General features: G+C 69.0%; 44 protein-coding genes and 6 pseudogenes (2 of these 50 running past the window's edge). 17 read left to right on the top strand and 33 right to left on the bottom strand.

What is annotated here, in order from left to right:
* The 3 genes from ACZ4Z2_RS25135 to ACZ4Z2_RS25125 form a co-directional block, all read right to left on the bottom strand.
* Window positions 1-3481, bottom strand: the 5' portion of a protein-coding gene (locus ACZ4Z2_RS25135; RefSeq protein ID WP_468078903.1) for a DNA repair ATPase. Its footprint begins 1448 nt before the window's first position; only the first 3481 of its 4929 coding nucleotides appear in the window; its start codon is at window positions 3479-3481; the stop codon falls past the left edge of the window.
* Window positions 3482-3647: 166 nt separating this feature from the next.
* Window positions 3648-5681 carry an SPFH domain-containing protein gene (locus ACZ4Z2_RS25130; protein ID WP_468078902.1) on the bottom strand — a complete coding sequence of 678 codons (2034 nt, stop codon included), beginning with the start codon at window positions 5679-5681 and terminating at the stop codon, window positions 3648-3650.
* Window positions 5682-5849: 168 nt separating this feature from the next.
* Entirely contained in the window at window positions 5850-6278 is a 429-nt protein-coding gene (locus tag ACZ4Z2_RS25125; protein WP_468078901.1) for a hypothetical protein, read from the bottom strand.
* A gap of 1446 nt (window positions 6279-7724) precedes the next feature.
* Here ACZ4Z2_RS25125 and ACZ4Z2_RS25120 point away from each other — a divergent pair.
* Window positions 7725-8210 carry an nSTAND1 domain-containing NTPase gene (locus tag ACZ4Z2_RS25120; RefSeq protein ID WP_468078900.1) on the top strand — a complete coding sequence of 162 codons (486 nt, stop codon included), beginning with the start codon at window positions 7725-7727 and terminating at the stop codon, window positions 8208-8210.
* On the opposite strand, the gene ACZ4Z2_RS25115 is transcribed toward ACZ4Z2_RS25120, so the two are convergent.
* Window positions 8207-8632: a hypothetical protein gene (locus tag ACZ4Z2_RS25115; protein WP_468078899.1), complete on the bottom strand. Its 426-nt coding sequence runs from the start codon at window positions 8630-8632 to the stop codon at window positions 8207-8209. The genes ACZ4Z2_RS25120 and ACZ4Z2_RS25115 overlap by 4 nt on opposite strands.
* 176 nt (window positions 8633-8808) lie before the next feature.
* On the opposite strand from ACZ4Z2_RS25115, the gene ACZ4Z2_RS25110 reads away from it, so the two are divergent.
* Window positions 8809-10233 (top strand): hypothetical protein, encoded by a 1425-nt coding sequence (locus ACZ4Z2_RS25110; RefSeq protein ID WP_468078898.1) that lies wholly within the window; start codon window positions 8809-8811, stop codon window positions 10231-10233.
* A 206-nt stretch (window positions 10234-10439) separates the two neighbouring features.
* On the opposite strand, the gene aztA is transcribed toward ACZ4Z2_RS25110, so the two are convergent.
* Entirely contained in the window at window positions 10440-11183 is a 744-nt protein-coding gene (aztA, locus tag ACZ4Z2_RS25105; protein ID WP_468078897.1) for a zinc ABC transporter ATP-binding protein AztA, read from the bottom strand.
* A 14-nt stretch (window positions 11184-11197) separates the two neighbouring features.
* Between aztA and aztB the strand changes: the two genes are divergently transcribed.
* The 4 genes from aztB (at window position 11198) to aztD (ending at window position 15562) form a co-directional block, all read left to right on the top strand.
* On the top strand, window positions 11198-12055 hold the full coding sequence (aztB, locus tag ACZ4Z2_RS25100) for a zinc ABC transporter permease AztB (RefSeq protein WP_468078896.1): 858 nt from the start codon (window positions 11198-11200) through the stop codon (window positions 12053-12055).
* A 41-nt stretch (window positions 12056-12096) separates the two neighbouring features.
* The gene (locus tag ACZ4Z2_RS25095) at window positions 12097-13308 is read left to right on the top strand and encodes a hypothetical protein (RefSeq protein WP_468078895.1); all 1212 of its coding nucleotides are present in this window, start codon (window positions 12097-12099) and stop codon (window positions 13306-13308) included.
* Entirely contained in the window at window positions 13305-14264 is a 960-nt protein-coding gene (gene aztC, locus ACZ4Z2_RS25090; RefSeq protein WP_468078894.1) for a zinc ABC transporter substrate-binding protein AztC, read from the top strand. Before ACZ4Z2_RS25095 ends, aztC begins: the two co-directional genes overlap by 4 nt.
* Before the next feature lie 98 nt (window positions 14265-14362).
* Window positions 14363-15562: a zinc metallochaperone AztD gene (aztD, locus tag ACZ4Z2_RS25085; RefSeq protein ID WP_468078893.1), complete on the top strand. Its 1200-nt coding sequence runs from the start codon at window positions 14363-14365 to the stop codon at window positions 15560-15562.
* Window positions 15563-15991: 429 nt separating this feature from the next.
* Here the strand turns inward: aztD and ACZ4Z2_RS25080 are convergent, their stop codons facing one another.
* From ACZ4Z2_RS25080 to ACZ4Z2_RS25070, 3 genes are all read right to left on the bottom strand, one after another.
* Complete coding sequence (locus tag ACZ4Z2_RS25080) at window positions 15992-16702, bottom strand: cation efflux transmembrane domain-containing protein (protein ID WP_468078892.1); 711 nt, start codon at window positions 16700-16702, stop codon at window positions 15992-15994.
* Entirely contained in the window at window positions 16702-17037 is a 336-nt protein-coding gene (locus tag ACZ4Z2_RS25075) for an ArsR/SmtB family transcription factor (protein WP_468078891.1), read from the bottom strand. The genes ACZ4Z2_RS25080 and ACZ4Z2_RS25075 overlap by 1 nt, the downstream gene beginning before the upstream one ends.
* 432 nt (window positions 17038-17469) lie before the next feature.
* Entirely contained in the window at window positions 17470-18084 is a 615-nt protein-coding gene (locus ACZ4Z2_RS25070; RefSeq protein ID WP_468078890.1) for a TetR/AcrR family transcriptional regulator, read from the bottom strand.
* Window positions 18085-18243: 159 nt separating this feature from the next.
* Between ACZ4Z2_RS25070 and ACZ4Z2_RS25065 the strand changes: the two genes are divergently transcribed.
* The gene (locus tag ACZ4Z2_RS25065) at window positions 18244-19200 is read left to right on the top strand and encodes an alpha/beta hydrolase family protein (protein ID WP_468078889.1); all 957 of its coding nucleotides are present in this window, start codon (window positions 18244-18246) and stop codon (window positions 19198-19200) included.
* A gap of 331 nt (window positions 19201-19531) precedes the next feature.
* Here ACZ4Z2_RS25065 and ACZ4Z2_RS25060 read toward each other — a convergent pair.
* Window positions 19532-20373: pseudogene (locus ACZ4Z2_RS25060) on the bottom strand (IS5 family transposase).
* A gap of 209 nt (window positions 20374-20582) precedes the next feature.
* Here ACZ4Z2_RS25060 and ACZ4Z2_RS25055 point away from each other — a divergent pair.
* On the top strand, window positions 20583-22121 hold the full coding sequence (locus ACZ4Z2_RS25055; RefSeq protein ID WP_468078888.1) for an ABC transporter substrate-binding protein: 1539 nt from the start codon (window positions 20583-20585) through the stop codon (window positions 22119-22121).
* Between the two features lie 804 nt (window positions 22122-22925).
* Here ACZ4Z2_RS25055 and ACZ4Z2_RS25050 read toward each other — a convergent pair.
* A complete protein-coding gene (locus tag ACZ4Z2_RS25050) occupies window positions 22926-23780 on the bottom strand; it encodes an NAD-dependent epimerase/dehydratase family protein (RefSeq protein ID WP_468078887.1) in 855 nt (284 codons plus the stop codon).
* Window positions 23781-23915: 135 nt separating this feature from the next.
* Here ACZ4Z2_RS25050 and ACZ4Z2_RS25045 point away from each other — a divergent pair, with 135 nt between their 5' ends.
* Window positions 23916-24764, top strand: a complete 849-nt coding sequence (locus tag ACZ4Z2_RS25045; RefSeq protein WP_468078886.1) for a helix-turn-helix transcriptional regulator — start codon at window positions 23916-23918, stop codon at window positions 24762-24764.
* Window positions 24765-24940: 176 nt separating this feature from the next.
* Here the strand turns inward: ACZ4Z2_RS25045 and ACZ4Z2_RS25040 are convergent.
* The 7 genes and pseudogenes from ACZ4Z2_RS25040 to ACZ4Z2_RS25010 all read right to left on the bottom strand — a co-directional run.
* Window positions 24941-25510: pseudogene (locus tag ACZ4Z2_RS25040) on the bottom strand (alcohol dehydrogenase catalytic domain-containing protein); the annotation flags it as partial.
* Window positions 25511-26007: 497 nt separating this feature from the next.
* Window positions 26008-27612 (bottom strand): polyamine aminopropyltransferase, encoded by a 1605-nt coding sequence (locus ACZ4Z2_RS25035; protein WP_468078885.1) that lies wholly within the window; start codon window positions 27610-27612, stop codon window positions 26008-26010.
* Between the two features lie 12 nt (window positions 27613-27624).
* A complete protein-coding gene (locus ACZ4Z2_RS25030; protein WP_468078884.1) occupies window positions 27625-28062 on the bottom strand; it encodes a DUF350 domain-containing protein in 438 nt (145 codons plus the stop codon).
* Between the two features lie 98 nt (window positions 28063-28160).
* Window positions 28161-28565, bottom strand: coding sequence for a DUF4247 domain-containing protein (locus ACZ4Z2_RS25025; RefSeq protein WP_468078883.1), 405 nt, complete (start codon window positions 28563-28565; stop codon window positions 28161-28163).
* Window positions 28562-29068, bottom strand: coding sequence for a DUF2617 family protein (locus tag ACZ4Z2_RS25020; protein ID WP_468078882.1), 507 nt, complete (start codon window positions 29066-29068; stop codon window positions 28562-28564). Before ACZ4Z2_RS25020 ends, ACZ4Z2_RS25025 begins: the two co-directional genes overlap by 4 nt.
* A gap of 600 nt (window positions 29069-29668) precedes the next feature.
* Window positions 29669-30106: a hypothetical protein gene (locus tag ACZ4Z2_RS25015; RefSeq protein WP_468078881.1), complete on the bottom strand. Its 438-nt coding sequence runs from the start codon at window positions 30104-30106 to the stop codon at window positions 29669-29671.
* 271 nt (window positions 30107-30377) lie between these two features.
* Window positions 30378-30623, bottom strand: a complete 246-nt coding sequence (locus tag ACZ4Z2_RS25010) for a hypothetical protein (RefSeq protein ID WP_468078880.1) — start codon at window positions 30621-30623, stop codon at window positions 30378-30380.
* A gap of 628 nt (window positions 30624-31251) precedes the next feature.
* Here ACZ4Z2_RS25010 and ACZ4Z2_RS25005 point away from each other — a divergent pair.
* Window positions 31252-32235, top strand: a complete 984-nt coding sequence (locus ACZ4Z2_RS25005) for a phosphotransferase family protein (protein WP_468078879.1) — start codon at window positions 31252-31254, stop codon at window positions 32233-32235.
* A gap of 211 nt (window positions 32236-32446) precedes the next feature.
* Window positions 32447-33390, top strand: a protein-coding gene (locus tag ACZ4Z2_RS25000; RefSeq protein WP_468078878.1) for an IS5 family transposase whose coding sequence is annotated in 2 segments (ribosomal slippage) — window positions 32447-32875 and window positions 32878-33390 — 942 coding nt in all. Because the reading frame shifts where the segments join, the coding sequence is not laid out codon by codon here.
* Window positions 33391-33563: 173 nt separating this feature from the next.
* On the opposite strand, the gene ACZ4Z2_RS24995 is transcribed toward ACZ4Z2_RS25000, so the two are convergent.
* The 3 genes and pseudogenes from ACZ4Z2_RS24995 to ACZ4Z2_RS24985 all read right to left on the bottom strand — a co-directional run bounded on the left by ACZ4Z2_RS24995 (window position 33564) and on the right by ACZ4Z2_RS24985 (window position 35638).
* Entirely contained in the window at window positions 33564-34826 is a 1263-nt protein-coding gene (locus ACZ4Z2_RS24995) for an acyl-CoA thioesterase/bile acid-CoA:amino acid N-acyltransferase family protein (RefSeq protein ID WP_468078877.1), read from the bottom strand.
* 68 nt (window positions 34827-34894) lie between these two features.
* Window positions 34895-35318 (bottom strand): annotated as a pseudogene (locus ACZ4Z2_RS24990) (ATP-binding protein); the annotation flags it as partial.
* Window positions 35309-35638, bottom strand: coding sequence for a hypothetical protein (locus ACZ4Z2_RS24985; protein ID WP_468078876.1), 330 nt, complete (start codon window positions 35636-35638; stop codon window positions 35309-35311). The gene ACZ4Z2_RS24985 and the pseudogene ACZ4Z2_RS24990, both read right to left, overlap by 10 nt.
* Between ACZ4Z2_RS24985 and ACZ4Z2_RS24980 the strand changes: the two are divergent.
* Window positions 35587-36397, top strand: a pseudogene (locus ACZ4Z2_RS24980) (IS5 family transposase). The gene ACZ4Z2_RS24985 and the pseudogene ACZ4Z2_RS24980 sit on opposite strands and share 52 nt — an antisense overlap.
* On the opposite strand, the gene ACZ4Z2_RS24975 reads toward ACZ4Z2_RS24980, so the two are convergent.
* The 7 genes from ACZ4Z2_RS24975 to ACZ4Z2_RS24945 all read right to left on the bottom strand — a co-directional run bounded on the left by ACZ4Z2_RS24975 (window position 36389) and on the right by ACZ4Z2_RS24945 (window position 44088).
* Entirely contained in the window at window positions 36389-36817 is a 429-nt protein-coding gene (locus ACZ4Z2_RS24975) for a DUF5959 family protein (protein ID WP_468078875.1), read from the bottom strand. The pseudogene ACZ4Z2_RS24980 and the gene ACZ4Z2_RS24975 sit on opposite strands and share 9 nt — an antisense overlap.
* 572 nt (window positions 36818-37389) lie before the next feature.
* On the bottom strand, window positions 37390-38919 hold the full coding sequence (locus ACZ4Z2_RS24970; protein ID WP_468078874.1) for a methionine--tRNA ligase: 1530 nt from the start codon (window positions 38917-38919) through the stop codon (window positions 37390-37392).
* A 349-nt stretch (window positions 38920-39268) separates the two neighbouring features.
* Window positions 39269-40063, bottom strand: a complete 795-nt coding sequence (locus tag ACZ4Z2_RS24965; protein WP_468078873.1) for a terpene synthase family protein — start codon at window positions 40061-40063, stop codon at window positions 39269-39271.
* Window positions 40064-40918: 855 nt separating this feature from the next.
* A complete protein-coding gene (locus ACZ4Z2_RS24960; protein WP_468078872.1) occupies window positions 40919-41884 on the bottom strand; it encodes a YihY/virulence factor BrkB family protein in 966 nt (321 codons plus the stop codon).
* 280 nt (window positions 41885-42164) lie between these two features.
* Window positions 42165-42341 carry a hypothetical protein gene (locus ACZ4Z2_RS24955; protein ID WP_468078871.1) on the bottom strand — a complete coding sequence of 59 codons (177 nt, stop codon included), beginning with the start codon at window positions 42339-42341 and terminating at the stop codon, window positions 42165-42167.
* Window positions 42342-42711: 370 nt separating this feature from the next.
* On the bottom strand, window positions 42712-43818 hold the full coding sequence (locus ACZ4Z2_RS24950) for a ricin-type beta-trefoil lectin domain protein (protein WP_468078870.1): 1107 nt from the start codon (window positions 43816-43818) through the stop codon (window positions 42712-42714).
* A 117-nt stretch (window positions 43819-43935) separates the two neighbouring features.
* The gene (locus ACZ4Z2_RS24945; RefSeq protein ID WP_468078869.1) at window positions 43936-44088 is read right to left on the bottom strand and encodes an RICIN domain-containing protein; all 153 of its coding nucleotides are present in this window, start codon (window positions 44086-44088) and stop codon (window positions 43936-43938) included.
* A gap of 376 nt (window positions 44089-44464) precedes the next feature.
* Here ACZ4Z2_RS24945 and ACZ4Z2_RS24940 point away from each other — a divergent pair.
* The 4 genes and pseudogenes from ACZ4Z2_RS24940 to ACZ4Z2_RS24925 form a co-directional block, all read left to right on the top strand.
* A pseudogene (locus ACZ4Z2_RS24940) lies at window positions 44465-44782 on the top strand (IS5/IS1182 family transposase); the annotation flags it as partial.
* 2 nt (window positions 44783-44784) lie between these two features.
* Window positions 44785-45097, top strand: a pseudogene (locus ACZ4Z2_RS24935) (NF041680 family putative transposase); the annotation flags it as partial.
* A gap of 137 nt (window positions 45098-45234) precedes the next feature.
* A complete protein-coding gene (locus ACZ4Z2_RS24930) occupies window positions 45235-46143 on the top strand; it encodes an aminoglycoside phosphotransferase family protein (protein WP_468078868.1) in 909 nt (302 codons plus the stop codon).
* 328 nt (window positions 46144-46471) lie between these two features.
* Window positions 46472-47038 carry a DUF4240 domain-containing protein gene (locus ACZ4Z2_RS24925; protein ID WP_468078867.1) on the top strand — a complete coding sequence of 189 codons (567 nt, stop codon included), beginning with the start codon at window positions 46472-46474 and terminating at the stop codon, window positions 47036-47038.
* Window positions 47039-47508: 470 nt separating this feature from the next.
* Here the strand turns inward: ACZ4Z2_RS24925 and ACZ4Z2_RS24920 are convergent, their stop codons facing one another.
* Entirely contained in the window at window positions 47509-48501 is a 993-nt protein-coding gene (locus tag ACZ4Z2_RS24920; RefSeq protein WP_468078866.1) for a helix-turn-helix domain-containing protein, read from the bottom strand.
* Between the two features lie 149 nt (window positions 48502-48650).
* Here ACZ4Z2_RS24920 and ACZ4Z2_RS24915 point away from each other — a divergent pair, with 149 nt between their 5' ends.
* On the top strand, window positions 48651-49694 hold the full coding sequence (locus ACZ4Z2_RS24915) for a methyltransferase (RefSeq protein WP_468078865.1): 1044 nt from the start codon (window positions 48651-48653) through the stop codon (window positions 49692-49694).
* Between the two features lie 281 nt (window positions 49695-49975).
* On the opposite strand, the gene ACZ4Z2_RS24910 is transcribed toward ACZ4Z2_RS24915, so the two are convergent.
* From ACZ4Z2_RS24910 to ACZ4Z2_RS24890, 5 genes are all read right to left on the bottom strand, one after another.
* Entirely contained in the window at window positions 49976-53263 is a 3288-nt protein-coding gene (locus ACZ4Z2_RS24910) for a S8 family serine peptidase (RefSeq protein ID WP_468078864.1), read from the bottom strand.
* A gap of 440 nt (window positions 53264-53703) precedes the next feature.
* Window positions 53704-54906 carry an ABC transporter permease gene (locus tag ACZ4Z2_RS24905; protein WP_468078955.1) on the bottom strand — a complete coding sequence of 401 codons (1203 nt, stop codon included), beginning with the start codon at window positions 54904-54906 and terminating at the stop codon, window positions 53704-53706.
* A 140-nt stretch (window positions 54907-55046) separates the two neighbouring features.
* Complete coding sequence (locus ACZ4Z2_RS24900; protein WP_468078863.1) at window positions 55047-55775, bottom strand: ABC transporter ATP-binding protein; 729 nt, start codon at window positions 55773-55775, stop codon at window positions 55047-55049.
* Window positions 55772-57184 carry a peptidoglycan-binding protein gene (locus ACZ4Z2_RS24895; RefSeq protein ID WP_468078862.1) on the bottom strand — a complete coding sequence of 471 codons (1413 nt, stop codon included), beginning with the start codon at window positions 57182-57184 and terminating at the stop codon, window positions 55772-55774. Before ACZ4Z2_RS24895 ends, ACZ4Z2_RS24900 begins: the two co-directional genes overlap by 4 nt.
* Window positions 57181-57671, bottom strand: partial view of a hypothetical protein gene (locus ACZ4Z2_RS24890; RefSeq protein WP_468078861.1) — the 3' portion only. 451 nt of this gene lie beyond the right edge of the window; 491 of the gene's 942 nt are visible here — the last part of the coding sequence; its start codon lies beyond the right edge, outside the window — the gene reads right to left on this strand; it ends in the stop codon at window positions 57181-57183. The genes ACZ4Z2_RS24895 and ACZ4Z2_RS24890 overlap by 4 nt, the downstream gene beginning before the upstream one ends.

The raw sequence follows: 57671 nt of genomic DNA, 5'->3' as shown, positions 1-57671 counted from the left end.
GGTGGGTGCCGAGCAGTCCCTCGACCGTCTCGGTCAGGCGCGCGTCGCACGTGTAGCGGGTCAGTTCCGGGCACAGCTCGGCGGCCACCGCCTCCGCCAGGTCACCGGGCGCGAGGTCCGCGCCGGTGGAGGCGGCGTAGGCGGACAGCCACGCCTCGACCAGCTGCCGGCGTGCCCGCAGGTCGCCGAGGGCGGTGAGGTCCTCGTCGTACGCCGAAGTCCCCACCGTGCGGCGGAACTTTTCGAGCAGGGTGCGGGCACCTGCGGCGATGACGAAGCCGTCGGCGCCGCCGGTGAGTTCCTCGAAGAGGTAGGCCGCGGCGGCGTCCGCGGTGGGTCCGCCGATCGCTCGCGCCAGCTCGCCCCGCAGGTCGGCGATGGCGGGGGCGAGCCCGAACGTCTCGCGGGCGCGGGCGAGTGACATGGCCCGGCGGGTCCACACCTCGCGCTCCTCGGCCGTCGTGGCGTGCGCCCAGAACAGCTGGGCGCACGCGCGGGCTGCCGGCTCGTGGCGGAGCGGACCCGCGTTCTCGTGCAGGCGGAGCAGCGCGGTCAGGATCAGGACCGTGTCGTGGTCGTGGACTCCGCGCTCGTATCCCTCGTCGTACGCCTCCTGCGCGGCCCGGCGTACGAGGGCGGGCAGGTCCGTGGTTTCGGCGAGGGCCGTCGCGCCGTGCTCGTCGAGCAGCCGGGCGGCGAGGTGTTCGGCGCGGTAGACGTCCGGGGACTCCGACGACAGCGGGCGCTCCCAGTACGGGCGGGTCGCGGCGAAGTCGGGGTCGGTGACCGGGGAGCGGTAGTCGGTGGCGGTGATCGCGAAGGCCAGGCCGTCGCCGTGCGGGACGAGGGCGAGGTCGAGGGGCTGGGTGTTCACCGCGAAACGGTGGCTGCCCAGGCGGATCGTGCGACCGTCGTCGCCGTAGAGGTCGGTGCGGTCGCGCAGGGCGCGCAGGGCCTCCTGGCGAGCGGCCTTCAGGTGGCCGTCCAGCTCGCCCGCCCGTACCTGGTCGCCGAGTTGCCGCAGGTCATCGGCGCTGCGGCGGACCTTGGCGGGCATCGGGTCGGAGGCGAAGTACGTGGTGACCGCGTCCGCGTCGGGGAGGGAGGCGGCGCGGCGGGTGACCGTGCGCAGGACCCGGGCCGCCGAATCGGCGAGGCGCTCGGCGCGGCGGGCGCGGGCGTCGGCGAGGTTCTGCTTGCGGAAGGAGAACGTCTCGTGGATCTCGTCGCGCTTGTCGGCCAGCTCCCCGAGGAAGTCGTCGAACTCGGCGGACTCCGAGAACCGCGCCTCCAGGTTCTCCAGCTGTGCCAGCAGGCGGGCGAGCTGCTCGTCGCATGCCTCGGGGGTGTCGGCGGAAGCGAGGGCACCGGTGACCGCCTGCCCCAGCAGGGTGAACTCGGCTGTGAACTCGGCACGTCCCTCTCGGTCGAGGAGCTCGCGGCGGCGGCCGTCGAGCACGGCACGGGCTCGGTTGACACCGGCCAGGACCTCGGCGATCCGCTCCAGGACGGACGTACGGACGGTGGCGTCGCCGATGTCGAGTCCCGCGACGACCTCGGTCACCGTGCCCAGTCCGTCCGCCAGTCGGTCGACGCGGGCGGCGACGGGCGTGGCCTCGGCGACCGTGGCGATGGCGGCGGCGTCCATGAGGAGGCGCTCGACATCCGCGTGGTGGTCGGCGAAGGCATCCTCGCGCGCCAGCTGGGCGACCGCCCGCCGGCCGAACGCGGCGAGGTCGGACTCGACGTCCGCGGCCAGTTCGTCGATGCGCGCCGTGTCGGCGTACCGCATGTCCCTGAGCGTGAGCAGCTGCCCCTGCGCCTGCCGGAGTTCGGTGAGGCCGGACACCCAGGCGGCGGCGCCCCGCAGGGTCTCCCCGCGCAGTCGGCGCACCACCTGGGCGACCCGGTCCGCGGCCTCACCGAGCGCGTCGGCGGCCTGCCGGGTGAGCGCCTGTACGGTCTCGAACTCGGCCAGTACCTGCTCGGCCGTCGTCCGCACGTCCGTGAGCGGCTCCCGCAGATCGCCGAGTTCGGCGTCCTCCAGCCAGTGGTGGGTGTCCGCGGCCCGGACGCAGGCCGCGACCAGCGCCTCGTACACCTCGCTCGTCGGGGTCGTCCCGGCGACCGCGCCGGCAATGGAGAGGCAGTCGGAGATGCCGCGCACGAGGTCGGCGTTCCCGACGCGGGCGAGCGGGCCGTCCCCGAGGGGCCGGGCGGCGGCGTGGGTGTCGGAGACGTAGGGGGATCTCCACAGCTGGACCGGGTGGACGCGCTGTGGCTCCTCGCCCTCGGCACGCAGCAGGAAGAGCGTGCCGTCGTCGAGGAGGGCCCAGCCCCGGCAGGTCAGCGGGGTTGCGGTCTCCTTGCGGATCACGTTGTACGGCAGCAGCAGGCTGCGGCCCGCCTCGGGGGCGTGGAACGCGAAGAGGACGTCCTCGCCGTTGGGTGAGCGGACCACCCGGTCGAACTCCAGGTCGTCGGCACCGATGCCGTCGAAGGTCCTGTGCGTGCCGTTCGCCAGGCAGTAGCCGCCGGGGAAGACGATGCCCTGGTCCTCCGGCAGGCGGCGGCACGCCGGGCCGATGCCGTCGAGACGGACGACACTCCTTGTGAGCGTGTTAAACACCAGGTACCGGTGGGCGTCCTCCTTGTAGGGCCGGATACGCAGCAGGACGAGAGTGCCCACCCGCGCGTACGCGATGTCGGCATCGGCGAGTGACTGCAACGGCTCGTCGACGGGCTCGGAGTGGATCCCCTCGCCTGTCTCCGTGTCGTCCTCGACCTTGACGGTGAGGGCGCCCCCGACAGTCGTGACGAAGACCTCTCCCTCGACGGACACATGCGGGTGACGGCCGAGAACATGGTCCTCGCGGCTCGCCTCGGTCCACGCGAAGTCGTGGGCGGGTGGCGGCACGTGGTCGCGGTCGCCGCGCGCGTCGAGGAAGGACACCTGTACGTCGTCGGTGAGCGCCCAGCGCAGGACGCGGATGTCGTCGGCCTTCTCACCTGTACGGAAGACGGCCAGGAGCCTGCCGTCGACACGGCTCAGGCGCAGCAGGTGGGCCTGGCGGTAGTAACGGTGCAGTGCCGTGAACTCCGCCACGAAGTCGGGATCATCGAGCAGACCGGGCACGGCGGCCTCGGGCAGCCGGTTCAGGTCGCGGTCGTACAGCGCGAAGACGTCGCTCACGGCCGTCTCGGGTCGCCGACCGGTGTGGGCGTTGCGGCCGAGGAGCAGCACGTCACCGAGGGAGACTAGGTCCCGGGGCACACAGGAGTGTTCGGTGCGCAGCCGCTCGGTGCCGGCGAGTTCGAGGCGCGTCGAGCCGAACTCCTGGGCGCGGCGGATGTTGAGGGCCTCGGCGCGGCGGGCGAGTTCGGCGGCCTGCGCGGTGAGCCGGTCACGCAGCACGTCGTACGTACCCGTGTCGAGCGCCTCGTACGTGCGGGTGTCCAGGCCCGTCGTCCCGGTGGTCATGCGATCGTTCCCTCTCGGATGTCACTCGGAAGTCTCACGAGGTCGGGGACTCTCCGAAGTGGAAGCTCCTGGGTCGGCAGGACACGGTCCGGAGCTGCCGTCCCCTGTGCGGCAGCTCCGGACCGTTGAGCGGCCCCGGGTTGGTGGGCCCGCGCCGCTCGGCCTTTCAGCTCCTGGCGTTGCCGTTCAGCGCGGCGAGCGAGGTGTCCGCGACCCCCAGCTCACCCGCCCTGTCGAGCAGTTGCCGCAGAGCTCCGGAGTCGGCGCCGCCCGTCTTCATCAGCTTCATCAGCAGCGCGGAGACGGTCAGATCCCGCACGTCGGCCGTGGAGACCGAGCCCAGGGCGCGGGTGAGGTCGTCGGTGAAGCTCGCCGTGCCGTCCAGCCACGGCCCCGCCAGTGCCTGAGCGGTCTCGGAGTGCTGGACGAAGTAGTCGACGCCCTTGCCGAGCGAGATCGCCCCGACCAGCCGGTCGAAGAAGACCGACTCCCCTCCCACGATGTTGATGTCGGCGTTCTCCAGGCCGGTGGCGAGCACCGTGGCCTGCGCCTCGGCCACCTGCCGCTGCACGTCAAGCCCGGCCAGGCGGATGTCCTTCTCCGCCGCCAGCCGCAGCCGGTACTCCTCGTGCGCACGGGACGCCTCGTCGAGCGCGGCCATCGCGGCGGCCTTCTCGGTGAGGCCGGCCGCCTCGGCCTTCAGCTTCTCGCCGATGCCCTCGGCCTCGGCGAGCGCCTGTGCCCGCGCGCCCTCCGCCTCCGCCCGCATACGTGCCTCGGTGGCCTCGGCCTCCGCGCGGCCGGCCTTCTCGATGACCTCCGCCTCCTTGTCACGGACCTGGACAGCGGCCAGGCCCTCGGCCGCCACCTCCGCCTGCACGCCCTCGGCGAGGCGCAGCTTGGCCCGCGCGTCGAGGTCGGCCGTCTTCAACCGGGCCTCGGCCAGGGTGAGTTCCTCGGCGGCCCGGTGGGTGGCGGCCTGCTCGGCGGCCTCCGCCGCCTTGATGTCCTTGACCAGCCTCTCCTGGGCCTCCGCCTCCGCGGCGATGATCACGGCCTGCCGCTGCCGCTCCGCCTCCTCCACGGCCCGCAGCTTCTTGATGGACTCCTCCTGCTCGGCGACCGTACGGTCCACGGCAACCCGCTCCCGGATGACCTCGGCGATCTCCCGCTTCTCGGCCTCGACCTCCTTCTCGGCGGCGATCCGCGTCAACTGGGTCTCCCGCTCCCGGGCGATGGCTTCAAGAAGCCGGTCCTTCTCGATGCGCTCGCTCTCCACGGCGATGACCCGCTCGCGGTTTTTCGCGGCGACGGCGACCTCGCGGGCCTGGTTCTCGCGCTGGATGCCCAGCTGCTCCTCGGTCTTGAGGAACGCGCCCTGCGCCCGCAGTCGCTCCTCCTCCACCACCCGGGCGGTCTCGGCCTCTTCCCTCGCCCGTACGGTGTCGATCTCCCGCCGCTGCTTGATCTCGGCGTCGGCCTGGCGGCGCTCCAGCTCCAGGATGGTCTCCCGGGCGTCGACGTTCTGCCGGGTGATCTCCTTCTCCTCGGTGCGCTGGGCCTCGTTGGTGCGTACGTGCTCAACGGCCGTCAGCTCGGTGATCTTCCGGATGCCCTGGGCGTCGAGGACGTTGGCCGGGTCGAGCTGGGTCAGCGGCGTCTGCTCCAGGTAGTCGATCGCCGCGTCCTCCAAGTGATAACCGTTGAGGTCGACACCGATGACCTCGATGATCCGGTACCGCAGCTCCTCACGTTTGGTGTAGAGGTCGGTGAAGTCCATCTGCTTGCCGACGGTCTTCAGCGCCTCGGAGAACTTCGCGTGGAACAGCTCCTGGAGTGTGTTCCGGTCACTCGCCCGTGCCGTACCGACCGCCTGGGCGACCTTGACGACGTCCTCCACGGTCTTGTTGACCTTCACGAAGAACGAGATCCGGATGTCCGCCCGGATGTTGTCCCGGCAGATCAGACCTTCCTTGCCGGCCCGGGTGATCTCGATGGTCTTCACCGAGATGTCCATCACCTCGGCCTTGTGCAGCACGGGCAGCACGACCTGCCCCGTGAAGGTCACATCGACCTTCCTCGTCTTGGACACGATCAGCGCCTTGCCCTGCTCCACCTTGCGGAACAGCCGGGAGAAAAGGAGGAGGACGAGGAGCGCTATGAGCAGGCAGACGCCAGCGCCCACGATCATGGCAGTCATGAGGAACATCCTTGACAGTTGAGGGACCCGAGACCGGCGAAGCCCTGGACGTCATCGGGAATCGGAAAAGATGCAGGAGGGAAACGCATGCCGGGGCGTCGAAGGACCACATCCATGTCCGTGCGCCTCGGGGGGCAACCGTGTAGGCGCAGGGGACGGGGGTCTCGCTCAGGCGGCCCGACGGCGTACGGGAAGTTCCGGGGCAGGGCGGGCGCCCGGGAGGAGGCCGCCGTCCGCCCCCTCCGAACGGCCCGTGCGGGCCGACCCGACGAAACGCGGCGAGGACGGCCCGGGTTCATCGGGATGGAGGCGGCGCAGCAGCCGTATCAACGCTCGAGCCGCACACCAGGAGACCGAGGGGGCGATGATCAGGACGAGGAGCCCGGTCAGCGCACGCGCCGGCCCCGACGAAGCCAGCGGGTGCAACAGGACGATGGCGCCGAGGCTGCCCGCCCAGGCGAAGCCCGTCCACAGCGAGAACGCGGCCGCGACCGGGACGCCGTCCAGCCGCAGCGCACGGAGGTCGGCGTCCCCGTCGAAGGTGCGTGAGCCGGCGGCACCCACCGCGACCAGCAGCCAGAAACCCGCGGCCGCCATGAGGGGGACGGTGAACAGGAAGGTCGGAAAGCCTGTGGCGGCCTCCAAAAACGTCCGCATGCCCGTCCCCCGATCAACCCCGTCACACGACCTCGGCACAGCTCCGAAGCCCGATGCCGGACACCTGCCGGTGCCCGGCATCAGACATCCGTCGCGTGCTCTCCTCGCCCCCTATGGTGCCCGCGCCGACGCCTCACCGCATTGCCGGATCCCGGCAGTCTTAGGTGGATCGTCCATGCCGGGGCCCTGCTAAGAAGACGTCAAGAGACGCCATGCTTCCTACTCGGAGTCCTGGGTTGCACACGGGCCGGCGCGACGGTTGGACCGGCGAGTACCGTCGCCCCCACACCAGGGCACGCGAAACGATTGAGACGCCCCGCCCATAGCAGGCAGACCGAGAAGGCGCGGTGCCGCCTGTGCCGCCCACTCCGGAGTGGGTCAAACCCCGACGGCTCTGCGGACGAGTCCAAGATGCCTGAAGAGCTGCCGCTGATCGGGGCGGACGGCAAGGTGGTCAGGGACGCAAACGGCAAGCCCTGCATGGTCAAGACGCGTGTCAAGATCGGCCAGTCCGGGCTCCAGGCACCCGTGGTCGGTCCCCGGCCGGAGAGAAGCGGTCCGCCAGCACGGAGGCACAAGGCCGCGAGACGGAGACTGTCGAGGTCGAGCCGTCCGTTCCGCCCGCGCACTAGCCTGACGGAGACGCAGGAGAAGAAGGGCAGCGTATGAGCAGGCTGCTGGAAGCGCTGCGTGCGCTGACCGTGGGCGTCCTCATTGCGTTCCTTGTATGGGGTGCGGACCCTGACGACGGGCAGTGGCGTGGCGGGAGGGCGAGCTGAGTGGTGTGACGGTCGTGTTCGTGGCGGGGTGTGCACTGTGGCTGGTGCTGTGGCGCAGGCGAACCGGGCGCGGCCGACCCCCAGCACACTGCGCAACCCAAACACCCAGCTCAGCCCACCAACCACCGGCGCCGGACACTCGACTCCGCGTAGACCTCACCCACGAAACGAACACACCGCTCAACACAACTGAGCAATAGCACGCCACAACCAAGATCAATAAGCAAACGCGTCAGCTACGCCACATACGAGCGTTCCGGGCCGGTCGTTTTCCCGGGGCGAAATCCTGGCGATCGCCGATTCACGACGGGTCCCTCGCGCGTACCCGCCACGCCCTTCTCAAGGCGGAAACTCCGGCCCAGTATGTTCCGAGCCCTGACGCGGCAGGTCACGCGACCCAGGGGGTGACATGCACGCACCATCCAAGGGGATTGGGGGACGCTAGGGGGCGACGCGAGCGGAACGTGGATCCGGAGGCAGGGGCCGTTACAGCGCTTCGCGCAGGAGCTGCGGCTGTTGCGGGAAAAGGCCGGCGGGCCGAGTTACCGGGACCTGTCCAAGCGCGCGCACTACTCGGTGACCGCGCTGTCCGAGGCGGGCAGGCGGTGTGACGCTGCCGTCCCTGGCGGTCACGCTGGCCTATGTGGCCGCGTGCGGGGGCGAACAGGAGGCATGGGAAGCACGGTGGCGCGCGGTCGTCGACGAGGTGGCGGTGCCCGACGAGCCGAGCGTCGGCGAGTCGGAGACCTCCCCCTATCGGGGGCTGTCCTCGTTCGAGCCCCACCATTCCGAATGGTTCTTCGGCCGCCAGGAACTGGTGACCGAGCTGTGCTCACGCGTCGATCGGGAACCCTTCCTGGCCGTGTTCGGGGCTTCGGGAAGCGGGAAGTCGTCACTTCTGCGCGCCGGGCTGTTGCCCAGGGTACGGACCGGGGCCGTACCGGGCGGCGAGAGTTGGACGACGATCCTGCTGACCCCGGGCCGCCATCCGATCGAGGAACTCGCGGCCAGGCTGGTCCATCTGCTGGGCGTCCCCGCCACCTCGCTCTGCGCCGACCTGACCGCCGACCCGAATGGAATGTGCGCTGGCTAACGGTCCATGGGCTCCGCAGCGTACGTGCCGTCATGTATCTCCACAGCGGTGAGCTCGAAGCGCTCCAGTCCGCGGCCGACGTCGCGGCTGACGATTGTGCCCGGGCCGCGGGTGGTCGTCAGCCGGACAGGGCTTCCGTCCGCGTGCACGCTGTTGAGGAGGGTGTAGGTGCGCAGCCTGTTGCGGCGGCGCTTCAGGTACGCCCCTACCAGGGTGAACAACATCATGGCGGCGAGGCCGCCGAGGAACTCCGGCAGTGCCTCGCGAAGGACGCTCATGGTGACGTCAGCGAGATCCGTGTGCTTGGTGAGATCCCGCTCCACTGCCTCACGGGCATCGGTCGGCGTTGGGTCGAGTGCTGGGATTCCCGTGCGAAGCCGCGTTGAGATCAGCAGAATGAGCGAGGGGTCCTGGCCGTACATACAGCACCTTCCCATGTCCACGGTGTCGGCCGAAGCACCGCAGGCATATGTCTGTCCGTTCTCCATTCGGAGTGCGGCCCCGTGCCGCGACCTCAAATCAACAGGAGTGGAAAGCCGGTGCGCATTAGCACCCAAAAGATTGAGGATCGCGCTGGATCAAGTGATTGTGAGAACCGGTGACTGACCTGCGGTTGAATGATCCCGGCGACGGTGAGGACTCATCGTCGCCGGAGGACAAAGTTTCTGCCTTCAAAGGGCTTGTAAGTGACCTCTTCAAGAAGACGGGCATGTCGACGTCGCAGTTCGAGGCCACGTACGGGTATGCAGATGGACAGGTCACTAAGTGGCAGACGCACAGGAACGACAAGAACATCCCACCGTTGCGTTTCCTGCGTGACCTGATCAGTGCTGTGCACGAGAGAGCGCATCTCCAAGAGGGTGCCCCTGAGGCCATCCTGGACCAGTACGAGAGCGTCTTGCGTGCGCTTGTCGCAGAGGGCAACCATCAGCTTTATCGCCTGAAACTCGCTGAGTACGAGTCCACAATCCTCATCGGCAAGTTAGGTGAAGAGCTGAGCGATCTGGCTCGACAGGTACAACACCTCAAGAACGACCTGGAGGCCGCGAGGAAGGCGATGAACGCAGAGCGGGCCAGCAGGCTGGCTGCCGAGTTGGCAGCCGAGCAGGCCCGTATGGACACCGCAACCTCCAACAAGGCTGCCGCGGTTGCTCGCCGGGACGAGGTGCAGCGTGAACTCGCCCTCCTTGAGCCAACCGCTCCCCCGGTTCGTATGAGAAACCCAGCCGGTTCCCATACGAACCGCACGGCTGCGCAGCCCGGCCTGCAGCAACTCGGTGATATTTATGCGCCGCCGCCACTCGCTCAGGGCCCTGTTCCGGCGCCGGCGCCGGGCAAGCTCACCCCTAGGTTCCTGTTGATCACGGTGTGCGCGACCCTCGCGGTGATCATCATCGGGTTGGGCGCAGTGCGGTACGGCGGGGGCTCGGACAACCCGGCCAAGGAAGCTTCGGAAAGCGGGGAGCAAGCACCTCAGAAAGATGCGGGCCCTGAAGACAAAGGCGAGGAGAAGGGGGACAGTGAACCTTCGAAATCCCCGTCCGCTTCTCCCACTCCAATCACCTCGCCGCCAACGCCCACTCCGACAGAATCAGAGTCTGGCCCTGCCATCAAGCAGACCATCACATCCTTCAATTTCAAATCGGCCATGGTGGATGCCGAAGGAATCAACTTTGATAGTGATCCTCCAGGCCCGGAAGGTGACTACGAAGACCTGGAGACTCGCTCCTCTGAACAAGGTGCAGTCAATATCAACAGAACCCTGACCGAACACAAAGTTGTCCGTCTGCCCGACGAATACTATGCAACCCTGAAAAACTGTCGGGCCGCCATGGTGGAACCGTTGGGAGACGACGACATCCCCGTCAAGCCAGGCGACCGTGTCTGCTTCGACACGAGTGAGCGACGAATCGTCTACGCCAAGGTGACGAAGGTGTTCCCGTCCGATAAGTACCAAGCAAGTCGCGTCATGGTGGACGGAACAGTCTGGACTGACCCCGACACACTGGAGAGCAACAACTAGGTTCTCCGAAAACGGCGCAAGGAAGATGAGCCGAAGCTCAGGAGTTGTCACCAGCGGGACCGGCTGAGCTGGTGAATGGGGACGACCGAGGCAGCCTGGTTGTCACGCACGAGGCGTCCGACTTGTCACAGGCGCTCATTCAGCAGTCTTCCTGCGACTCGGTTCGTGCCTGCGCGAGAGCACTCGAAGGGTGCGGCGCCTTCGTCTCACACCGGTTGCCAGATCTGAGCGAGCGTTGCGGCGGTGAGAACGTGCTCGGGGTGTCCCTGGCCCGCCAGTTGACCGTCGCGGAGCAGGAGGCAGACCTCGGCCGAGCGGGCGGCTTCCAGGTCGTGGGTGGCTTGGACGACGGTCGTGCCGTCGGCGACCAGCTCTGTCAGCAGCGCGGCGATCCGGTCCCTTGCTTCGGGGTCCAGGCCCGTGGTCGGTTCGTCCAGGAGGAGCAGGTCCGATTCCTGGGCGAGGCCTTGGGCGATCAGGGCTCGTTGCCGTTGTCCGCCGGAGAGTTCTCCCAGTTGGCGGGTGGCGAGCTCGGTGATGCCGAGCCTCTCCATGGCCTGGCCCACGGTGGCCTGGTCCTGCCGGGTCAGGCGGCGCCACGGCCCGCGGTCGCCCCAGCGTCCCATCTCCACCGTCTGCCTGACCGTGAGCGGCAGTGCGTCAGGGACGGAGCTGCGCTGCGGGACGAACGCCGGCGGCCGGTCGCCGGTGTGGTGGAGCCGGCCTGATGTGGGTTTGATCACTCCGGCCACGACTCCGAGCAGGGTGGACTTCCCGCTTCCGTTGGGGCCGACGAGTGCGGTGACCGCCAACGCCGGTATTTCCACGTTGATTTCACGCAGAACGGGGCGGCCGGGATACCCGGCGGAGAGGTCCATGACGCGGACCCGTGGCGTCCGGGTCTCGGCGACGGCGGCAGAGCGCCCCTGTGTTTCGAACATGGTTTTCATTATAGTTCGTTTACATGGAGTGGTTGACGGGTCCCTTCGAGGTGACCTTCGTGCAGCGCGCCCTGTGGGGCGGGATGCTGGTGGCGGCGATCTGTGCCCTGGCCGGCACCTGGGTGGTGCTCAGGGGGATGGCCTTCCTCGGTGACGCCATGTCGCACGGGCTGCTGCCGGGAATCGCGCTCGCCGCGCTGTTCGGCGGCAATCTGCTGGTGGGGGCGCTGCTGAGCGCGGCCGTCATGACAGCCGGCGTCACGGCTCTCAGCCGCACCCCGCGGTTGTCCCAGGACACGGGTATCGGGCTGCTGTTCGTGGGGATGCTGTCGCTCGGTGTCATCATCGTGTCGCGGTCGCAGTCCTTCGCGGTCGACCTGACCGGGTTCCTCTTCGGTGACGTCCTCGCCGTCCGCGAGCAGGATCTGCTGCTGCTGGGTGGGGCGCTGCTGCTGGCACTGGCCGTCTCGGTCCTCGGCCACCGGGCCTTCCTCGCCCTGGCCTTCGACTCCCGCAAGGCGCAGACGCTCGGCTTGCGGCCCCGTCTGGCCCACGCCGTGCTGCTCGGCTTGCTGGCGCTGGCCATCGTCGCCTCCTTCCACATCGTGGGCACGCTGCTGGTGCTGGGCCTGCTCATCGCCCCGCCGGCCGCAGCACTGCCCTGGGCGCGCAGTGTGCGGGGCGTCATGGCCCTCGCGGCGCTCCTCGGCATCACCGCCGTCTTCGGTGGCCTGCTGCTGTCCTGGCACCTGAGCACCGCGGCCGGCGCGACCATCTCGGCCCTCGCGGTGAGCCTGTTCTTCCTCTCCCACCTGGCATCCGGCCTCCGCCACCGCCGTAGTGCGCGCCTCCTCGGCGCTCACGCCGCAGCGACCGACTGAAAGAACCTGAGGCGATCCCTTTGTTCGTCCGAAGCAACGTCATGCCCTGGGCGCCCGCGGCGCTCGTGGCGCTCTCCCTGCTCACCACGGGTTGCGCGGGCCACGACGACGCCGCGTCCGCCCCGCAGGCCACCGCCTCGGCCTCCGCTCCGCACGGTTACGTCGAGGGGGCCCAGGAGAAGGCCGAGCAGCAGTCGCGGCTGCTGCTCAACGACCCGGCCACCGGCGACACCCGGGTCCTCGATCTGATCACCGGCAAGACGCACGAGGTGTCCCGGACGACGGGCACCACCGAACTCACCACCGACGGCCGCTTCGGCTACTTCCACACCGCGGACGGTACGCGCGTCCTGGACGGCGGCGCCTGGATGGTGGACCACGGCGACCACGTCCACTACTACAGCGCGGCGATACGTGATGTCGGCCGGCTGCCCGCAGGACCGGGGGCCCGCGTCCGCAGCGATGCCGCCGTCACAGCGGTGACCGACGAGGACGGCCGCACCCGGATCTACCGCCGGACCGGCTTGGAGAAGGGCAAGGTCGGCTCCGCCCGCACGCTTCCCGGGACGCACGCGGGAGCCGTCGTGCCGTACGCGGAGCACCTGCTCGGCGTCACGGACAACGGGAAGGTCGCGGTGTACGACCGCCGGGGCGAGCGGGTCCCGTCGCCGGACGCCCGCTGCGAGGAGGTACGGGGTGACGCCGTCACCCGGCGCGGCGTCGTCCTCGGCTGTGCCGACGGCGCCCTGCTCGTCCGTGAGGACGACGGCACTTTCACCGCCGAGAAGATCCCCTACGGCAGCGACGTATCCGAAGCGGAACGGGCCACGGCCTTCCGGCACCGGCCCGGCAGCGACACGCTCACGGCACCGGCCGGGAAGCGGGCCGTGTGGGTCCTGGACGTCAGCGAGCGCACGTGGACACGGGTGAAAACCGGGTCGGTCGTCGCCGCCAACACCGCCGGCGAAGGCTCCGCCCTGATCGTCCTCGAAACCGACGGAGCACTCCACGGCTACGACATCGCCACCCGCAAGCAGGTCTCCAGAACGAAGCGGCTTGTGACGGGCGCCCCCGACGCCGGCCGCGAAGGCAGCGATGCGGGGCCGGTCCTCGAAGTGGACCGCAGCCGTGCCTACCTCAACGACCCCAAAGGCAAACGCGTGTACGAGATCGACTACAACGACAACCTGCGCATCGCGCGCACCTTCGACCTGGACCTCGAGCCGGCCCTGATGGTGGAGACCGGGCGATGACCACACGGACGCGAGGGTCGCGGCGACTGGGTACCCTCCCGCTGGTCCTGCTGACCCTCGCCCTTGCCGGTGCGGGCACCGGATGTACGAGCAGCGACGACCGGCCCCGGGTGGTCGTGACGACCAACATCCTGGGCGACATCACGCAGGAGATCGTCGGCGACGAGGCCGACGTCACCGTGCTGATGAAGCCGAACGCCGACCCGCACTCCTTCGGCCTGTCGGCCGTACAGGCCGCCGAGTTGGAGCGCGCGGACCTGGTGGTCTTCAACGGGCTGGGTCTGGAGGAGAACGTGCTGCGGCACGTGGACGCCGCCCGTGAGGCGGGGGTGCCCACCTTCGAGGCCGGCAAGGCGGTCGACCCGCTCACCTTCCAGGCGCAGGACGACGGCGGCCCCGAGGAGGAAGCCGGGCAGCCCGACCCGCACTTCTGGACCGACCCCGACCGCGTCCGCAAGGCCGCCGGCCTGATCGCCGACCAGGTCGTCGAGCACGTGGACGGCGTCGACGAGAAGACGATCCACGCCAACGCCGACCGCTACGACGCACAACTCGCCGACCTGACCACCTCGATGGAGAAGTCCTTCGACCGCATACCCGAGAAACGGCGCGCGTTGGTGACCAACCACCACGTCTTCGGATACCTCGCCGAACGCTTCGGTTTCCGGGTGATCGGCGCGGTGATCCCGAGCGGCACGACGCTGGCCTCGCCCAGCTCCTCCGACCTGCGCTCGCTCACCGAGGCGATGCGTAAAGCAGGCGTGCAGACCGTGTTCGCGGACTCCTCCCAGCCCACGCGCCTCGCCGAGGTCCTGCGTACGGAGATGGGCGGCCAGGTGCGCGTCGTCGAGCTCTACTCCGAGTCCCTGACGGAGAAGGGCAAGGGCGCCGGCACCTACCTGCAGATGATGCGCGCCAACACCGCCGCTATGACCAAGGGCCTGACCGGCGCCTGAACCCGCGCCCCTGAGCTGGACACCGGCCGACCACGGCCCTCACGCACTCCCCACCCCACATCCCGCCGTGCTCGCGCGGCACTGAAAGGAACACACCGGTGAACAAGCCGATACGCAATCGAGCGCTCACGGGCACGGCCCTCGCCCTGGCGGCTTCCGCGGTCCTGACCGCCTGCGGAGGAGCGGACGCCCCCTCCTCGGACGCGAAGGCCAAGGCGGCGTCGAACAAGAAGGCCGTTGCGGTCAAGGACCCGCTGGTCGCCACCTTCGACGGCGGACTGTACGTCCTGGACGGCGAGACCCTGAAGCTGGCCAGCACGATCGAACTGCCCGGCTTCAACCGTCTCAACCCCGCCGGCGACGACTCCCATGTCGTCGTCTCCACCGACGCCGGCTTCCGCGTCCTGAACGTCGCCGAGCAGACCTTCCCCGGTATCGAGTACAAGGGCGCCAAGCCCGGTCACGTCGTCCTGCACGCCGGCAAGACGGTGCTGTTCACCGACGGCACCGGCGAGGTCAACGTCTTCGACCCCGCCGACCTCAAGGACGGCAAGAAGCCGGAAGGCCGCAGCTACACCTCCGCCGAACCGCACCACGGCGTCGCCATCGAACTGACCAACGGCGAACTCCTCACCACCCTCGGCACCGAGGAGAAGCGCACCGGCGCCCTCGTCCTCGACAAGAACAACAAGGAGATCAAGCGCAGCGAGAACTGCCCCGGCGTCCACGGCGAGGCCGCCGCCAAGGGCGAGGCCATCGGCATCGGCTGCGAGGACGGCATCCTGATCTACAAGGACGGCAAGTTCACCAAGGTCGACGCCCCCGACAAGTACGCCCGCATCGGCAACCAGCGCGGCAGCGACACCTCGCCCATCCTCCTGGGCGACTACAAGACCGACCCGGAGGCCGAACTGGAACGGCCCACCCGCATCTCCCTCATCGACACCGAGACCGCGAAACTGCGCCTGGTCGATCTGGGCGCCAGCTACTCCTTCCGCTCACTCGGCCGCGGACCCCACGGCGAGGCTCTCGTCCTCGGCACCGACGGTGCCCTCCACGTCATCGACCCGGAGACGGGCAAGGTGGACAAGAAGATCCCCGTCGTCGGCAAGTGGCAGGAGCCGCTGGACTGGCAGCAGCCCCGGCCCACCCTCTTCGTCCGCGACAACACCGCGTACGTCTCGGAACCGGGCAAGCGCCAACTGCACGCCATCGACATCGCATCGGGCAAGAAGGTCACCTCTGTGACGCTGCCGAAGAGCACCAACGAACTCTCCGGCGTCGTCGCGGGCCACTGATCCCCCGGCCTCGGTGAGGCTGTCCGACATCGGTAAGCGGTTTGTCGCCGCCGCGCCGGTGCCTGCGGTCTCACCGAGGTGGTGCTTGTGGCGCCCTGGAGGGGGGCTCACGTCTGGCAACCGGGGGCCCCCCTGGCCCGCGTCTACCAGCGGTAGTCCCAGGTGCGGATCTTTTCGGACAGCCAGCCTGACCACGTCCTGACATACGTCATGTCCGCCGCTCGCGGGAAGCCGTGGAGTAGACGGCGACGCCGCCGCGGACGGTGACGCCGACGTGGCGTGACGCTGCGTCATGCCTGCGCGTCGGTCCTGTGGCGTGTGAGCCCATACGCTGATGCACGGAACGTCCCCGGATCGACCTGCTGCGGACGGCTGCCGGGTTGTGGTTCCGCAGATGGCCGTATCTCGTCTCTGCGCATCCCGACTGACTCAGCAGCAGTCGCAGCCCGATCGGCAGCCGCACCCATCCGCCTCGGCACTGGGCTTCGGTGCCACCGCGGCGGTGGACGGTGCGCAGCAGCCCTTGCCCTGCCAGGCGTCGCGGCCTTCCTTGACGGCGATGGCGGCGATGACGAGGGCGGCGATCGGGTCGGCCCAGGTCCAGCCGAGGGTGGCGTTGAGGATGAGGCCGGCCAGGAGTACGGCGGACAGGTACGTGCACAGCAGGGTCTGCTTGGAGTCGGCGACTGCGGATGCGGAGCCGAGTTCGCGGCCGGCCTTGCGCTGGGCTGCGGACAGGAAGGGCATGATCGCCAGCGACAGGGCGGCGAGCACGATGCCGGGGATGGATTGTTCGGCTTCGGTGGTGCCGGTCAGGGCGCGGACGGCGTCGAGGGTGACGTAGGCGGCGAGGGCGAAGAACGAGACTGCGATGATCCGCAGGGTGCGATGCTCGCGCGCTTCGCGTACGGCGTGGTCGGTTGCGGAGAACTGCCAGGTGACGGCGGTGGCGGAGGAGACCTCGATGACGGAGTCCAGGCCGAAGCCGATCAGGGCGGTGGAGGAGGCGAGGGTGCCGGCGGTGATGGCGGCGACGGCTTCGATGACGTTGTAGGCGATGGTGGCGGCCGCCAGCAGCCGTATGCGCTTGGCGAGGACGTCGCGGCGGGACGGTGGGGGCCCAAGGGATATCGCGGCCATCAGCAGCAGCCCTTGTCGTCGGCGTCGGCGCAGGTGCGGTCGCTCGCCACGGCCACCACGGCGGTGCGCAGGTCATCCAGAGCGTGGCCGAGGCGTTCGTCGGCGAGTTCGTAGCGGGTGCGGCGGCCGTCGGGCACGGTGACGACCAGTCCGCAGTCCCGCAGGCATGCCAGGTGGTTCGACAGGCGGGTGCGGGAGACGTCGAGGGCGTCGGCGAGGTCTGCCGGATAGGCGGGGGCCTGGCGCAGGGCGAGCAGGATCCGGCAGCGGATCGGGTCGGCGAGCGCGCGGCCGAAGCGGACCAGCACGTCGATGTCGGAGGCAACGGTCAGCACACCCACGACAGTACACAGATCCCTGAATTCAGTAAACTGTGTACCCTGCCAGATCGGACTTCCGGTCCACTTCGCGGCAGCTTCGGGAGACCCGGAGCTGCGCAGCGATCTCATTGGTTAAGAGCCCGCGCAGATAGGCGGCGTGGACAGCCTCGGCAACGGGGGTGGGGCAGGTCTCAGTGATCATGTAGCTGCGACGGTCTGTGACCGCTGGGAGAGCTCTGCCGGTTTACTGGGGGCCCCGCCATCCTCGAACACGCCAGTCGGGGAGCTGCCATGACGGCTCTCCGGGGGTGCCTTGCTGGTCGAGGGCGGGAGCCTGCTGTCTTGATCGCCTGTCAGCGACCAGCTTCGAGGTTGTGCCGACGAGCAGACGGGACAGCACGCCGCGCGATGAGGTGCCCACGGTGATCTCGGAGCAATCGAAGGGGGTTATCGCATGTCGCCGTCGTCAAGCCGGTGCGGTCGCCGCAGCCCCTGGAGGAGCAGTTCGACCATCCTGCGGGGGTCATAGCGGGGGTCACTGTCCCGTCCGATGCAGAGGTTGCCGACGCCGCGCATGAGTTCGTAGGGCTGGATGCCGGGCCTGATGTCACCAGCGTCGGTCGCGGCGTCGAGCAGTTGGGCGCATACGGGCATCAATCGGTCGAGGAAGTGGGTGTGCAGTGCGGCGAAGCGGTCGCTGTCGGACTGCAGGGCGTCTGCCAGGCCGTGTTTGGTGACCAGGAAGTCGACGAAGAGGTCGATCCACTGACGCAGCGCGTCAAACGGGGTAGCAGTGCTGGCCAGGAGGTTCGGGCCGGCCTCGCCGCATGCCTCGATCTGGTGGCGGTAGACGGCGGTGACGAGGTCCGCGCGGGTCGGGAAGTGGCGGTAGATCGTCCCCAGTCCGACGCCGGCCCGCGCCGCGATCTCCCGGATCGGCGCATCGACCCCCGAGGTCACGAACACCTCCGCAGCCGCATCGAGCAGCGTCCGCTGGTTGCGCACCGCGTCCGCGCGCTTGCTGCGCGCGGACGTCCCTTTGGCCTGACCTGCCGTGGGCATCAAGCCTCCTTCTGACGACCGTTGACGAAACGGATCACTGTTCCGTATCTTAAATGGAACAACGATCCGCCTTCAGGGTAGCTGAAGCCGGACGCTCCGCCTCACCCGCCGTCGGCCACGTGCAACCGGCGGCAGGGGCCGTCGAAGGGCATCCTCATCATGAGCAATCCTGCTTACGCCGACCCTCCCAGCTCGCCTACACCCGTCCTCTCGGTCAGCCCCGTGGTGCTGCCGTCCCCCGGCCGCACCCTGGACCTGGAGATGCGCGTCTCCGCCCCAGTGACCGGGAGCGACCTGCCGATCATCCTCCTCTCGCACGGCCTGGGCTTCTCCAACAACCTCTCCTCTTTGAACGGCTACGCCCCTCTGGCGAACTTCTGGGCGGCACACGGCTTCGTCGTGATCCAGCCGACCCACCTGGACTCCAGGACGTTGACCCTGAATCCCGACAAGCCCGGAGCTGCTCCGCACTGGCGCACCCGGGCCGAGGACATCAAGCGCATCCTTGACCAGCTCGACGCAATCGAGGCCGCCGTCCCGCAGCTACTCGGGCGCCTCGACCGGAGCCGGATCGCCGTGGCCGGGCACTCGATGGGCGGACACACCGCGAGCCTGCTGCTCGGCGCCCGCCTCACCGATCCCCACGACGGATCCGCGGTGGACCTGGCCGACCCCCGGATCAAAGCAGGTGTGCTGCTCGCCGCGCCCGGCCGCGGTGGTGACGCCCTCACCGAGTCCACGGCCGAGAACTACCCCTTCTTTCTGACCACTGACTTCTCCACGATGACGACGCCCGCGCTCGTGGTCGCCGGCGACAAGGACGACTCCGCCTTCCTGACGGTCGCTGGACCGGCCTGGCACGTCGATCCGTACACGCTCTCCCCGGGCCCCAAGTCGCTACTGACCCTGTTCGATGCGGAACACGGGCTCGGCGGGGTCTCCGGATACGACGTCGCCGAGACCACGGACGAGAACCCCGAGCGGGTCGCCGCGGTGGCGCGGCTCACCTGGGCCTACCTGCGCAGCGAGCTCTACCCCGAGGACTCCGCCTGGCAGGCCGCGCATGACGTCCTGACCGCTGGCGCCCACCCGCACGGACGGATCGAGACCAAGTAGGCCCAGGAGACACTGATTTCATGCCGGTCAGATGGCACGGGAGGGCCCGCGGCACCAGCAGGTCGCGGCGAAGTCCCGCATGGAGCGGACCCACGACGCCACCGCGGCACGCCTGCGGCAAGCGGCGCCCCTCGCCGTTGGGCCGACCTCATGCGGACGCAGGCCCGCCCGGCATCCGGAAGCGCCCGACGGTGGCTGCTGTGGACGCCGCGCGTCGGACAGCGGTTCACCACGGCCGCTCAGCGGCGGCGTGTCAACGAAGCCGGGGGCGACGGCGTCGAGCGGAGCCCCGGGAGGCATACTCCAGGGCCGCGGCCGCATGGACCCTTGCTCATGGGCATCGCCTGGGGCGGTTGTCCCAGCGGTGGTTGGTCCAGGCTCGGCGGATCAGGCTGCGGACGGTGATGATCGTGTCCGCGAGGTCGAAGAAGGCGTTGACGACGGTCGCGCGGCGCTCGTAGCAGCGGGCAAGACAGTGGAAGGCGTTCTGCCAGGCGTGGGTCCGCTCGATGTGCCACCGCTGGCTGGCCTGGATCGGTGCCTTCTCGCCCTTGTGCGCCATGCGACCGTGCAGGTTGCGGGCGGTGAGTTCGGTGCGGGTCTTGTCCGAGTCGTAGTCGGCGTCCAGGTGCACCGTGATGCCGTCGGGCGGCGGCCCAAGGTCGTACAGCAGGTCCAACGTCGGTGCGAGCAGCGGCGAGTCGTGGCGGTTCGCTCCAGCCAGGACCCTGCCGAGCGGGATTCCGTAACCATCCGTCACGCCCGAGCGTTTCAGCCCCTGTTTACCGCGGTCGACCGGTGAGCGCCCGGCGACCTCGCCACCGCCGGGGGCCTTGGTGATGGAGCCGTCGACGGCTATCTGGTCGAGCACGAGCCCCACGATCCGGTCGTAGGACTCCAGCGCGATCTGCTTGAGCCGGGCGAAGAGCCCGAGCCGGATCCACTCGTCGCGGCGGTTGCGGATGGTGGTCGCCGAGCAAGTCGTGTCGGCGATCGCCTGATAGAGCAGCCGAACCGCGGGAGCTGCAGCAGCTTGTCGAAGACGAGCCGGTCGCCGATGCGGGGCCGGTGGCAACCTGATGGGTGGGACGGATCGACCGTCGGGCGCTCGGGCAGCAGCGCCGCGAATTGGTCCCAGAGCGGGCCAGTCAGCCATGTTGGAAGCACGGGCACAGGTCCCCCAACGATCACAGAGCCCTTGCAACTCCATGATCACCGAGACCTGTACCCGCCTTGTCGCCAGGGGCTCCCCACGCCGCCTATCTGCGCGAGCTCTAAGAATTCACCCTACCGAGGTAGATCAAGTTAGGGTGCCCTAAGTATAGTGACCGAGTCCCAATGCCCACTTATGGCGCGCAGGGGCTTGAACCACCTTCTCTCGGATGACAGGACCTCCCGTGCGTACGACCCTCCGTGGTGTCTTCGTGGCGCTCGCTCTCACTCCGCTACTCGCAGGCTGTTTCGTGTCCGGCGGGCAAGGCACCGGCACGGGCGCTGAAGGAGGATCGGGAGGCCGGCTCAGGGTCGCTCTCGCCCGTCCGCCGGTGCAGGCGCTGTCCCCGTACAGCGACGACGCCACCTTGCTGGGCAAGCTCTCCGTGGTCGAAGGACTGACCGCACTGGACAAGAACGGCGCCGCAGCCCCCGCTCTGGCGAAGTCCTGGAAGCAGAACAGCCCCACCAGCTGGACCTTCGAACTGCGCAAGGCCACCTTCCAGGACGGCACCAAGGTCACCGCCGAGTCCGTCGTCAACGCCCTCGGCCACGCGGACGCCGCAACGCCCAAGCCCCGCGTCCTGAGCGACATCACCCTCACCGCGAAGGCCGACGGCGCCGACACGGTCACCATCAGCACCAAGACGGCTGACCCGGTGCTCCCGCTACGCCTGGCCAGCCCCGTGCTGGCCATCCTCTCCGCCAAGGCGTACGCCAAGGACGGCACCGTCAGTCCGATCGGCACCGGGACCGGCCCCTTCAAGGTCACCAAGCTCACCGGCAAGTCCAAGGCTACGCTGGAGCGTTACGACGGCTACTGGGGCGGCAAGGCCAAGGCGCCCGGCATCGACGTCACCTGGATAGCCGACGGCACCGCCCGCGCCAACGCCCTGCGTGGCGGCGATGTCGACATCGCCGAGTGGATCCCCACATCCCAGGCCAAGCTCCTGGACCCGAAAACCCGCCACGAAGTGCCCTCGGTGCGGACCGACAGCCTCATCCTGAACACCGGCAACGGCATGTTCACCGACCCCGCGCTGCGCGCGGCGGCACGCGAGGCCGTGGACGGCTCCGCGCTCGTCGACTCGATCTTCGGCGGCTACGCCGACCCCGCGCAGGGCCTGTTCGGCCCCGCCGTGTCCTGGGCCGCCGACAAGCGCGTCGACGTCACCGGCCGTGCCAAGGCCGCGACACCCGCACAGGTCAGGTCCAGGACGAAGGGCAAGGTCCTGCGTCTGGCCGCCTTCACCAACCGCGCGGAGCTGCCCGAGGTCGCCACCGTGCTGCAGCAGCAGTTGGAGAAGGCCGGGTTCACCGTGAAGCAGGACGTCCGCGAGTACACGCAGATGGAAGCCGGCCTCCTTGCCGGCAAGTACGACGCCCTCGTCATGTCCCGGGTGGTGCTCCTCGACACCGGCGATCCGGTCGCCTATCTGGCGAGTGACTTCAAGAGCGGCGGCGTGTACAACATCGCCCGTCTGAAGAACCCCAAGGTGGACCAGGCCATCAAGTCCGCCGCCGCAGAGGGCGACGTGACGAAGCGGCAGCAGAAGATCATGGACGCCGAGGCGCAGATCCTGCGCACCGACGCCGTGGTCCCGCTCGTCCACGAGAAGGTCATCCAGGGCATCGCCGCGAACGTCGAGGGCGTGCTCCTCGACCCGCGCGAGCGCTCCCTGATCGACGTCGACACCCACCTGAAGTAGCCGGTGGGCGTCACATCGGCCGGTACCGAGGCCCGCCCGCCCAGGTGGCGCGCGGGCCTCGGCCGCCTCGCAGCCGGGACCGCGCTGCTGACGGCCGTCGCGCTGCTGCCCTGGCTGTCCGGCAACGACCCCGCGCTGACCGTCCTGCGGGCCCGCTCCGCCGACCAGGACCCGACTCCCGAGCAAGCTAGCCGCTGTTCGGGGGCAACTGGGCCTGGACGAGGGGCCGCTCACGCATCTCGCGCACTGGCTCGGCGGGCTGGCTCAAGGCGACGCGGGCACCTCCTGGGTGTCGGGCGAGGCGGTACTGCCCCAGGTGACGAGCGCCTTCGCCGTCTCCGTCACGCTGATCTCGGGGCGCTCGTCGTCACCATCACCGTCGCCGCACCGGCCAGCGCCCGCACCCTGTACCTCGGCTCCCGGCGACGACTGCACCAGGCGACATCAACCATCGCAGTCGCCGTTCTCGCCACGCTGCCCAAGTTCCCGCTCGCCTCACTCCTCGCCACCGTCTGCGGGGTGTTGCTGAGCTGGTTCCCCTCCAGCGGATGGGACGGACCGACGTCTCAGTTGGGCGAAGCACAGTGGTTGTCACCGATAGGGCGCGCTGCCTGTCACCAGCAGACCGTGGCGTGATCAACGTGGCGAACGCGCTGCCGCAGGTCACGGACACCCGCCCTTGCCGCGCCGGTCGTGACGTACCTGGCGCTACCGGGTGCTGTACATGGTGGTGGGCCTGGAGGCGGTGGCGGGGCGGTACTGGTGGGGCGAACCACAGGGGTGGACTGACCTGGCCACTGACCGTCACAGGGCTCCGGCGTCCCGGGCAGTCCAGACGCTCGGGTAGATCGGCCGGAAGCCGAGCTCCCGGCGGATCCGCTGGGTGGACATGATCCCGAACCACGGGTCGGGGTCCGTGAGCTCGTGGAGCCCGGCGGGCACCTCGACGCCGTTGAGCTGGAACAGCTCGACCGTCGTGACGGGGGCGTCATCAGCGATGTTGTAGATCCGGCCGGCGATGCCCGGCGCGTACAGCAGACGCATCAGGCCCTGGGCGACGTCCGCGTGGTGGGCCATCTGCAGGCGCTGGTGCGGCGCCCAACGGGCGGCCCAGTGCAAGGAATTGGCGAGGTGCGGGTCGCCCTCGCCGTAGACGAAGGGCAGCCGAGCGATACGTACGTCCAGGCCCTTGAGCCCGAGAAGTTCGCGCTCGGCCTCGGCCTTCGACTCGGGGTAGGCGCCCCACATCTCACCGCCCGGCCGGCTCTCGTCCTCCTCGGTCAGCGGGCGGCCCCGTCCGACACCGTACACATTGTTCGTGCTGACCTGCACGAACCGCTCCACGCTCAAGGCCTGCGCGGCGCGGCCCAGGGCCACCGCGGCGTCCCGGTTGACGGCCCACGCCTCCTCGTCCGGCACCCCGCGGAAGGAGGCGGCGACATTCACGACGGCGTCCACGCCGGCGAGCGCCTTGCCGAGTGTCTCCTCCTCGCGCATGTCTCCTACGGCGACCTGGGCGCCCAGCTCCGCGAAGCGCTCGCCGCGGGCCGCGTCCCGTACCAGGACTCGCACCTGCTCGCCCGGCTGCCGCTGGGCCAGCAGCCTCGGCACAAAGCGGCGTCCGACCTGTCCCGTCGTACCAGTCACCAAAGTCAGCATGATCTGCTCCTCACGCACTGAGTCACTGTCGTCGGTGACCAGCCTCGACGGATGCGGCGATGTCCGGGAGAGACCTCCTCATCAGGGGATTGGGAGTCCCTGGATAAGCCGGCTGGCGTCCCGCACCCTGGGGAGGTGAACCGAGCCGAACTCGCCGACTTCCTGCGCCGCGCTCGCGCCCGCCTGGACCCCTCCGACGTGGGTCTCACAGCCGGAGCCCGGCGCCGTACGCCTGGGCTGCGCCGCGAGGAGGTGGCCCAGCTGGCCGGCATGTCCGTGGACTACTACACGCGGCTGGAACAGTCCCGGGGCCCGCGCCCGTCCCGCCAGATGCTCACCGCGCTGGCCCGCGCCCTGCGCCTGACGGAAGACGAACGCGACCACGTCTTCCACCTCACCGGTGAACAGCCGCCGCGCCGGGAGGCGACCAGCACGCACGTGCGCCCGGGCCTGCTCCTGGTGCTGGACCGGCTGCACGACAGCCCCGCGATGGTGGCGACCGACTGCGGCGAGATCCTGGCCCAGAACGCACTGTCGCGGGCACTGAGCGGAGACGTCCTCGCCCGCCCGCCCCGAGGACGCAACATGATCCGCCGCTTCTTCCTGGACCCGGCGGCCCAGGAGCTGTTCCCGCCCGAGGACCGCCCGGAGCGCGCCCGCGAGCAGGTCGCCGGCCTGCGAGCAGTGGCCTCGGCCCGCCCGACGGACCCCGAACCCGCCGCCCTCGTCGCCGAACTACGCGCCGCGAGCGAGGAGTTCGCCCACCTCTGGGACGAACACGAGGTCGCCGTACGCCGCGCCGCCACAAAACGCTTCCGGCACCCTGCGATCGGCGTCCTCGAACTCGACTGCGAGGTCCTCGTGAACTCTGACCACAACCAGCAGCTCGTCATCCACACGGCTCGCCCAGGCACGGAGTCGTACGAGCGCTTGCAGTTGCTGCGGGTGGTGGGCTTGCAGGACCTGACGCCGACGGGCTCCTGACCGCGTGCGCGATTTCGAGTTCCCTGCCCGCCGCACATCACCCACGATCCCGAACTCCCGCGGCATCTGGTGCCGGCAGCGGCACAGGCAGGCAGACGACCACCCCGACTACCGTCCACACCACGGGTGAGGGGCTGCCGGCACGAGGTGCGGCGCAGACAGCCACCGCACGCGCCGCACGCCTGCCCGGCCTGCAGCACGACCCGGGTGCCGGGCGCCCATTCACCGGCCACCCCCGACCCCACGGCGTGGATGACACCGGCGACCTCGTGCCCGAGCGTGACGGCACGGGCGGCGGCGACGGAGTCGACGGGGAACTCCGGGCTGATACTGCCGTCGATCAGATGCACGTCGGACAGACACACCCCGGCGGCCCGCACCTCGACCAGCACTTCACCCGGCCCCGGCGTAGGCACGGGAACCTCTTCGACCGCGAACGTGCGGGTGTCCAGGCGGAGCAGCTGCTTCTCGACCCTCCACCCGGCCGGCGCCCTGGCGCCGGAGCGGGCGTCGCGGGCCGCCGCGCGGCTTTGGCGATGGCGGGCGGCCTTGATGTGTTCGCGCACTCCGTCGGCGTAGACGCGCCAGTGCGAGACGTTCGCGGCGCCGGCTACGCCGGTGAAATCGACCGGCTCGTTGTCAGCGAGCAGCTGATCGATGACCGACAGGACGCGGGCGCGCTTGTCGCGTGAGTCTTTCGGCCGGGCCTCCCGCAGAACCTGGGCAGGGGTGTGAGGCTCACTCATCGGGAGTTCTCCGGGGGGCTTGTGCGTAAGGCTGTTTCTGCAGATCAGGGCAGCGCCAATAGCGCCGCTCAAAACGCCGCATCCGCATCTCGGTAACCACGAGGTCTGGTGGGGGCGGGCCCCAGACCGCGCCGCTGCTCGTGCCTCCGTAACGGCTGGCCGTGCATGCGAACCCCCGGCGCGAGACGAACCCACCAGGGTTCGACGGCAGGGCCTGCGGACGGGAAATTACTGACGGCGACGAGGGTGCGGCGCCGGCCTTGCTGACCGACCTGGCACTGAGCAACCGCCCGTGCGCAGGGCCCTGCGGGACAACGCCCGGCACCGCAACGCGACGCCCTCGGCCCTGTCGGCCTGCCTGGCCCCCCGGCCGCCCGCCACGCCGCCCTGCCCGCGTCGACCCTCCCGGAGCTCCTCGCCGACGACTGGAGGACCGTAGAAGGCGCTGCCGCGAACCCGTCCCTGCACACAACACATATGAGCTCGACCGCGAGCGGTCAGTAGTTCTCCCACTCGTCCAGCACGTACTCGAGCACGGCCGGGTCCATCAGCGTGCTCGGCCGTACGTCCTGGCGGCGGCGATCCAGAGGGAACACCGCGGCGGCCTGCAGGACCGCCTCGTCCAGGTAACGCAGTTGCGGGGCACCCGATGCCAGCCGCAGCGGTGGGGATGTACCGCCGCCCGGGGTGGCCAGGACGAAGCCCCAGTTGCCGAAGCTCGGTACATCGACCTGGAACTCGGTGGTCGAGTAACCCGCCGTCTCGATCGTCTTCGCGATCGACCAGTACGTCTTCGGCGCGAAGAACGGCGACCCGCTCTGCACCATCACCCTGCTCTGCGGCGTCAGGACCTGGCCGAGCAGGTGGTAGAACTCCACCGAGTACAGCTTGGCCAGCGCCGCCGTGTCCGGGTCGGGGAAGTCGATGACGACCGCGTCATACCGCTGCCGGGCGCCGCGCAGCCAGTTGAAGGCGTCGGCGTTGACCACCTTGACTCTGGGGTCGTCCAGCGCCTTGTCGTTGAGGTCGCGCAGGGGCTGGAAGTCGCGCGCGAGCCGCGTCATCGCCGGGTCCAGTTCCACGAGCGTGACGTGCTGTACGTCGTCGTAGCGCAGCACCTCGCGCAGGGCGAGCCCGTCGCCGCCGCCCATGATCAGCACGTTGGCGCGGGAGCCGGCGAGGGTGGGGTGGACGAGGGACTCGTGGTAGCGGTACTCGTCGACGGAGCTGAACTGGAGGTCCCCGTTGAGGAAGAGCCGGATGTCCGGTTCGCCGGTGAAGGCGGTGGAGCGGGTGACGACGATCTCCTGGTACGGCGTCGTCTCCGCGTAGATGATCGGGTCCCGGTACATCTGCTGGCGCGCGGTCACCTCCAGGTTGTCCGCGAGCGCGTACGCCGTACCGAGCACGGCCAGTACCGCCGTGACCCCGGCCAGCAGGGCGTTGCGCACCCAGCGCCGGATCTGCCGGCGGAAGATGAACACCACCACGATGACACCGGCCACCGCGTTGACCGCGCCGACGACGAGCGCGCCCTTCAGCTGGCCGAACGTGGGCAGGAGCCACAGCGGGAAGCCCAGGCCGCCGACGAGTGCTCCGATGTAGTCGACGGCGAACATGTCGGCGACTGCGCTGCCCGCCTCTTGCCGCCGGATCCGCTGGAGCATGGTCATGAGCAGCGGGATCTCGGCGCCGATCAGCATGCCGACGGACACCGCGACCACGATCATCGCCGGGGTGTACAGCTGGAGCCAGGCGAACGCCGAGTACAGCACCAGCACCGACAGGCCGCCGACCAACGCCAGCACGCCCTCCACGAGCGCGAACGCGCCCACCGCGCGGCGGCGCAGGGGCTTGGCGGCGAGCGAGCCGAGCCCCATGGCGCACACCATCACGGAGATCACCACGGAGGTCTGGAGCACCGAGTTGCCGATGAGGTAGCTGCCCAGCGCGGTCAGGGCCAACTCGTACACCAGGCCGCAGGCCGCGCAGAGGAAGACGGCGAACAGCAGCAGGAAACGAGCCCCCCGGGTGTGCCTGGCACCCGGGGGGCGGGAGGGTGCCACAGTGCTGTCGCGGCCTTGCACGGTGGTGGAGCTCATCGAGGGGCGCCGTTACGAGATCGCCGCGCCGACCATGAACCCGGTGCCCAGGTACATGCCGGCCTGGACCCAGGCGGCGGGGTGTGGACGGCTGTCCTGGTCATCGAGGACGACCGCGCCCATCTGGCCCGGCGTGAACACGCCGATCACGATGCCGACGACGGTCATCACCAGCACTCCGGCCAGGCCGTACAGCAGCGTGCTGATCAGGCCGTAACCGAGGCCCTGCTCGGACTCGCTCGCCTCGATGGCCTTCATGATGACCAGGCCCACGGCGACGGACTGGCTGCCCAGCAGGACGGCCGCGCCGCGGTTCCGGTCGGTCCATACCACGTGGTACAGCTTGCCCGGGGTGACGAGGTCTAGCGCGATGAAGCCGACGGCCATGACGACGAGGCCCACGACTCCGTAGAGCAGGGCCTGGCCGGTCGACTCGAGGATCTCGGTCACTGCGTTGCCTTTCTTGGGGGCGGGGACGTGGCGTGATCAGGTGCTGAGCGGGAGGAGTGTGGGATGCGTCGGCGATCGATCCGGCCGCTCACCGGGCGTTACTTGCCCTCGCCGGGGCCGCCGCCGCGGAAGCTCGCGCTGTCCGGGTCCGGCCAGTAGGTGAGGTGCCGCTGGTGGCGGTGGTAGCCGTTGCGGTAGTCCTCGATCTCGATCAGGCTGCCGCTCCGGTACGGCGAGACGGTGACCATGTCGTCGCCGTAGCGCAGGAACTCCATGCTGTCACCGGAGGCACGGTCCAGGGCCGTCCGCTCGGTGTGGATCGCCTGGGCGACCTCGCTCGGGGTGCTGTCCGAGTCGAACCAGTCCGCCCCGGTCGCGCTGTACGTCTTCCTGATCCACTCGCGCGGGACCGCGTCGTCGTCCCCGTCGCTGGAGCAGGCGGTGAGCAGGGTCGCGGCCAGCACGGCCGCCGCCGCTGCGCGGACGAGTCGGGCGCTGTTCATCGGGCCTCCAGCCGGCTGTGCGTCGATACGATCTGACTGTTCTGCGGATACGTGTGCCAGGTGCGCCAGACGAGCCCGGTGCCATATGGTCCCTCGACCGTCTCCACGACCACTGCGGTGACCGATTCCGGCGAACCGGGGAAGACTCCGCACAAGCTGTGCTCGGCCTCGGTGGCCTGGCCGATGACCTGCGCCACCTCGGCACTGAACTCCTCGGGAGCCAGTCGGCGGGTGGTTGCTCCGAAGTCGTAGACCCAGCCCGGCAGATGACGGGTGCAGGTCTCGGGCAGACCCCTCACTGCGCCCTGCAGACAAGCCACCGTCTCCCGCACCGGACCGGCAAATACCTGGTGCGAGGCCCCGAGCAGCCGCAGCCGCACGTGCAGCCCGCCGAGCGACACCAGACGTTCTGCCAGCGCCGGACGCTCCATCAGGTCCAGCGAGAAGCAGAGTTGATCCGCATCCGTGTCCAGATAGGGGGCGTCCAGAGGAACGGCGTACACACGGCCCCCAGGTCGTTTCTTGCCATAATCGGCGCCCGAGTATGGCACATGCGTTCGTGGGGCTTGAGGGGTGGGGCGGACGGATGGGGGCGAAGAGCCTCCCACCCCCCCAGGGGTCGGTCCGCGCCCTCACCACACCGACGCCTGGCATGCTGCTGTGGGTCAGGGCGGATGCGGTGCGCAGGATGAAGCGGGGCTGGCGACCACTGCCACTCAAAGAAGCGCGAGGAGTTCCGTACACAGTTTCGTGCAAGCCCCGGCCAAGCCGGGGTCATCTCATGTAGAGGAGCTCCTTCACACCAAGCCACCGCGCCTGTTGTGGGACAGCCGCTGCGATCGGTGTGCGCCGGAGTGCTGGGGTCCGGGCTGCGAACCAGCGAGTGCGGCCCCCTGCTCCACAGCCCGAGCGTGCGCTTCGGCGGTGAACGGCTGTGGCAGATGCCTGGCAAGCTCCGCGGCATCCCCTGTGAAGTGCAGCGTACGGGGGCCCAGCGACGCGGCCGCCATGCAGTGGACACCCGATCGTCGACAAACAACGTACGCGCCTGATCGGGCCAGCCGACCGCTGCCATCGCCGCTTCGTAGGCATGCTCGTCCGGCTCATTGCAGCCCAGCAACGGAGATCCGGACGGGCCTTTTGAACGTGAAGGATTTCTTGAGGTCATCCTTCCAGTACGAGTGGCCGACCTCTACAAGCCAGTCTGCCTCCCCGTTACGGAACACCCGTCGGCCGTACGCTTCGGGATCCTGAACTTCCCGGCCGGACTGGTCGCAGTTACGGGCAAGCTCGGCAGCTTGCGCAAGGGCCTGCTCCCGGCCACCGTCGACAGGGATCGCCCGGGTCAGCTCCCAGCTGGAGTCTCCGCTCCCGTGCGCCTCCACCAAGATCCACCAGCCCTTGCCGCTGCCCATCTCGGCTGCCTCTGAATGATTGCCAGCCGAGCCGTGAAGGCCCGGACGAGTAGGGAAGAGGTCGCCCTCATGGTGCGGTTGATCGTGCTCGACGGACTCGGCGGCGAATCCGCGCTTGTCTTCCATCCTCTTAAAGATCGCAGATTCAGTCCTGCATGTCAGCAGCAGAATCGAAGAGCCCCCTCTCGTCGAACGCGGGCGATCACCTGTCGCTCGCCGTGCGGAACGCTGTCATCGGTGGTGTCGCGTTCGCGGACCAAACGCAGATGCGGTCGGCCGCCGAGCAGGGCGGCGGCCCAGTGCAGAGACTCGCTCGCGGTCAGAATCCCCCCGCGTCGGCGACGGGCTGAAGATCGGGCGGGCGAACGGCTCCGAGGAGCGAGCCAGCCTGCCGACCTCAGAAGCCGGCGAGCTGCGACTGCGTGATGATGGGGCTGCTGCTGTATCCCTCGCCCGCCGCCGGCACCCTGGTTGCCAGGTAGCCGTTGCCGACGAACATCGGGGAGTAGTCCTTCGACGGGTTGCTCGTGCTCAGCACCCAGCCGTCGTCGCCACCGGCCGTACCTGACGCCGGTGCGGACGAGGCGGGCACCGCAGCCGTGCCCAGGAGCAGACAGGCGAGGGCGCAGACCAAGTGGCTCATGAGGTGATGGGTGCGCGGCCCCATGCTCACCGTCGCCCGCATGGTCCGGCGCCCGGCCTGAACGCTGACCGCCGCGTGCCCGCCCGCGACGGTCTCGTGATCGTCGACGACAGGGCAGCCGCCACACACCTACGCGCTGTCGGGCCTGCCGACCGGGACGTCGTCCCCACTGACATGCTCGCGATCAGTGCGCGGCCGATGCGGCTTGGCGCATCGGCCCTTCGGAGCACAACAGCTGCTCAGTAACCCACCATGCGGGAGCGACGCGTGAGCGATGCGTGAGCGGATGGTGTGGCACAAACGATCACGGCGTGGACTCAGCAGGGTGCACCACCCTGCCTGACCAGGCGGTTACGGACCCGGAAGCGGCATCCGGAACCGCCCGGCAAGCTTTGGCCAGGACTGTTGATCCATTGGGGACCACCATCCCCGGGGGCCGCGGGGAGCACGGTGGGGAAGGACCGCTTCGACCTCCCCAGGCTTTGACGGCCCGTCCCCGGCAGGCACCGCCCGACTACCCAGAGGTTCCCGGTCATGTCCGGCTGTACTCCGCGGCGAGGAATTGTCAAGAGCTGTGGGCGGGGTGGCCAAGGGATGCGTCCGTCGGTGAGGTCGATAACTTGCCTTCATGGTTACGGGCGAAGGGGCCGAGCACATCGGTGCCGATCTTGAGGGTCAGGGCTGGGGTGCGACGCGTACCTGGGTGGAGAAGGGGCTGTTCGAGGCAGAGCGCATCGAAGAAGTCGTGCGGCTGCGTGGCGGCTGGACGTCGGAGATGCGCCGTCTGGGCATCCGCGGGCCCGGCGGTCGACGCTCACTGGTCCTGCGGTCCTTTGTCAAGCCCTTCTTCGTTCGGCACGCGGAGGGCTTGCTGATCCGCGAGGCAGCCGTTCTGCGCCTGCTCGGCGACACGGACGTGCCCGCAGCCACGCTTGTGGCGGTGGACGCTACGGCGCAGTACTGCGACCATCCCTCCTTGCTGATGTCCCTGCTGCCCGGGACAGTGCGCCTGGGCGATGAAGGTGCCGATCGGCGTGCCGAAGTGCTCGCCCGTCAATTGCTGCGTATCCACCGTCTGCCGGTGACCGCAGAGACACGGCCTCGCACCTATCAGGCGTGGACCTCTCCTGAGCGGGTGAGCCCGCCCCAAGACACCGAGCGGCCTGAGCTGTGGCAACGGGCCGTGGACGTGATCCGTCGCGAGCCCCCGGATTACCGGGCCTGCTTCCTGCACCGGGACTTCCATCCCGGCAATGTTCTCTTCACGGGCGTCGGCGACGGTCTGCGGATCAGCGGCGTCGTCGACTGGGTGGAGACCTCCTGGGGGCCGGCCGACCTGGACGTGGCCCACTGCTCGACGGCCCTGGCCCTACTGCACGGGGTTCCCGCGGGCATGCACTTCGCCGACCGCTACCTTGCGGCGGGAGGGATGCTGGCCGAAGACCGCGCCGCTCATCTCTACTGGCGGCTGCTGGACGCGTTGGCCTTCGCTCCGGACGCCGAGAAAGTTGCCGTCCCCTGGCGAGAGGTGGGCCGTGCCGATCTGACTCCCACCGTGCTGACCAGGCGTCTGGAGGGATACCTCCAGGCCCTTTTCGACCGCTATGCCTGAATCCGGATCGCGGCCTGCGGGCAGGAGACCTGCGGTCGGCGGGCCTGGCTGCTGCGAGTTCTTTGGGCGTTCGACCAAGCGGCCGTGCTCGAAACGGGCTCCAGCTCGAACCAGCGCGACGAGGTGGGGAGCGTTCACGGCCCGCTAGGCCGTTTCTGACGGCTCTTGGTGGGCTGGGTGGATCTCGTAGTCGGCCGGGCAGGACGTCCGTATGGTGCGGCGACACGAGCTCACGGACGCGCAGTGGCAGAAGATCGAACCCCTCCTGCCCGGCAACGGAAAGCCGGGCGGGCAGTGGGCGGACCACCGCAGGGTGATCAACGGGGTGCTGTTCCGGGCCCGGACCGGGGTGCCCTGGCCTGACCTGCCGGAACGGTACGGTCCCTGGCAGACCGTCTATGAGCGGCATCGCCGCTGGTCCGCGGACGGAACGTGGAAGGCCGTTCTAAAGGAACTGCAGATCGAGGCGGATGCCGGCGACCCGGACGGGGAGTTCGCCCGCCAGGTGGCCCGGCGGGAGTGGGCCGTGAACATCGACTCGACGTCCTGCCGGGCGCATCAGCACGCGGCCGGAGCGCCCCGCAAGTCTCCGGCCGACCACCCGCAAAAGGGGGCGGAACGCGTGAGGAGGCAGATGGGCGGGAGGCGTTGGGGCGCTCACGGGGCGGGCTGACCAGCAAGGTCCATCTGCTCTCCGACGACCGGGCCCGCCCGCTGCACTGGCTGACTTCGCCCGGTCAGCGCGGTGACAGCCCGATGTTCGCCCCGGTGCTGGACGGTTTACGCATCCGGCGCCGCGGACCGGGCCGCCCGCGCAGCCGGCCGGACCGGGTCCGCGGCGACAAGGCCTACTCCAGCCGCGACAACCGCGCCTACCTGCGCAGGCGCGGCATCAAAGTCACCATCGCCCAGCCCGACGACCAACGGGCACACCGCAAGCGCCGGGGACGAACCGGCGGCCGGCCCCCGGCCTTCGACAAGGCTCAGTACCGCCGCCGCAACGCGGTCGAACGGTGCATCAACAAGTGGAAACAGTTCCGCGCGGTGGCGACCCGGTACGACAAACGTGACTACATCTTCAACGGCACCCTGGCCGTCACCGCGATCGTCATCTGGCTCCGCGACACAGTCCAAGAGCCATCAGAAACGGCCTAGTGGTAGCCGTTGCGGACGACCAGCCGCCAGCCGTGCTCCCCGCGCCCGTGGGGATGGCGTTTGCCGATGGCTTTGGTCAACGGTGAGCGATCAAACGGCTCGGACGTATCGACGAGAACTGGCAACGCGCGTTCGCTGGCCTACGTCGTTGCGAGGCTACCAACAGCTGTAGTTCACGGTCCGAGGAGTTTGAGCACGTGTGGCCAGCTGTCCGCCTTCGCTCGGGCGTTCGCTGTTCGGGTTCCGCCCAGGTGGCCGCCTCCGCCGCCGGGGAGGTAAGGGAAGTCCGCGACGGCGTGCCCGGCCTTCGGATAGAGCAGGGCCTTGTGCTTGTGTCCGGTCGCGTTGCGTTCTTGTGCGATCGATTCGGCGGACGGAAGCGAGCCCCACAAAGGGTCGTCGCCGCCGGCGATGGCCAGCACGGTGCCTCGTACGTGGTCGAGCGGGATGGGGATGAGCTGCAGGTCCTTGCCGTTCTTGGTCCATGCGGCCTGTCCTCGCCCGCAGCTGGAGCAGTCGCGGTAAAAGGCTCGGTTGGTGTTGCGGTTAGGCATGTAGACCACGGCATCGCGGACGAGGTCCGGATAGTACTGGGCCATCAGCTGGGCTGCCTCGGAGCCGCGGGAGCCACCGATCACCACGAGACGCTGAGCATCGGCCTGCGGCTGGTTGCGCAGAAGCCGGGCGGCGGTGGCGAAGTACTCCAGGGAGATGTCGGCGAGGTTCTTGGGCCGTCCCTCGCAGTCGAAGTAGCACAGGGCCAGGGTGGGGTGGCCGCGGGAGGCCAGCAGGGTCGCTGTGAGCGGGGAGGGGGCGCCGCCCTCCGAGCCCCCGAGGAGCAGGACCGGCGCACGCCGGGGCCCGTGCGAGGGAGGCAGGAAGAGTTCCCCGCGCAGCTTGTCGTGGGCCACGGTGAGCTCCTTGCTGTGCACTCCGCTGATGGCCCATGTGCGGGTCAGCTGTCGCTCCGCGATGGTGCGGCTGCCTGCTTGGACCGCGAGGCGTACCTGGTAGGAGGAGGCCTTTCGCGGGTCGTTCGTGCGGAACCAGCTCTTTTCAGGATCGCCCTTGGCGGGGGTCATGGACCAGAACAGACCCATGCCGTCGGCTCCCCGATACGTCCCTGCCTTGGGCTCGGCGTGATCCAGATCTACGATGCCCTTGTCGTCGGCGTCAAAGACGGCGCGCCCCGTCCAGGTCGTGCCGTCGGCGTCGGTGGCGCGTGCCGTGACGGTGATTTCCTCGCCGGAGGCGAGCCCGCTGATCCGAGTGTGCACCGGCTCGTCCGCCAGGCCGACCGGCTTGTCCAGGTGAAGGATGGCCGTCCGGCTGTGTGTGACGTTCGGTTCTTGGCCTCCGGAGCAGCCCGTGGTGGCCAGCAGAATCAGTGCTAATGCTGCCGCGTAGGCCGCGGTTCGTCTTCTCGCCTTCTGCATGCGTGCAGTGTGATCGTCCGATGTCTTTGCAGGGAAGGGGGAGAAGGAGGCACAGTGACCTTCCGAGGTCAGGTCACGACGGCATCCTGGGCTCGGGGTGCCCTGGTGCTGACGAGCCGGTGGGAGTCGATGCCGGTCTCGATGATGTTCCCGCCGAAGGTAAGGCGGGCGACGATGGGGCCGCACAGAGCCGCGGATCGGTGAACGTCTTCGTCCACCCGCCGAACGACTCGTTGGAGGCGATGGCGACGCTGTTCTTCTCCTCATGTCCCGTCGGTACTTGGAACAGCAGCTCGGCACCCCTGCGGTCCAGCTCCATATGGCCCAGCTCATCAATGCAGAGGAGATCGACGCGGCCGTAGCGGGCGGTGGTCTTGGTGAGAACCTTTTCGTCCGCGGCCTGGACCAACTCGTTGGCCAATTTGGTGGCGAGCGTGTAGCGACGCGGAAGCCGGCCATGGTGGCCTCGGTGCCGAGCGCGATCAGCAGGTGGAACTCGGTGGCGTTTGCGTGTCATGGCACGCTCCCTGGATGGCGGGTCGGTCGGCCGGCTGCCGGTTCCGCAGCAACTGGTCGTAGGCCGCGACCGAGGGCAGCGGCCTGGTGTCGGGCGGCAGCTGGGCAAGCCGCCGTTCGGTCAGCGATGTCACGTTCGTCCGGTCCGGCGCCGCAGGGACAACAGGAGCCGCGACGTCGTCGGCTTCGGCCGCCTTCCGTGCCTCCAGGGCGACGACGTCGGCCGTCAGGGCACCGGCCTTGAGTGCGGAGGCGAGCCCGGCGACCAGGTGCTCGTGGGCGATGTGGCGGCCCATCACCAGGACCTCGATCAGGGCCCGGGTGCCGTCTCGCTCGCCGTGGCCGGCATCCGGACCGACTGGTGTTCCAGGGCATCCTGTTCGTGCTGCATACCGGGATCGCTTGGGAACATCTGCCCCAGGAACTCGGCTTGGGGACGGGGATGACGTGCTGGCGGCGTCTGGTCGAGTGGACCGAGGCCGGCGTGTGGCCCCGGCTGCACGAGGTCCTTCTCGCCAAGCTCCGCAGCGCGGACGCCCTGGTCTTCTCTCGGACCGCAGTCGACGGCTCCCACATCCGCGCGGTAAGGGGGGATCCAAGACGGGACGAAGCCCGGTTGACAGGGGCAGAAGCGGCAGCAATCACCACCTGATCACCGACGCCACCGGCATCCCTCTCGCGGTCACTCTGACCGGCGGCAACCGCAACGATGTCACCAGCTCATCCCACTGCTTCAAGCAGTTCCGCCCGTGCGCGGCAAGCGCGGCCGACCGCGCCGCCGCCCGGACGTCGTACTCGGGGACCGCGGTTACGACCACGACAAGTACCGCCGACTCGTCCGGGACCTGGGCGTGAAGCCGGTCATCGCCCGCCGCGGCACCGAGCACGGCTCCGGCCTCGGAACCCAACGCTGGTTCGTGGAGCGGGCGTTCGATCACCTGCACTGGTTCCGCCGCCTGCGGATCCGCTGGGAGATACGGGACGACATCCACGAGGCCTTCCTCACTCTTGGATCCGCTCTCATCTGCTGGCGGAGGCTTGTCTCCCTACGCTGACAGCAGCGGAACCCAGTGTTTCATCACCTGCCGCAGACGCTGTTGGTGGTCAGCAATCCAGTCGTCCGGCGGGACCAGCGGCACCCGGACGGTGACCATGGATCCCGACTCGTCCTCCACGACGACCTCCGGACAGTCACGCTCGCCGGTGAGTTGGATGAAAATCGATGGCCCACTGCTCATCTCCATCCAGTCAACATCCTCGCCAGCATCGAGCCTGTTCAGCGCATCCGCCCACCTCTCCAGTCTCGAGGCGGAGAGCGCCAGGTCAACACGGCCGGACACGAACGGCGTCCTGACCACGATCTCGGCCTTCAGCCCGGCGGACCACCTGGGATCACGCCCCAGAACGTTGACAGTGACGCTGTTCCCCTCGTCATCAGCAAGAGAGATGAGCTCTCTCGGAACAATGTCGTCCACAGCTGCCCCTTCATCGGCGAGTACCGAGAGATCCTCGCTCTGGCAGTGGCACATCCGCCATCCCATTTCTTTAGGGGTTCTTGGCGTCGAGAGACCACTTGGAGACGGCTCCGCCAAGCGCGTGTCGGTTTCGAGGCCCTGTCCGCGGGTGGGAACGCACCCGTACCCGATGCGGGTGCCGGGCTGTTCGATGGTCCACGGGAGTCGAGGGGCGGGCCGGCCCGCCACGCCTTGCCCGGTTCCCAGTCCTCAGCACTCGAGCCCGCGCCGACGCCCATCACCGGTTGCGGTTCGCGTCTTCGCCCGAGGGCCGCCTTCGGTTCCGCACAGCCAACCTCGTGATCGCGACAGCCCGGCGCGCCGCCCCCGAAAATCGGTTGCTTTCCTGGGCCATCGCCGCAACTGAGTCGCGGTCTTCTGTGGATGCCGAACAAGGCCGTGTTGCGGGCGGCGGCGGTTGTCGTACGAGTGGCGAAACCGGCCCTTGGTCTGCCCGGCGCCCCGGGGCGCCCCGCTCCCGAAACCGCAGCGAGATCGAGAGGAGGGCGACCAGAGGCATGGAACACCGGACTTCACGCTGGCTGTGTGTCCTCCTGAAGGCGAGGGAACAGCGGCTCTGCCGCGGGCAGACGCCCCTCGACCGGTGTCAGCCGTTCGGTGATCCGCGTCGCGGCATCGGGGATGAACGGGCGCAGTTCATCCGCCAGCACATGACATGCGGCGACAAGCGTGGCGAGTACGGTGTCGAGCCGCTTCGCTGCTTCACTGTCACCCTTCCGCTCTTCCCGAGCCAGTTCCCATGGCCTGGTGGCGTCAATGCATCGGTTGGCTTCCTCCACGATGTGCCAGACCGCATGGGTGGCACGCCGGAAGTCGAAGTCGGCCAAGGCGGCATCGACGAGGCCGGGTGCCTTCCGGTAAACGCCCACCAGCGCCGGCCCACTGGAATTGTCGGGCGCACAGGCGGGGACGATTCCGCCACGAAAGCGGTGAACCATGGTCACGATGCGGTGGACGAGGTTACCCAGTCCTCCGGCGAAATCCGCGTCAGCGCGGGCGGTCAAGCGGTCGGGAGTGAAGTCGGCGTCCCCGACCCGGGGTACATCGCGCAGGAGCCACCAGCGCACCGCGTCTGTGCCAAAGGTCGCGGCCAGCGCAGCCGGGTCGACGCTGTTTCCGGCCGACTTGCTGATCTTTCGGCCGTCGACGGTGAGGTAGTCGTGGACCAGGATGTCGGTGGGCAGCGGGAGCCCGGCCGACAGCAGCATGGCCGGCCAGTACACGGCGTGGAAGCGCACCACTCCCTTGCCGACCAGATGGACGCGGCGCTCGCTGGTGGCCCACCACTGGTCGTACGCGCTGTCACCGGTGCCGTATCCGAGACTGGTGACGTAGTTGCCGAGGGCGTCCCACCACACATAGACGACCTGGCTCGGGTCGTCCGGCACGGGGATGCCCCAGCCGCGGGCGCGATGGTGAGAGCGGGAGACAGAAAAGTCGTGCAGGCCGCCTTCGATGAGGGCGAGGACCTCGTTGCGGCGAGCGGCGGGCTCGATGCGCAGTTCACCGCTCGAGATCAGCTGATGGAGGCGGTCGGCGTAACGGGACAGCCGGAAGAACCAGTTCTCCTCCGCGACGAGCTGAGGCTCGGTGCCGTGCTCGCCACACCGTCCATCGACCAGTTCGTCAGGGGTATAGAACTGTTCGCAGCCAACGCAGTACAGGCCTTCATACTCCTTGCGATACAGGTCACCAGACGCGGCGCACTGGCGCCACAGTCGTTCGACTCCGACGCGGTGACGCGGGTCGCTGCTGGTGCGGATGAAGTCGTCGAATGAGAGCGACAGCGGACCACGCAAGGCGGCGAACGCATCGGCGTTGCGGTCGACGAACGACTGCACGTCGACACCAGCCGCTTCGGCGGCCAGGACGTTCTTCAGGGAGTTGTCGTCGGTTCCGCTGAGCAGCCGGACCTGCTCGCCCCGTAGCCGATGGTGACGGGCCAACGTGTCCGCTTGGACGAGCTCCAGGGCGAAGCCCAGATGTGGGCGGGCGTTGACGTACGGAATAGTCGTAGTGATGTAGCGGCTTCGTGCGGTCATCGGTCCTCCTACCGGGTAGCGAGGCCTGGTCGCACAACAGTGAGGCCCCGTCCCGGGGCCTCGGATTCGGTACGCGTCCGTTCTCAGCAGCCCCGTCGACGGGGCATCATCCAGTGCTGAGGCGAAAGCGTGATCATGCGTCCGAGCCTAGCAACAGAGCGACGTCGCAGCACGCTGTTTCCGCCCCTCCACGGCAGCCACTGCGCAGGAGCCCTCCGGGGCAGTGCTGGGCTGGACAGATGTCACCCGGTGTCCCACGCACGCCGAATTCCGCAGAGTCAGAGCACTGCCTCTTCACCAGCAAAACAGCACTGGAGTCGGTGCGGCTTGTGCTGCCCCGAAGTATCGTTCACCTCGCCCCGGCGGCAGCATCCTGTGAGCGTGCGGCAGGCCCTGGACTGTCAGGAGCCCGCCCCGGTGAACGGCGGACTTGGCTGTGGTAGTCGAAGTCGCCGCGGACGATGCGCCGGTAGTTCCGCACGCATCGCTGAAGCGCGCTGCGGGTCTGCCCGGCGTGCGGCTGGTTTTCGCTCAGGCGGCTCAGCTCGTTCTCGGCGACCAGGATGCGGTCCACGTGTTCGCCCAGCAGGACGTTGGAGGCGTCGACGGCTTCCTGCAGTGTTTTGTCCTCGCGGGCGTGCAGGATGTAGACGGCGTTGTGGAGGTCTCCGACGGCCACCTCCTTCTCGAGTGAGCCGATGTCGTTGTGGAGCCAGATGTAGTCGCTCGCTGCGTTGCGCGGTTCCCGGTAGGCCGACCGGTGACGGTCCGGTTGCGGGATGTCGATGCCGGCGTCGATCTCGTGCAGGTCGAAGTAGAGGTTCATCGCGATCGCGTCCCGGCGCAGGTCGACGAACTGCGCGACAGTCGGCACTCGGCCGGCGTCACGGTCCGCGGTCCGCGAGTACAGAGTCCACACGTATCGGTGCAGCCCGTACTGGAACTGGTGCACCCACCCCGCAGAACGACCGCGGCAGGAACGGGCAAGAAGATCGGCGAAGGCCCGCTCCAGAGCCGTACGCGGTACTCCTCCGTGCAGGACCGCGTCCAGGCCGCCGACAGTGGTCCTCGCGGCTTCGACGTCGTGGCCGCCCTCGTCGAACTCGTCGAGCGCGAACCTCCTGTAGACCCACTCGGTCAGCAAAGTGAGTGCTTCGAGGTCACGGGTCGTGTAGCACAGCGCGGCCCACAGCTCGGTTCGGTGCGTTCCGTCCGCTCCCGCGTCGCCTGGTCGCGGACGAGTCCGTGACCACGGGCCCAGGACCACATTCTTTCCGCGGCCTGAGCCATGAGCGGATTCTCGACCGACGGTTCGAAGGGCATGGGGTACTCGGGCAACTCAAGCGGGGCATGGGCCGGTGGTACGACGGTCGGCCCGGCGGAGCGGTACTGTTCTGCGATCCGCGCCGCTGAAGTACCCAGCCCGCCGGGTTGCCACGGCGTCCTGCTCAACATGGATTTCCCTCGCACACTGCCTCGTCCCCACCCCAAACTGGACCTCACCAGGAGCCGGACCGAGTGCCGACCGGTCAAGCGGTGACTTCCTGACCATCCGAGTGTCGCTGTCCTGCAGTCCGCTGGATGTTTTCTGGACGCAAGACCGCTCGTGAGAAGGCACTGGAGGCGTGGCCACGGCGCACACCACCGCCCGTGCAACTACGGCGACCGGGTCGTTGAGCGCGGGACCTCACAGGCTCGGGTCCGGCCTGCGTCGTGATAGACGCACCATTGATGCGCTTGATACAACAGCCGCCATCGTCGCTGAGGCACCCGGTTCGGCGCGTCCCCTCCTCGCTCCGAACGTCGTACACCTGGCCCCGGATCAGCGGTGCTCACGGCGATTAAGGAGGGCTGGGCCCGGCAGCGACACGCCCGGTTCCTGAAGGCTTCGACGATCGAACCGCGGCTGCGTCTGATCAATCGGTTCGAGATGTTCACCGGGCTGTACCCGCCGCGGCGGGCGGCTGACGACTGGCGGGCCGCCTCACCTCATCCGGACTCACGCACCTGGTCCGGGGTCCGGTCGAACAGGACGTGCGATGCCGGCACGGGCCGCTTCCAGCTGGGCAGCGAACGCGAGGCCGAGAAAGAGCGCTACAGCGGTGAGGTTGGCCCACAGCAGCAGGGCGATGAAAGCGGTGAGCGGTCCGTACACGGCGCCGAAGGCACCGCTCTCCTCGACGTACAGCGCGAGCAGCCAAGTGGCCGACACCCACAACACGAGGTGCACGGCCGAACCGAACGCCAGCCAGGTGTAGCCGGGCTGCATACGGCGGGGCGACCAGCGGAAGATCACAGCCGAGGCCACCCAGGCCAGCGCGAGCCCCACGGGGAAGTCGAGCACACCCCACCACTGCGGCCCGCTGCCCTCCCCGTCGGCGGACTCCGCGACCGCGTCCCCCACGGCCTCACCAGCCACGAGGATGACGAACCCCAGCACCAGGGGCAGACCGGCTGCGAGCGCGAGAAGGATCGCCCGCGCGTACTTGATGGGAAAGGGACGGTCGCGCTCGATGCCGTAGATACGGTTGGCGCCGCGCTCGATCTGGCCCATGGCCGAGGCGAGGTTCAGCAGGGCGAAGCCCAACCCGAGCCATAGGGCGAGCGTGCCCCAGACATCGCCGTGAGCGGTGCGCCGCGTTCCGTCGAAGGCGTCCTTGACGATCTCGGCGCTGGCACCCGGCACGATCCTGCCGAGCGTGAGCTCGATGATTCGGCCCACGCCCTCCGTGTGCACCGACGTGGCCAGCCCGACCAGCGCCACGGTGCACGGCACGAGCCCGAGCACCACCTGGAAGGCGAGGGCGCGCGCGTTGGTGAAGCCGTCCGCGTAACGGAACCGTGCGAAGGAGTCGGCCAGCAACCGCAGCCCTCCGTAGTGGCGCAGGGCGGTGAACGCCTCGTCTCCGGAGAGCTCGTCTCCGATCATGTCCCGGGTCTGTGGTACGTGGACGGCGGTACCCATGGCGTGGACGCTCCTTGTCTTCGGCTGGTCCCTGTCCGCTTGCCCAGTGAACCTTCCCGTGCGACCTCGTCCTTCTCACACTGCCGTCGTCCCGTCCCCCGTGCTCGCCGACCCACAGCCGCGAACGGGTCGACGATACGCTCCTTGGCACCCGCTGAACTGTGTCAGGCAGCCAACAGCGGATGGAATCCGAGTACGGCCCGCGGCTCGTCGCGCGAATTGGCAGTTGGGCGTGAAGCCGACGTCGGGGGCTCAGCGGCGGCCGCCGGGCGCTTCGCCGTCAGGCTGTCGGCGGCTGGCTGGAGAGCACGGCCTGATCGGCGGGCTGGTGCACCTTCTGCTGGCGGCGGCGCTGCTCGTTGCGGTGGTCTTCGACGCGCTGGGTGAACAGCTTCAGCGCCTCGGCTTCCCGGACGTCGGACTCCCAGGTGGAGTCGTTCTTCGTGGACCGGCTCACCGGCATGCCCGTCCCAGCGATCTGCAGTTCTCTGTTGCGCCACGTGTTGCACACGGCGGCGGCAGCGTCCGGCGCGGCGGCATGGCGACGCTGCAGAACGCGGGCCGGCTGCCAGGCCGGGCACATCTGACCCGCAACGTGATCGGGAGCTATGCCATGTGCCGTCGACGAGGCCGGGTTTTCGGGGCAACGGCCGCCGGGTGGTGACGCGCGGTGCTCCCCCCGACTCCCCTGCAGCAGAGCTGAGAACCGCGAGCGGCCCGCCGCACCAGTGTTGTTGGTGCGGCGGGCCGTTCCCTGTTCGGGTGGCCGACCGTGGGTCGGCCTCACGCGAGGAGAACCGGAAGGGGTTCAGACCCGGGGGTGGGGGTCATCCGGTGGCGAGAGTGGTCCACTTCTGGTTGGAGCCGCCGTTGCAGTCCCACAGCACGAGCTGTGTGCCGTTGGTCGTGGAGGCGCCCGGTACGTCGAGGCAGCGGCCGGAGGCGGGGTTGCGGTAACCGCCGTTGTAGGACTCCCACTTCTGGTTGGCGCCGCCGTGACAGGACCACAGCTGCACCTTGGTGCCGTTGGCAGTGCCGTAGCCGGAGACGTCGAGGCACTTGCCCATGGAGCGCAGGGTGCCGTCGGTGTAGGCGGACCAGTACTGGTTGGCGCTGTCGCCGCAGCTCCACGTCTGGACGGCGGTCCCGTCAGCGGTGCCGGCGCCGTTGACGTCCATGCACTTGCCGGCGATGCCGGACTGCACGCGCGCGGGCGCGGGGGCGGGGTTCTTCAGCCACCCGGCGCTGTCCGCGGCCTGCACGCCGCGGTGGAAGGCGTCGGCCATCTTCTGGTAGCCCGAGTCGTTGGGGTGCAGGGCGTCGACGAGATCGGCCGTGGTCAGAGCGCTCATGTCGACGTACCCCACATGCTTGCCCGCGGCCTGCGCGTCCCGCACGATCTGGGGGACGGCCTGGTTGTACGCGCCCCGGTACTGCTCCTCCGAGCCGCTGGTGGACACCACCAGCGACGCCACCAGGACGGTCGCGTCGGGGGCGGCGGCCGTGACCTGGTTCACCAGCGACTTCAGCCGGGCAGTGGCGGTGGAGACCTGGTAGCTCTCGTTGAGGTCGTTGGTGCCGATGTGCAGGGTGACGACGTTGGGCCGGTAGCGGGTCAGCGCGGCGTCGGTGAGCGCGGCGATCTGATGGATCTTGTATCCGGAGTGGCCCTCGTTGTCGGGGTCGGACATCGTGCCGGCGCGTCCAGTGCCGACGAAGTCCAGCGGATGGCCGTCCGCCGCGAGCCTGTTCCACAGCGGCGCCCGGTAGCCGTTGCCGGTGCTGCTGCCCACACCCCAGGTGATCGAGTCACCCAACGGCATGACGCGCAAAGGGGTGTCGGAGGCGGCGGAGGCAGGGGCCACACCCGCCGCCGTCACCCCGAGCACGGCGGCGACAAGCGTGACCAGGGGCAAAGTCCAGGGCTTTCTCATACAGGCGTCCTTTTCTGCGAGTGATGGTGAGTTGGTGCGTGGGGGGATAGCCGTTGGTGCCAACCGCTCGGCACCTGTTCTGCTACCGATCTGGGCCGGACTGAGCGTCCCGGCGGCTCACACCGCGAGGATCTGCAGTCCTGGTTGGAGCCGCTGGTGGAGGGCCCTCTGGGTTGCCTTGGCACCGTCCGCAGGGGAGGCGTCCCTGACGTCGGCGCACCAGCCGTTGCGGACGTTGACGAACTGGTAGTAGCCGTTGGTCGAAGGCACACCAGCCTCCACGACTGGTTGCCTCCGCCGTCGGCAGTCGAGGCGCCATTGACGTCCATCACCTTGGCGCTCTCGCGGTTCACCAGCCGGACGGTCCCGGTGTCCGCGCTGAAGGGACGGTCGTAGAACCGAAGTTGCGGATCGAGGCCCGGACTCCGGAGGGCAGCCCGCCGACCGTCACCCGTGAGCCGCGCGCCTGAGCGCGGGGGCGAAACGGCTGCGGCAACCGTCATGGCGGCCACGCCGGGCAGCACGCCACCGCGACTGATCTGTCGGACAACGTTCGTCTCCTGACTCTTCCTAGAACAGCACGGACGGTGTGAGCTTCTGGTTCGAAGCAACATGTGGAGGGCCGCCGCGGTGATGGACCGCATGCCAGGGCGCCGGGCGGCGCGGTGACTGCGAGGGGCCGGCTGCCATCATCTTCGTGGCCACCACCTCAGGCTGTACCTGGAACCGATTGCCACCAGACTTCGGGCTGTCGGGTGTAACGGTGTAACGGCCTTCCGCCAGTTCACTGAGTGGACGGAGGCACGGGTGTGGGCCAAGCTTCACCGCCTGGTCCTCGACGAACTTGGTGCCCGCGGCGATCTGGACTGGTGACAGTCAGGCCGTCATCCCGCTGGTCCGCGGCATCCCACCCATCCGCTCCCGTCGCGGCCCGCGACGCCGGCGACCGGGCAAGCTGCACGGTGTGCGGACCGCTGGACCTGGCTCTTGGTAGTCGCCCACACCCGGCTCCGCCTCGCCGACCCCTCGCTGCCGACCTCCGCCGCCCCTGGGAGAAGCCCGCCAAGCCCGAACGCCTCACCCCGGCCCGGGTCCGCCGCGGGTTCAGGGGCATCGGCGCGCACCTGCTCTGCCCGGTCCGTGTTCCTCAACCGACGGAAACCGGGCCAGGACGACCCCTCGGCTCGAAGAACCGGCGGCCCGCCACCCGCTACGACGTGGGCAAAACTGTCAACGCCCTGAGACCCTCAAGGCCATCGGCAGACCTGGCAGATCTTGGGAGATAAAGAGCAAGCTCAGGCCGTGGTGTACTGCTTCGCGCCGCTTGGGCCAGGAGGGCGGACAGTTCCGGTCTGAGTTGGGGGCGATCGGAAATCGCTTGTGGTGATCCGGTGGGGCGTCATACGGTCGCCGCCGATGAACGAGACGCCCGAGGTTCTGCCGTTGCCAGTTCGGAAACCAGTCGACGCCGCGGTGGCGGGCAGGTTGATCGCCGCGCAGTTCCCGCAGTGGTCCGACCTTGAGGTCCGGCCGGTCACTGCGCAGGGTTGGGACAACTGCACCTTTCGCCTCGGTGACGAGATGCTGGTGCGGCTACCGACTGCCGATGAGTATGCGCTGGCGGTGGAAAAGGAGCACCGGTGGCTGCCAGTGCTGGCGCCCGCGTTGCCGTTGGAAATTCCGGTTCCGCTGGCCAGAGGCGTGCCCGATGAGAGCTTTCCGCACGACTGGTCGGTCTATCGGTGGATCGGTGGCGAGCCTGCGGCCGGTGCCGTCGTCGAGGACATGACGGCGTTCGCCATCCACCTCGCGAAGTTCCTCGTGTCTCTTCAGCGGATCGACCCGACGGGTGGACCGGCCCCCGGACTGCACAATTGGTTCCGAGGCGGACCACTGACGACCTACGACGGGTGGGCCCGGGCAGCCCTGGAGACGTTGGACGGCCTGATCCGGACCGAAGCCGCCGAGGAGATCTGGGAACGGGCGCTGCGAGCCTCGTGGGATAGTAAGCCAGTCTGGTTCCACGGTGACATGGCCTCGGGGAACATTCTCGTGAAGGACGGTGCGCTCGCGGCCGTCATCGACTTCGGCACCTGCGGAGTCGGAGACCCGGCCTGCGATCTGTCGATCGCCTGGACGATGCTGACCGGCAAGAGCCGGGCCGCGTTCCGCGATCGGCTAGGGGTAGACGAGGCGACCTGGGAGCGTGGACAAGGCTGGGCGCTCTGGAAGGCCCTGGTCGTCTGCGCCGGAGCGGTTCGCGATGGCTATGGCCTCCCTGCGGATGCGTCGTTCGTTCTGGAGGAGATCCTGGCCGCCAATTAGCGGCTGGCCCGAACGACAAGTCGATGACAAGTCACTTGGACAACGACGTCTCTATCCGGAACCTACAAGTAGTTCCACGATCAGGTCCCGGACGCCTTCACCACTCAATCTCGTCGTCGGCGTGATCCCCACGTCTGCGGCATTCATCCCTGCCTCCAGTTCGTCTCCTGGCCTGTTTCAACGACGGCCGGTCGCATGAGTCAGGGGCCCGTTCGATTTCTGATCTGGTCCAGACACTCACCAGGCTTAGAAACAGGTGCTCACTTTGAGCTTGAACCTCCCCGCCCGCGCGGAGGAGATTGTCGTAGCCCCTGGCAGACTGCCTGCCGTGGACAACGAAGCGTTCTGGCGCGCGCTCGACGCCGCTGAGGGCAGTGACAAGCCGCTCGATGTGACCGTCGTCGACCATCTGTCGGCCCTGCCCGCGGAAGAGATCCTCGCCTTCGAGCACCGCTTCTCCCGTCTGCGTGATGCGGTCTACCGCTGGGACGTATGGGCGGCCGCCTACCTCATCGGCGGGGGCTGCTCCGATGACCGGTTCAGCGACTTCACGGCAGGCCTGGTGGCGCTCGGACGTGACTGGTACGAACGGGCAGCTGCCTGCCCTGACACCCTCGCCGAGCATCCTGCCGTGCGTACTGCGGCGGCCGCCGGGGATCAGGACGTCATCTTCGATGAGGACTTCAACTTCGTATCGTCCAGGGCGTATAAGCGACTGACCGGAGACTCGGACGCCTTTTGGGAGGCATGGGAGGCCTACGCCGAGGCTCACACGACGACCGAGGAGGGGGACGGCGAGGGCATGGGCGAGTCGTTCGACTTCACAGATGCCCACCAGATGCGTCGGCGCCTGCCGCGGCTGGCTGCGCTCTACCTCGGTCCTGGACCCAGCTGACTCACACAAGGGGCCCGCAGGTTTCGAAACCCCCGTGTGAAGAGCGCGGAATCGGCCGGTGTCTCATAACCCCAGCCGACGACCGATCAACGGTCCTGCCCCGTCGTAGCGGGTGGCGGGCCCCCGGGTTCTTCGAGCCACGTGGCCTTCTGGGGCCGGGTGTTGAGGTTTCGGTGCACGGGCCGTGAGGACCATGGACTTCATGGCGTTCTGAGAGGACTGGCGGAGACGAACTTGTCCCGGTCGTCGCGACATGCGGCTGGGCGTCGTACGCGGACCTCCGTGCCGTCGATGATGCCGGTTCTACTGGCAGCGGCAGCCCCACGCGGCGGGCGATCGCCCTCGCCATGACCGCGTCCGGAGGGCCTGCTCGCCTCCCCGGGCGGCCCCGGCACCGAGGTACGCGATGATCTCGGCGAGTCCACCGAGCTACCTGGGCACCGAGCCACGGCCAACCGCGCACGAGATCGTCAGCCGGATCGCCTTCCGGCCGACCCGGTTGAGCGGGCGTATTCGGTGGGTGTCTGGCCGTATGCCTTCTTGAAGGTGCGGATGAAGTGACTGCTGTCGGCGAATCGCCAGCGGGCGGCGATTTCCGTGACACTCGGCCGGTCGACCGGCACTGCCAGTTCGAGCCGGGCCTGTTCGAGCCGTCGGCGGCGGATGTACGCGGTCACCGACTCCTCCGTCTTGGCGAACGCCCGGTGCAACGACCGTACGGAGATGTTGAGTTCGCGGGCCAGGGCCGCCGGAGAGAGATCGGGATCGGTGAGATGGCCGTCCGCGATGTCCCTGGCCGCCCGGACCACCGCGGGGGCCAGCCGGGGCTCGCTGTCGTCGAAGGCTTGCACAAGCACGCCCTTGACCAGCTCGATCAGGGAGTTGCGAGCGGCTCGCACACCGGCGGCGGAAAGGTCGTTCACCGTCTCGTCGACGACTTTGGTGTACGCCGTGAGCAGCCGTAATTCCGGCGAGTCGGCCGAACCGACGATCGCCTGGTCCCGGATCAGCGGCCTGAGTTGCGAGGCAGGCAGGATCAGCACCTTCGCCGTCGTGCGCGGTTCCATCTCGAACCGCACCGGAGGTCCGTTGTGCCGCACGATGAACTGCCCGGCCGGTACGGCGGTTTCGGCACGGCCGCGCGGATCGAGGAAGCGCCACTCGCCCTGCCCCATCACATGCACCAGGACCCGGTCGTCGAGGTGGTGGGCGGCGCTGCGCGGACCGCCGGCCAGCGACTCGCCGTAGAGGTCCGCGATCACCGTGTCGTGCACCTTGGACGCGCGGACCCTGACCCGGAAGTCACCCGGTCCGAGCGGCTCCAGGGGTGGCAGGGGGAGCTTCTCCCCGATCTGCGACTCCCATGCGCGCCGGAAGACGTCGAAGCCGTCCCGTGCGGTGCGCAGAGCGGTGACGTCCACGAAGAAGTTCCGCCCCGGACCGGGGTTCGCTGTATCGCTCATCGTCGACGCGGGCGTCTTCCTGGCATTGGCGTTCCAGCAGAGAGGCACAACGATACATCCGCCGGCGGGGCGATCTTCCTAGGGTGAGTGGAGCCGTGGATCCCTATGAAGACGATAATCCCGAAGGGTTTTGCTCTGTGATGTCCGATATGAAGCATGACCATGACGACGCCGCGTCGAGCGATCTCGCCGCCGATGCCGCCGCTGTCTTCGACCTGCTGATCGGTCTCGTCCGCGCCCAGGTCCTGAGGGGCGTGGCGGAGCTGCGGATAGCCGACCACCTCGCGGAACAGGCTCTGACGGCAGAGGAGTTGGCCGATCGCGAGGGCAGCCAACCACGGGCCACCTACCGACTGATGCGCGCAGCCGCGTCGTTGGGCCTGCTGAGCCCCGAGGGAGAGCGCCGCTTCGCCCTCACCGGTCGAGGGCGACTGCTGCGTTCGGACGTGCCCGGCTCCCTGCGCTCCCTGGTACTGGCCCAGACCGGCCAGGGGCTGTGGCAGTCCTGGGCACACTTCCCCGAGGCCGTGCGGCAGAGGGGAACCGAGGCGGGGAAGGCGTTGGGGGCGGACGTATTCGCGTATTTCGCCAAACCGGAGAACGCCGAGGAGGCGGCTCTCTTCGCCAAGGCGATGGGCGACATGTCCGGCCTGGTGACACGGGGTGCCATGGCCGCCGTATCCACGACCGGTGTGTCCACCGTCGTCGACGTCGGCGGTTCGAACGGAGATTTCGTCCTGGCGCTGATGGAGGCCGACCCCCGGCTGAACGGACAGGTCCTCGATCTCCCGCACGTCGTGGAGGGCGCCCGTGCCGAGGCCGAGAAGCGCGGTCTGTCCGGCCGGTTCTCCGCCGTGGCGGGCGATTTCTTCGAAGACGTCCCCCCGGCGGATCTCTACCTGCTCAAGACGATCCTGCACGACTGGGACGACGACCAGTGCACGGCCATCCTGCGCCGCTGCCGGTCCGCCGTGAACGAGGGGGGACGCGCGCTGGTCGTCGAGATGGTCATCGGCGAGCCCGGCCGGCCCGACCTGGCCACCCTGTCGGACATGGCCATGCTCACGATGACCAACGGCATGGAACGCGACCTGGACGAGTTCGACACCCTCTTCGCGGCGTCGGGCTGGCGCCGCACGAAGACGTACCCCGTGGGCGCCGGCTACTTCGGTCTGGAGCTCGTCGCGGTCTGAGGAGCCGAGCGATCCGACGACCTCGTGCACGGAGCAACCGTGCACGAGGTCGTCGGGGTGGTGGGGCCCACGGCCGACACTCCGTTGCCGGCGGGGCGGACGGGCTCCGCGCCTGCGGGATCGAAGTCTGCGCGAGTGCGAGCTTCGTCCAGTACGGCGCCCTGGCCTGTCAGCCGCAGGCCGCGGGCTGTGGCCCGGCTCACGAGTTCGTAGATCAGCCAGCCGTCTATGGTGTTCGCCGCCACAGCCACAGTCACTGCCGCTGCCGCTGCCGACTCGGCCTACTCGGTGATGTAGGCGCGGTTGATCGTCTGAACCAGGGTGTTGCCGTCCCGATCGGTCAGCCTGGCCCGCAGCGAGACGGTGCCGGGTCCGGCCGGATGGTCAAGCGACAGATGCGTACCGCCGACTGCCTTGGCCGGTGTCCAGGTCCTTCCGTCGTCGTACGACACCTCGAACGAAAGCTTCTTGACGGTCCGTGCCGTGGTCGCACCTTCCACCATGAAGGGGACCTTGAACCGTTCACCTGCCTTCGCCGTGCTGGTCGGCGACAGCCGGGGCGAGAAGCGGACCGTGGAGAGCGGCAGCCGGGTCCAGCTGCCCTCGGAAGTGCGCGCGGAACGGAACGTCCACTGCGCCCGTACGCGGGTGCTGACGGGGAACAGCTCGGGGTCCCGGGTGACGTCGACGTTCAGCTTGTACCCGCTGTCCTGCTCGGGGAGGGTGTAGTGGATGATGCCGTTCCCGTCGCGCGAGTCTGCGGTGATCTTCTTGCCGTCGGCGTGGAGGGAGGTCTCCTCGCTCATGACCGGGCCGATGCCGACGTGGCCGGCGCCATCGCCGAACACCGGCAGGTAGGTGAGCATCGTGTTCCCGCTGCGCGCCGCGCCGGGGCTGCCCCACCGCGGCTCGTCCTGGCCCTTCGGCAGCGCCGGGCCGAAGACGCCGACGTTGAACCGCTCGGTGTAGCGCTTGCCCGCCGTGTATGCCTTGTACCTCCCCAAGAGGCTGCTCACCGACTGACGCGGGTGTACGGAGTACAGCCATCGGACCCCGTTGCCGAGGACGTATTCGGTGGTCCCCAGCGGCAGTTCGAGGGAGGTGGGGGTGCTGAAGTCGATCGCCGGGCCGTCGAGCGGGGGCTGCGGTGCTGCGGCGAGCTGCGCGGTCGTGTCCCTTCCGGGCCTGCCGACCGAGAGGTCGATCCGGGCGAGGTCCTTGGCTGCGACGTCGCGGGTGAATCCGGCCAGATCGCCTGTACGGTTCCACGCCAGGCGGTAGTTCACGGGGTGCTCGCCATCGGTCCGGCGCTGCCAGAAGCCGGCGTACTGGGCGTATGCCTCTTCCTGCGCGGCTTCGGGACCGAGGTGTCCGACCTTGAAACTGTCGAACCCGGGGAAGTCGAAGAGGAACGGTGGGATGGCGCTCCGGTCGGAGCGGGTGTAGCCGAGGACGAGATGGGCGTAGGTGTTCTCGGCCCTCGCATCGGGGACGGTGATCCGGGTGGGCTTGGCCTGGCGGGCGTCAATCACGACCGTGGTGTCCGCGGCCAGCCGGATTGCCGGTGCCAGCAGCAGGGATTCGGGGGACCTGGTCTCGTCATCGCCGCCGATGATCCCGGTGAGCCCGTAGCCGCCTTTGGGCAGGCGCACGGTGACCTCGCCGTCCTTGGCGTCTGCCAGCTCCGTGTAGAAATTGCTGTCTCGGCCGTCGACCGCCGCCCAGCCGCCTGTGGCCGGACGTCCGTCGTCGCCGATGAACTTGACTGTGAGGTTGTACGACTCGACCTCGCGCTCCACTCCGATGGCGGTGCGCACCGAGATCCGGCCGTCGGACGAGACCGCGCTCACCGCGCCCCCGAACGAGCCGTCGGTCTCGCCGACGCGGGTGTCGGCGGTCACCGTGGTGCTCGCCTCACGCCCCGCGGGGACGGTCAGCCGCCGCTCCGCCACCGTGAACATGCCCTCGGCGGCCGGCTTGCCGTCCACCCCGACGGCCTCGGCGGACAGGTCGAGAACAACCGGCTCCGAGCCGAGGTTGCGGTAGGTGATCTCCTTCGTCACCGGCTGGTCGTTGTTGTGCGGCCACGGCCGCAGGCCGAAGTCGAGCGGGCCCTGCTCGACGAGAACGGTCTGTTCCGTCGCACGGGCGACATCGGTGCGGCCGGTGCCCTGCTGGTAGGAGCTGTACGGGCCAGGCTTCGCCGAGCCGGTCAGCGCCGCCTTGATCCGTTGCCCGCTCCAGTTCGGATGCTGCTGGGCCAGGATGGCGGCCGCGCCCGCGACATGGGGAGTCGCCATGGAGGTGCCGTCCATGGTGGCGTAACCAGGCGGCCCCGAGGGGGACTGCGATGCGATGCCGCTCGCGGTGGAGGCCGCGGCGGTGATCTCCGCGCCCGGCGCGGTCAGGTCGGGCTTGACCCCGCCGTCGCCGACGCGCGGTCCACGGCTGGAGAAGTCAGTGAGCTTGTCGGCCTTGTCGACCGCGCCGACCGTCAGCGCGGAGTCGGCGCTGCCCGGCGAACCGACTGTGCGCTCGCCCTGGCGCCCATCGTTGCCGGCGGCGATGACGAACAGCGCGCCGGACTCGGACGACAGGCGGTTGACGGCCTCCTCCAGCGGGTCGATGCCGGGGGTGTCGGGCCCGCCCATGCTCATGTTGACGACCTGGGCTCCCTCGGCCACCGCCCATTCCATGCCGGCGATGATGCCGGAGTCCTCGCCGGCGCCGCCGTCGTCGAGGACCTTGCCGTCGAGGATCCGCGCGCCGGGCGCGACCCCCTTGTACCTGCCTCCGGATCCCGCGGGAGACGCGGCGCCCGTACCGGCCAGGGTGGAGGCCACATGGGTGCCGTGGCCGAACCGGTCGACGCTGTCCTGGGAGCCGGAGAAGTTCCGCTCGGCGATCTCCTGGCCCGTCAGGTCGGGGTGGGTCTGGTCCACCCCGGTGTCCAGCACGGCGACCTTGACGCCCTTGCCGTCGAACCCGGCTTCCCATGCGCTCGGCGCACCGATCTGCGGCACGCTCCTGTCCAGGACGGCCTGGCGCTTACCGTCCAGCCAGACCTTCTTCACCCGCTTCGTCGCTGCCGAGGCCGACAGCCGTGCCGTCCCCTGCCCGCCGTCACCGCCGTCGGTGAAGGTGTCCCAGAACGCGGAGACACCGCGCTTGTCGGCCCGCAGCGCCAGGCCGTTGATGCTCGCCAATTCTTTGCCGACTCTGGCGCGTGCCCTGCTGAAGGCGCTCGCGGCGGGCGTCTCGTCCCCGGCATAGGTCACGATCAGCGGCAGATCAGACCGGCGCGCGTCGTCATATCCGAACGCGACGAGCTGCGTCACGTCGAACAGCCGCCGGTCGAGCGTGCCCTGTGCCACCGCCGACGCCGCGTCGCCCGGTATCACGTAGCGGTGCCCGTCGAGTTCCCGGACCGAGAACGGGGCGTTCTCGCGCCCCTTGGCCCGTTCGATCCCGATGACCGAACCGTCCTCACCGAGCGAGACCTTGTCGCCGGTGATGAGTGTCACCGTGGTCGCCTGGGCGCCGGGGCCCCGGCCGATGCCTTCGCCCACGTTCCTGGCACCGCCCGGTGGCGCTGCCGTGGCCCCGCCGGTTGATCCTGAGGTGAGTGCCACGGCGAGGGCGATGGCCCCCGCCAGATGTCCGCTTGGTCTGCGCACTGAAAGCTGTCCATATCTCTCGTTGAAGGAAAAGGAACAAGAAGACGGAGAACCGCTGTCGCAGGACGCGACTCGGCGGTCCGCGGGCGGTGCAGCCGCGTTGCGGCCCGGGCTCGCCGCCCCCGCCGCCCGGTGGTGGGCGGTGCCGTTGCACTCATGCTTCGGTCGACAAGACACTCCGAGAGCGCCGGGCGTCGGCCCGACGACGCATCATCGACTGCCCGTGGGAGACGGCCACTGCCGGTGCCCATGTGCCGGCCAGGCCCTTCAGCGCCTGAGCCGGGGGCTCCTGGGACAGAGGCTCTCAGGCACCGTGGGTCTCGAACCGGCGCTCAGGACGGGGCTCGCAACGCCTCGACGGGTTCCATTCGGGAAGCCCGTAGCGACGGGTACACACCCGCCAGCAGTCCGACCAGTGCGCCGGCGGCCGGCGCGCCGAGCGCAAGTCGGCCGTCCAGTACGGGAGTCCAGTCCTTGAGCGCCGATACGGACACCACGACGACCATGCCCAGGGCGGCGCCGATCACGCCGCCCAGCAGGCCGATCGTGGTCGACTCCATGAGGAACTGCCCGGCGATCTGCCGACGCGACGCGCCCAGGGCGCGCCGTAGCCCGATCTCCCCGACCCGTTCCATCACGGTCACCAGCGTGACATTGGCGATACCGATGGCACCCACGATCAGCGAGACCAGTCCGAGCACCAGGAACAGGCCGTTGACATCGCCCTGAACGCCTTTGCGGGCCTTCGACAGATCGGGCGGCGCGAGCACGGTGAGCGCCTTCGCGTTGTTGGGCGAGAGAGCCATGGGTGACTGCCTGGCGACCTGCTGCGCGGCACCGAGTGAGGTGTTGATCAGAACACGGTTCACCAGATCCAGGCCGAGGCGGTCCTTCGCTGTTGTGGGAGGCAGGATCACCGAGGTGGAAAGGCGCTGTTCACGCTTGAATCCGCCGAGGATCCCGATCACAGTGAAGGAGTGTCCGTCGAAGAAGACCGCGGGCGCGTCCTCCACGCTTTTGATGCCGAGGAGGCGAGCGGCCTGGTCTCCGAGTACAGCCACCCGGTCGTGCCGGTCGATGTCTCCGGTGTCGTAGAACCGGCCCGCGGTGACGTCGCCGCGCACCGCCGCGGGCAGGGAGGACGAGGCGGCGACGACAGCCAGCGTCTGGCCGGACACGCCACCGGGCGTGACCACATCGTTGGCACGCACCTGTACGGCAGCCGTCCTGTCGGACTCCGCGAGCGCGGCGGACGACTCCACCCCGGCCAGCCGGTCCACGGCGTCGACACCCCGCCAGTCCACCAGCGGGACGGCGTCGGACGATGGGGGTGGAGGCGGCGCCACCACCGTGACCGAGGTGGCGGTGAGGGCGTCGAACCGGCCCACGATCTGGTGGGCGGCCGTCGACGCCACCCCGATCGTGATGACCAGTGTGCCGATGCCCAGCACCGTGCCCAGAGTGGTGAGTGCGGACCGGACCGGGCGGGCCAGTACACCCGCCAACGCCTCCGCCCCCAGGTCCCTGGGAGAGATCCAGGGACGCCCGGCTCCCTTGGTGCCCAGCCCTTCAGCAGAGCGTAGCCGTGGACGCCGACCGCGCTGTGGCCCGGCCAGCTGCTTCTGGCGGGCTTCGGCCGACCTCGGGTCCGGAGCGACGGTACGGTGACGGGTCTTCATACGGCCTCCTGGCTGAGCCGCCCGTCACTGATGCGTACGCGCCTGCTCGCACGCCTGCTGACCACTTCGTAGTCATGGGTGATCAGGATCAGCGTCATGCCCTGGGTGCGGAGCTGGTCGAAGAGCTCCAGAACCGAGAGGGTGTTCTCGCTGTCGAGGTTGCCGGTGGGTTCGTCACACAGCAGAAGGGCCGGTTCGCTCATCAGAGCCCGGGCGATGGCCACGCGCTGGCGTTCACCGCCGGACAGGCGATCGGGCTTGAAGCCGTGCCGGTGTGAGAGCCCCACCCGGTCCAGGGCCGCTCTGGCCCGTTCGCCGCGGCTTCGACGCCCCCTGCCCGGGCGGGGCTTGCGGTAGATCTCCGCCAGCATGACGTTCTCTTCCACGGTCCGGTAGGGAAGCAGGTGGAAGGACTGGAAGACGAAGCCGATGCGGCTTCCGCGCAGCGCGGTGCGCTCACGGTCGGGGAGGGTGCCGGTCCTCACTCCGTCGAGCCAGTAGTCGCCCGAGTTCGGCCTGTCCAGCAGCCCCAGCGTGTTCAGCAGGGTGGACTTCCCGGAACCTGACGGCCCGACGATCGACAGGTGCTCCCCTCGCCGGACCGTCAGGTTCACCTCACGCAGTGCGTGCACGGGCGGATCCGAGTCGAAGGTGCGATTGACCCCGGTCAGCTTGATGACGTCGCCTTCTTCCGGCGTGTCACCGTGTGCGAGTGGTTCGGTCACAGGCCGACCACCACGAGGTCGCCCTCTTCGAGCGCGCTGCCCTCCGGCTTCACCGCGACGAGCCCGTCGGCGGAGATTCCGAGGTCGACATCGACGCTCACCACCTGCTTGCCCCGCTGGACGCGCACGCGCGCCTGACCACCCACCGAGGTCTGGATCGCGGCGACCGGCACGGCCAGGACCTTGCCGTCCGAATCACCCACCGTGATGGTCACCTTCGCCGCGCCGCCCGCCCCGGCGTCTGCCAGCGGGCCGGGTTCCGGAAGGGAGATTCTCAGTGGCACAGGCGCGGATGCCTCACCACCGGAACCCTCGGCCGCCTCGGCCTCCCCACCGGTCCCGGCGTTCTCCGCCGAGCGCTCCGGCCCTGCGCCTGAACCACCGATCTCGCTGAGGACACCCTTGGCTTCCTTGCCGTCCGGTGTGGTGACCTGCACCGTCATCCCCTTTCTCAGCGAACCGGCGTCCGTGCCGGGCACCACCGCCTCCACCACGACGTCGGAGCTCGTCACGGTGGCGACTTCCCCGTCCGGAGCGTCGCCGACGCGCACCTTGGTCTTGTCGACCCGGACCGGAAGCTTCGGCAGGAAGATCGCCTCTCCCGCCGGAACCTTGGTCCCGTAGGTGGACTTGAAGGCGCTCAGAGCGGAGTTCGCCAGCTCGAGCTGTTTCTTCGCCGACTTGATCCGCAAGGCCCGTGCCTCAGCCGATTCCGTTCCGGACCCGCCGTCGCCCTGTGTTCCCTCGCCGGTTCCCTGGGCGGTGAGCAGCGCGAGCTGGGCGTCGGACACCGTGGACTCGAGTTGTCCCAGCTCCTGCCGGTCGGCGGTGCTGGGCTCCTGCGCCACATACCCCCTGCTGCGGTACCAGCGGCTGACCGCGGACGCGGTGCCCTGTCCGTAGGTCCCTGTGACGCCGCCAGTGGTGAAGCCCAGCCTGTTCAGAGCGCTCTGCAGCTGTCTGACGTCGTCCCCCGACGAACCGGGGCCGATGGTCCGGTACATCGGTACCGATCCACGCAGCACCATCACGGGCCTGCCGCTCACCTGCATGAGGACACCGCCCTCCTTGAGTTCGCTTCCGCGGGTGGGCAGCTTGGTGACCCGCTGGGCCGCGGCATCGCCCTCACCGCCCTCCTCGGAAGCGCCTACGGCGCCGGCCAGGGTGAGACTCCTCGGAGAGCCGTACTGCAGGCTTCCCTGGGCCACCACAGTGGCGGTCAGCGCCCGCTGTTCCACGGGGACGGTCACCGGACCCGCCTCGGGCGGCTGGTGCGCGGCCGCGGCGTCCGCGGGTGACTTCATCCGGGTGCCGGCGACCCAGCCGCCCGTCCCGATCAGGGCGACCACGCCGACGATCACGCCCAGTCGCTTCGTACGACTGCTCCGGCGCTTCGTGTCGCGCTTCACCCGTTGTTCCCGACGAAGGGGTTCTTCTTGTACTTGGGCCAGTACGCGGCCCTGAAGTTCTTGCCGCACTCGAGGTCCTTGAGTGCGAGGTCGATCTCGCGGGTGAGCTTCGGCATCGCCTCTTCCTTGGTCAGCGGCTGGGCGTCCGGCGGGATCTGGGCGCTCACCTGGAACTTCACCGCGTCGCCGATGCTGGTCGGCTGAGTAGTGCCGACCGTGATGCCGGACTTGCGCAGGCAGGAGGCGTACTCCTGGGCGAGGGAGACGAGTTGCTGGTCACCGTTGAGAGTCTGCCCAGCCTGCCTGTCGCGCTCTGCCCGCTTCGCGTTCTCCCGCTCCTGCTCCGCCGCCGACTTGGCCGGGCCATACACCTTCAGGTGGGCTTCCGCGCTGCAGCTGCCCTTGGCGGGACCCTCGTACCTGCCGTTGTCCTGGGCTGCGCCCGGCGCACCCAACGCCTTGTCGTACTCCCCCTGCTGGGCGGTGG

Source organism: Streptomyces sp. NPDC030183 (genome assembly GCF_055573455.1).
This window is presented reverse-complemented; position numbering and strand designations above follow the sequence as displayed.

Coding starts and splice junctions, on each gene's coding strand:
- ACZ4Z2_RS25130 (WP_468078902.1), bottom strand. CDS start 5,681: ATGACTGCCATGATCGTGGGCGCTGGCGTCTGCCTGCTCATAGCGCTC.
- ACZ4Z2_RS25125 (WP_468078901.1), bottom strand. CDS start 6,278: ATGGCGGCCGCGGGTTTCTGGCTGCTGGTCGCGGTGGGTGCCGCCGGC.
- ACZ4Z2_RS25115 (WP_468078899.1), bottom strand. CDS start 8,632: ATGTACGGCCAGGACCCCTCGCTCATTCTGCTGATCTCAACGCGGCTT.
- aztA (WP_468078897.1), bottom strand. CDS start 11,183: ATGAAAACCATGTTCGAAACACAGGGGCGCTCTGCCGCCGTCGCCGAG.
- aztB (WP_468078896.1), top strand. CDS start 11,198: ATGGAGTGGTTGACGGGTCCCTTCGAGGTGACCTTCGTGCAGCGCGCC.
- ACZ4Z2_RS25095 (WP_468078895.1), top strand. CDS start 12,097: ATGCCCTGGGCGCCCGCGGCGCTCGTGGCGCTCTCCCTGCTCACCACG.
- aztC (WP_468078894.1), top strand. CDS start 13,305: ATGACCACACGGACGCGAGGGTCGCGGCGACTGGGTACCCTCCCGCTG.
- ACZ4Z2_RS25080 (WP_468078892.1), bottom strand. CDS start 16,702: ATGGCCGCGATATCCCTTGGGCCCCCACCGTCCCGCCGCGACGTCCTC.
- ACZ4Z2_RS25070 (WP_468078890.1), bottom strand. CDS start 18,084: ATGCCCACGGCAGGTCAGGCCAAAGGGACGTCCGCGCGCAGCAAGCGC.
- ACZ4Z2_RS25065 (WP_468078889.1), top strand. CDS start 18,244: ATGAGCAATCCTGCTTACGCCGACCCTCCCAGCTCGCCTACACCCGTC.
- ACZ4Z2_RS25055 (WP_468078888.1), top strand. CDS start 20,583: ATGACAGGACCTCCCGTGCGTACGACCCTCCGTGGTGTCTTCGTGGCG.
- ACZ4Z2_RS25050 (WP_468078887.1), bottom strand. CDS start 23,780: ATGCTGACTTTGGTGACTGGTACGACGGGACAGGTCGGACGCCGCTTT.
- ACZ4Z2_RS25035 (WP_468078885.1), bottom strand. CDS start 27,612: ATGAGCTCCACCACCGTGCAAGGCCGCGACAGCACTGTGGCACCCTCC.
- ACZ4Z2_RS25025 (WP_468078883.1), bottom strand. CDS start 28,565: ATGAACAGCGCCCGACTCGTCCGCGCAGCGGCGGCGGCCGTGCTGGCC.
- ACZ4Z2_RS25015 (WP_468078881.1), bottom strand. CDS start 30,106: ATGGAAGACAAGCGCGGATTCGCCGCCGAGTCCGTCGAGCACGATCAA.
- ACZ4Z2_RS25010 (WP_468078880.1), bottom strand. CDS start 30,623: ATGAGCCACTTGGTCTGCGCCCTCGCCTGTCTGCTCCTGGGCACGGCT.
- ACZ4Z2_RS25005 (WP_468078879.1), top strand. CDS start 31,252: ATGGTTACGGGCGAAGGGGCCGAGCACATCGGTGCCGATCTTGAGGGT.
- ACZ4Z2_RS24995 (WP_468078877.1), bottom strand. CDS start 34,826: ATGCAGAAGGCGAGAAGACGAACCGCGGCCTACGCGGCAGCATTAGCA.
- ACZ4Z2_RS24985 (WP_468078876.1), bottom strand. CDS start 35,638: ATGGGCCGCCACATCGCCCACGAGCACCTGGTCGCCGGGCTCGCCTCC.
- ACZ4Z2_RS24970 (WP_468078874.1), bottom strand. CDS start 38,919: ATGACCGCACGAAGCCGCTACATCACTACGACTATTCCGTACGTCAAC.
- ACZ4Z2_RS24960 (WP_468078872.1), bottom strand. CDS start 41,884: ATGGGTACCGCCGTCCACGTACCACAGACCCGGGACATGATCGGAGAC.
- ACZ4Z2_RS24950 (WP_468078870.1), bottom strand. CDS start 43,818: ATGAGAAAGCCCTGGACTTTGCCCCTGGTCACGCTTGTCGCCGCCGTG.
- ACZ4Z2_RS24930 (WP_468078868.1), top strand. CDS start 45,235: ATGAACGAGACGCCCGAGGTTCTGCCGTTGCCAGTTCGGAAACCAGTC.
- ACZ4Z2_RS24920 (WP_468078866.1), bottom strand. CDS start 48,501: ATGAGCGATACAGCGAACCCCGGTCCGGGGCGGAACTTCTTCGTGGAC.
- ACZ4Z2_RS24915 (WP_468078865.1), top strand. CDS start 48,651: ATGAAGCATGACCATGACGACGCCGCGTCGAGCGATCTCGCCGCCGAT.